The organism is Haloarcula sp. CGMCC 1.2071, assembly GCF_037078445.1.
Classification (GTDB): Archaea; Halobacteriota; Halobacteria; order Halobacteriales; family Haloarculaceae; genus Haloarcula; species Haloarcula amylolytica.
Map to the genome: position 1 here is coordinate 1 of NZ_JAYMGY010000014.1, position 56495 is coordinate 56495.

A 56495-nucleotide genomic window follows, 5' to 3' on the forward strand; every position below is an offset into this window, starting at 1 on the left:
CTTCGAGACTGTTGACGACAAAATTAAGCAGGTGCTCTTCCTCTATCTCGCTGTCTGCTTGGGTTGACTGCACATCCTCTCCAAGCAGACGCTTACTCTAACCCGATGTGATCGACTGACATTCGGTTGCGAGAGCAAAGCAAAATCCCACATCCGAAGCGAGGGCTTCCAAGGCCCGCCGGTGCCGGTCGCCGGCCATCCAGAAGCATTGCGCTGGGAAACCGAGACGATGACCGACTTCGGGGGGAATGTGGAATTCATTCCAGATGTAACGAACACCGCCGCCAAAGTTGTCGACGGGGCTGACTACCTGATCGCGACAGCCCGGACGACACTGACGCCACCAGCGGACCATGAGTTCGATAGCTGGGAGCCACTGCAATCCGGCCGCCTGTCGAATCATCGCGGCGACCCACTGTTCTCGGCGCGGATCTTGTCGAAGGCCATCGCGACGCTTTCACCCGGTCATCAGTACGTTCCAGACCGCTACACTATCTACTTTCGTGGACACACAGCACTGTACTTGGAGGGGCCGAGGGGCGGCGTCATCATCGCTGAGCGACTCCCCGGCCTCGACTGAGACAGCAGTTTTCTGTTCCTCCGGCGGGTGAGAGGATGACAGAACCAACCTCCGACGTCCGTGATGGATCAGCCACGAACAGCAACGAATCGACCGTCGACGAGCAACCGATTCCAGTCGTCAAGCCACCATCGGCGTTTGTCTGGCAAGATGAAGTGGTCCCCGCGCTCGATGGAGCTATCACCGTTCGCCCGGAATCTGCCCGGTATCCGATAGCCGCACAGGTTGTCGACGGCGCTGAGTATCTTGTCGCAACAGCCCGAGAAACGTTCACTCCACCAGCTGACTACCAGTTCCAGTCGTGGGACGTACTCCAGTCTGGTCGTCTTGCCCTCCGGTCAGGCGACCCGCAGTTCCCGCCAGCTGATGTGAGCCGTGCAATCGCAACGCTTGCGAAGCATCCTGCGTATCAGCCTGAGCGGTTCACGATCTTCTACCGAGGGTGCGAACCAGTGTATATCGAAGGTCCAGACGCCGGCATTGTGATCACCCCGTGGTAGCTCGATAGCAGTTTTGTGGTCCTCTGGCGGGTGAGAGGATGTCCACACACTCAGCGTCGAAGTCGTTCCAGCATCGCCCGCCAGCAGACACGGGGGAGTGTTCCTGTCCGATCCACGCCAACGGTGACCCGTTCACCGCACCCCTCGGGATTCGATTTGCCGATCACGTCACCGTCGAGCCAATCGACAGAGAGACCGCAGCCGCCGTCTACGAGGCGCATCACTCTTATATGGGGTCGCTGCCGTCGGTCAACCTCACCCACCACGGGCTGTACTTTCAGGACACGTTGGTCGGGGCCATCACCTACCGCTACCCGCTCATCTCGAAGAAGCGAATCCGGTACGGCGTCGACGGCCAGCTCTGTCCTGAACCAGTCGAGATCGACAGTCTTCCAGCGGAGATTCGAGCGACTGCCCGGCGGGTGCTTCCGTCGACGGACACACCAGTCGTTGATAGCGAAGTGGTATCCGGCGACTCGCTCGTCGAGGCCGCGCGGATTTGTCTGGGCGTTCGGATGCCGAACCTCGCGTCGGCAGCGCTGGCCCGCTCACAGGAGCGATTCTTAGCGAACGACGACCGTAACACTCGCTTCTTGTTGACGTGGGTTCGCTCAGACTACGATGGGGCGATGGTTCGAGCGCTGCAAGATAAGGGCTGGACCTGTACGGGCTATCGTGAACCAGGGCAAGCAAGCAACCGTGAGGACAAGCCGATTCGTGAGCGGTATAAATGGCGGTTTCTCTGTCCCATCGAAACTGCTCGGGAGCAGTCAACACTTGCACGGTGGTCTCAGTGACCGACGTCCAGCCCGAGGCAGTGGCTAAGTGCTGTCGGTTCTGTGGAGTGAGGGCCGATATCTCCGGCGAGGCGTACACCTACGTCCGGTGGCCCGACGAAGTGGGGCGAGAAGACGGCGTGTTCCGATTCACGATTTGCCGGGAGTGTGCGCTTCAGGACCGCGACAACGTCGAGCAGGCCGCTTCGCTCTTCCACGAGGCAGATCGGGACTATCTCGTCACCTGCGATGTCTGTGGAGCTGTAGGGTGCCGGTCTGACAGTACTCGTCGGCCAGCAGCGGAGACGTATCGGCTCGCAAGCGTTATCTCCTGGTCGGTGAGTATCAACGGCTTCGACGGGGCAACGCACTCTTGTAGTGAATGTAGTCCGATCCTGCCGGTCGACTGTGTGAAACGCCCTGACCGGACATACGATGATGAACTGCCGCGTCTCGTTGAACCCCCGTTTGACTCACCCCCGAAGACAGCAGACGATGCTCCGGCAGACAGTACACAGGTCGAGATCGACGGGTGGACTGGGTAGCCGCCGGTAGTTCCACGAAACCGGTGGGTCTGGTTCGCTAATGAACAGTACAGAGCGTTTCCTTTTCAGACAAAGGGGGAGTTTGTCTGTGGACTGCGTCCGGTAATGAACGGTGTCAAGAAGAACAGAACACCACCAACTGCGGCGACGGTGATGCCAAGACCGAATGGAAGTATCGTCAGTGTAGCGGGGTCATACGTCATCTCGAACGAATAGACTGAACCTTGGTACTGGACGGCGTTATTAGCGAACGTACTCAAGGTGGCATCTTCAACTGGGGCTGCTCCGCCATCATTTACTCGATCAAATACTTCTTTCTCCGCCGAAGTAAGATCCGAATACGGCACCGTTGGTTCATTTGTATCAGGGACGGACTGGTCAATCTGAACCATGTAGGGTGTAGATTGTATCTCACTGTATGCAGCAAATCCCGTTGTTGCAATCCCGATGATGAACAACCCGATACCAGCGGCTTGGAGGGTGGGGTGAAGTCGCGGAGAGGGACTCATTAAAACATTATTCAATTTACCAATTATATCAAACTTTTCACCGAGTGCTGGTCGGGAATCGACAGGTTCGCAGGCTTGTTAAGCAGGTATTTCAGCCAACGGAGTAAGTAAAAAATCCTATCCACAGCGGCAACGAGTCCTAATTTTGTGTTCCTCTGGCGGGTGAGAGGATGTCTCGAAATATGTCCTGCCGTCGTTCGGAAGACCTGTCGCAGCGAACCACCTCACAGTTCGTCGAGTCCATCACGGCGACTGTTCGAAGACAGCCCGACAGCGCCGATGTTGAAGCGGTTGTCCTCCGTGCGGTGGCCCGGCGCTCAGACAGTATCGACCTCCCGGACGTACTCGAACTTCGCTCGCTCCTGGATGTCGACGGCGAGCAGGTAGACACGCTAGAGGAACAGGTCACGAGTATCATCAGCGCCATCGAAGCCGAACTCGCTGGTTGGGACCGCCGGGAGGTCGCTGCATGAACGCAGCAGGAACGGCCACGTTGGGTGATTTCGGCGCTGGTGGCCCACGCTCGGATGCGCTGATTGACACGCAGAGCGCGGCACAGGAGGCCGCTGTGGGCGAATGGGAATTTCTCGCCGCTGGCAACGACACGATCGGGTGGCACATTCCCGACACCGGAGCGACAGTCCTGCTCAAACGAAGCGATGCTGGCTGGACGCTCGAACGGGCGACCAAACTGGTCGGGACGCGACGCACACTCGATGCTGGGCTGGAGCTTGCCAGCTCATACATGGCAGATAGACCGGAGGGAGCGTCGGCATGGCGATGATCGAGCGCGAGCAGTGGCGTCGCGAGGAACGCCAGCGAGTTGGGGCCGCGCTGGCACGAGCCCGGTTCTGGCAGTCGGTTGCGCCGCATAAGATCGGCTTCTGGGAGGCCGTCGACGAGACGCTTCTGGCTCACTACCCGGGCTGTCGGTACAAACGCAGGACGACACTCGATGATTTCCGGGAGGAAGATGCATGAGCGACACTTCTGACCCAATTCTCGATGAACTCCCTCCAGAGCGGTTGCTGGACGCCGACCATCTCCAGCCAATCGTCGCCGGCATCAACTGTATGCACTCAATGGAGACGGTCAAGCGGTATCTCGCATACGAAAACCAGCACCAGAACCGGACGCCAGTCCAGTCTCGCCTTCGAGAGCGGGCACGCGAGATCCGTCGCGATGACTCGGATTCCGAGAAGCAAGCCATCGCATAATTTCTGTGCCCCAGCGGGGTGAGGGGCGTCCCACAGGGGGCGCTCTGCCTACCGACTATGTGTGAAAACAAGACAGACGAGACGGCTGTACAGCAGTGCGACGACCTCGATATCGACCCTGATGCCGTGGATATCGGTGGTGGACTGAAAACGACCGAGGGCACGTCTGCACTCGCCGTCGTCGGTGTTGACGCTCAAAAGGAGCGGGTGAAGGTGTACTCCCCGTCCGGCGAGCTGACGGTCGATCGCTGGGTGAGCATGGACCTGTTCAGCGTCCACTCCCCGAACGAGGACATCCAAACCGACGCCGACCGCGAAGCGTGGCTGAACGAGACGCTGCCGAAGAAGGCTACGCATATCGACGGCAACGTGTACCCACTCAGGTATGCCATCGACGAGAACGGGAACGTAATCGCGGAATAATCGAGGAGCCGTACCAGCCACTCTTTCACTCACTCTCATGCTCACGGTTCCCGAGCGCAAGTGCTCGGGGGACACGCTCCACCTTGGACCGGCAGGCCGGTCCGGCGGTCCCGCTTCTGGAGGCAGGTAAGGCTCATCGCGATGAATCGGATGGCCGGGAACGAGCCGCCGTGTATTTTTTGCGCCCCAACGGGCTGAGGGGCGTCCCACTGAGGGCGTGCCGCCGACCGATTATGAGTGTAAACAAGACAGACAAGACGGCTGCACAGCAGTACGACAACTACCCTGATCCCGGCGCCATCGTTCACTTTGGCGATGTCTCGGAGGAACTGGTCGAGTTGGTTGAGGAAACGCTGGAAACCTCCGAGTTCCTTTCGACCTCTCGCGACGACCTGCCCGAAACGACGCTGCTCGTAGAGGCGGTCGAAAATGAGTGACGACCAGCTGTTCATTGTCGTTGAGGGTGTCGGGCCAGCAGATTTTCCTGAGAACGAGGCGAGTTCCAACAAGCAAGACGAGGCCGTTGCTCTTGCGAACGACATACACGACCTAATTCGTGAGGAGTACGGCAAGGAGGAGGTCGAGGGCGTCATCCCGGTGGTCAATCCCGACGCACACGAGCAGATGCAGGCAACGGAACTCTAACCGAGCGGCGAGAAGGCAGTTTCTTTAGCCATGGTGCTGGCTGCAACGCCTGCTCAGTACGCGTGCGAATTGAATGACCATGCCACCGACATCTATATCAGTATGAAAAAAGTATGAATAGGTATGCATGAACACAAACGGAAAGTCGGAGATCGGGGGCAGGTGACGATTCCGAAGGAACTGCGAGACCGTCGTGGCATTGAAGGCGGTGACGAAGTTGAATTCGTCGAAGTGAATGACGAGATCATAATCAAACCGCCGACAGATGAGGAACGGCTTGCTGAAGGATACCGAAAGAGAGCCGAGCGGTCTCGTGAGTTGGCTGAAGAAATGGAAGAAGCATCCTCAGAAGCAACCGGGCATCTCGGTGACGCTCCCGGTTGGAGCGAGTGAATTCTGGAGTCAATTGTGCAGGTACGCCGCGGCGACATTGTCATTGTTGAACTGAATCCCACGAAAGGGAGTGAGCAGCAAGGGAAGAGCAGACCCTGTGTTGTCATCCAGAACGATGTTGGGAATCAGTACTCGCCGACAACCATCATCGCTCCATTCACAAAGCAGTACACGTCTGGAGACACGTACCCGTTCGAGGTAGAAGTACTGGCTTCGGATACTGTCCTTGGTCACGATTCAGTGGCAGATCTAAGTCAAATCCGGGTTGTCGACATCGACGAACGTGTAAAAAAGAACATTGGGTCTGTCCCGTCATCAGACATGGTGAAAATCGACTCGGCAATCAAAGATAGCCTCGGCATTTGAGCGAAAAGTTCCGTCAGTGTATAGTCTGCACTGACCACTTCTGTCTGAAATAGAGTTGCGCCTTCACGAACTCTAGTCGCCGAATTTTCTGTGCCCCAGCGTGGTGAGGGGCGTCCCAGAGAGGGCGTGCCGCCTATTATCCATGGCTACCACAGAATCCCGTAGCGACGCCGGCAGCATCGACGAGAATGAAATGGAGGAGGCTGGCCCGAACAGCCGTACCCTTCGGGCGCTGACCGAAGTCATGACCGTGTTGGACTCGATTGGTCGGGCGCGAAACGCCGACAACCTCTTCCTAGTCAACTCCGGGTCTGGCTCAGAGTATCTTGTCGACACTCGAACAGGGAGTTGTGAGTGTAAGTGGAAGCAGTTCAACCCCGGCGAGGAGTGCAAACACCAGAAGCGAGTCGCCTTCGCCACCGGCGAGCGGCCCATCCCGCAGTGGGTTGACGACGGCGCTCTGGACGACCAGTTTGGGCTGCACGTCGACGGCGACCCTCGGAAAGCAGTCGCTGATGGCGGAGTCATGCAGGTTCGGTTCGACGACAGCGGCGTCACGGACCCAACTGAGGACCCCTTAGCCGTCACCTCCGAAGACGAACCGCGTACGAAACGAGCGAAGCAGGAAGACATCGACGTTTCCTTCCTCGCAAAGCCCGGTCGCTACGAGGTTCATTCGGCGTCGGATAGCCGGTACGAGGTGGATGTGCTTGAGGAGACGTGCAGTTGTCCCGATGAGGCCGAGCGATGCAAACACCGTCGCCGGGTCGAGATCGAGATCGAAGCCAAGCGAGTCCCCCGCCCGGATGGAAAACTGCCAGACGCCTAACCGGGGGCCGCAGTGTGTTTTCTGCCCCTCCGGTCAGGTGAGAGGATGTCTCGAAATATGTCTTCACAAACCGTCCAGACAGCGTTGTCTGCAGCTACGCCGGGCTGTCCCGAGTGTGGCGGCGAACTCGACAGCACCGGGCGAGAAACGAACTGCGAGGACTGTGGCCTGGTGACCGATCAAGACCAGATCGACCGCAGGCCAGAGTGGCGGACGTACGACAAGGAGGAACAGAAGCGGACGGGCGCACCCCGAACAGCCACTCGGCATGACCAAGGCCTGTCGACGAACATCGGCTCGGTTGAGAGTGCAGACATCTCTCCGAGACGGCGTCGACGGCTTGCTCGCCAGCGACGACTCCACGGCCGGTCGAAGTTCACCAGCAAGCGCGACCGGAATCTTGCTCACGGGCTTGGCGAAATCCGACGCATCGCGAGTGCGCTGTCTGAGAGCAACGCGGTGAAAGAGCAGGCATCAACGCTCTTCAAGGAAGCCCAGGACAAGGACCTCCTGATCGGACGGTCGATTGAGGGCGGTGCAGCGGCCGCTGTATACGCTGCCTGCCGATGCACCGGCCTCGTGACGATGGAGACGGTAGCCGATGTTGCCCGGTATTCTGCATCGCACGTCTGGAACTGCTACCGGACGTTCTTGGTGGAACTTGATCTCCCAATCCCAGTGTCGCTCCCGGTGGACTGGGTGGCACGGATTTGTTCAGACCTTCCATTCAACGTTGCGCCGGACATTCGCCAGCGAGCGCTCGAACTGGCAGAGCAGGCGACCGAGTCCACAGAGGTCAACGGGCGACCAGACGGTATCGCAGCTGGCGCTCTGTACCTCGCCGGGAAAGAGTCAGACATCCGGCTCACGCAGGCGACGATCTGCGAGCCGCTGGATGTGCATATTACGACGGCCCGTCAGTGGTTCCAAGAGATCGAGGAGCATATCGTTGAATGAATTCTCGCGACCGTTGTTTTGCGTGCCCCGGCGAGGGTGCAGGGCGAGCCAGCAAGCACGTCCTGAGAGATACGTATGTCAGTTACTGATACTCCCGAATCAGCGACACAGCACGACTCTGAGGCTGTTTTCGCGTCGGCCCCAGCACTACGGTCGCCAACGAAGGTCGCATCGTTTGTCGAACGAGTTCTCGTCGAACTTCGCCACGAAGCCGTGGCTGCTCGGTACGTGACTGATCTAGACCGGGCTGGAGCGACGACAATCTGGTGCCGGGTCGAGCACACGCCGTTGGACGTCGGCGCAGAGTACGTCCAGATTCGAGACGACCCCCGGCTAGGGGTTGGCGTTGAGCCGTGTTCGCAGGCGACGGTTCGAGAACGACTGTGCCAGTGTCTTGACCACGATCGGACTGGGCACGTCGACGTTCGGCCGTTGGCCGGCGTCTCGATGAGTGGCGACTGATGAGACGATACCACTACTCGACAGAGCAGCCGTACGTCTCAGAATAGGTGAAGAATTATACTACACGAACGTATAGCATTTGTATATGTCTGATGCAGACAGCGATACTGGAAACGGTGGTCCAGAGATGGTACAAATAAACCTCCGACTGAGCAAATCGTTTCTTGAAGACATCGATGCAACGTGGCAGGAGGAGGGATTCAATTCACGGAGTGAGTTCCTTCGCCACGTCGCTCGGGATGCAGTGAAGCACTCTGCATTTAGTCGGAGTGGGTGGAAACAGATTGCCGCGAGCGAGCACGATCTTCGGTCGGGTAATGCTGAACTGGTTTCGCGTGAGGAAGTCCGTGCAATGATGGATCAAGACGGTAATGACGAGTGACGCTGAGTGGACGTGGAAGTTCACTGAGCGTGCGACTGAGCAGTTTGGTGATCTCGATACGCACGTTCAGGATCGAATCGTTTCGAAACTAGACGAGGTTGTCGACTCAACATGGCGCGAGCCCAAGGACTTCCTAGAACCACTGACTGGCGGGCCGTTCTGGAAACTCCGAGTTGGAACGTACCGCCTTGCATGTGTGCTTGCACATGATGACTCAGTGCTTGAAATCCACAGAATCGAACACCGGAGCGGTGCTTACACGGCTGACGACGACTGACCGTCGCTTGTTCGCTTTGGAAGGTCGAGATCGCCGAGGGCAGCGTGCTGGCGGAGAACACAGAGATGCGGGCAGACGGTCGTCGCCTGGAAGACTTCGCAGCTGCACCAGCCGGCGTGGGTCCCGTTGGGATGCTCGGCGAGCGAGCAATTAACCGGACAGTCGTCGTCGACGGAGACAAGAAACAGGTCCGGGCGGCCGCCCTTCGTTACGTCGACACTGGCATCGAGGGCGGCGTTCCACGTTGCTGACCGGTCGTCACGAATCCGCTGGAAGTCAAGATCACGGGTCCCGCTGGGCTGGCGGGATATCCACTGATCTGGGGCCGAATACTCGCTGGTCGTGGTGGGGGACTCGGCTGTTTTCATGATGAGTCCTCGTACTAACACATATACCCTCAAACAGCAAAAAGTTGCTATAGAGGCGACACAGAGCGGATTTTGTGTTTCTCTAGTGGCTGAGAGAATCCAACAATGAGTAGTGGATACCGACGAGGGACTACCGGGCCGAAAAAGCTGAAGTGGCGCTGGAAAGATGAGACTGACAATCGGTCGCTGCCCCAATCGTGGGCCGACAACGGTCGCACAGAATCTCCCGAGGAGAACGAAGTGCAGTTGTACGCAATCCAGTGTCGGGCTGGGATCTTGCTGGAGTGGCTGGTCAATACACGAACAGGAAAGCTACTCAGAGGTCCACTGAGTGAGAAACCGGGGATTCGCGTTCTGTACGTCACCGCTGGTGGTGAGTATGCGGTCATGAAAGAGTTGGAGGCCCGCGGAATTGACGACAGTTGGAAGCCGCCCAAGCAGTTCGCCAGCATCATCGCGAAGCACCCAGAGGAGGCTGATCCCGTTCCAGACTCCAGCCAGGACTACTACCGACGCTTGGTCGAAGACCTATACGACCCGTCGTAGCTGTTGTGAATACGGGATCTTCATCCGTGAAAGCAATTGAAACGACCGCTCAGTATGCGTGTAGACGTATCGATGTGTTCAGTATGAACCCGGCAAAATGATTAATAGTACTACTAACGTATTACGGACGTATGTCTGAAGCAACCACAGGAGGAGACGAGGAGGATAAAATCGTCACAGTGAATTTCAAAGCCACAGAGTCATTCCTCGACGAAATCGACAAGACGTGGCAAGGACGCGGTTTCAACAGCCGGAGCGAGTTTATTCGTTACACACTCCGAGATGCTGTCGAGTTCCCGACGTTCGACCGCGACGAACTTATCGCACTCCTCGCTGCTGAGGAAGAAAGTCGTGAAGGAAAAACGATGGACGCCGAAGAAGCGCGTGAGAGGTTTGGAACAAGCGATGAGTGATGACGAGTGGACGTGGGAACTCTCTTCCACGGCACAGGATGATCTTAACTCACTCTCACCAGAGGTACAGGACCGAATCCTCGATAAACTCACTGAGATCGTCACCTCGCCGTGGCGCGACCCGCCAGAGTACGGCGAACCACTTCAGAACAGCCCACACAAGAAAATTCGAATCGGACAGTTCCGTCTCTCCGTGACGTTTCGGCAAGAAGAACAGTTGCTTGTTGTCGCCAGGATCAAACGCCGTGGTGGCGCATATACGGCTGACGACGACTGAACAGGCTCTATATTCACTCGGTCCCTATCTTGACCCGATCACTTGGCAAGTAGAACTCTCAGAGTGACGCTCTCCAGCAGGCCAGATTTTGTGACTCTCTGGTGGCCGAGAGAGCATGGCTTCGCCACAGATCGACGTCGACGAGATTGTTGCAACGCTTGAGGACATTCGCCAGCGCGGGCACAGCGCGCACACGGTCTTCCGAGACTGGGTCAACCTCATGCTGTTCGCACTGCAGGACCGAGACGACCCGTATCTAGAGATCGTCGACGACTATCGCGAGCGTGGCGATATGGCCCATCCAGACGGACAGCGGTCGGTCGACCTCTTCGCCAAGGCGTTCGGCCAGCTGCAAGAACGGATGGCGGCTACCGATGCTGACGTTCTGGGTGCTGTCTACGAGGAGTACGGAATGTCCAGCGATGCGTTCGGCCAGCACTTCACACCACACACCGTCTGCGAGACGATGGCCGAGATCGCCGGCGTCGGAGACGAGAGTGATACCGATGATAGACAGACGGTCCTTGACCCGGCCTGTGGGAGCGGTCGAACACTGCTGGTCGCCGGTCGAAAGCAGCCAGACGCGCTGTTTGTCGGGCAAGATAAGGACCCACTGTGTGCCCGAATGACGGCACTGAACTGCTGTTTCCTGAATCTGGATGCCTACGTTATCCAAGGCGACTCGCTGACTGTCGAGTTCCAGCGAGCGTGGCAGACCTCGTACTCTTCGCTGGGTGGGAGTGTTCGCGAGCTAGACGACGAGGAGGTCGAAGAGCTACACGAGTGGGTGACCGACGCCTTCGAGAATACGGTCGAGGCGGAGAACGAGTCCAGCCCAACTCAGGGGACAGACACGGGCTCTGAAGAGCGAACACCACCGGCTACGGTGTCTGTTCCAAGTGAGCAGGCCAGTCTGGGTGCGTTCGAGGGCAGCGATTGACAGCTGTTTTGTGAGCCCCAGTCGGGTGCGGGGCGTTCCAGTGAGAGCGTCCCGAGGAAAACCATGTCAGAAGAATCAGACACAGAGCCAGACACGGCTCCAGACTCGGTTGAAAAGGTCGAACGAACGGACTTTGGGTGCAGTATGGAAGCACGGTTGGATCGAGGCACTGACACCCGCGATCAAGACAGAGTGACGATCAAATCGAAGGGTGAGACTGCCGAGGAGACGATTGTGGAGTTCTACAAGCTCTTGGAAGAGTACGACCAGGAGATCAGTGGTCGGCTTCGGGATGTTCAGCCCGAGGCAGACGAGGCAGGCGAGGAAGACGGCGAGTAGGACTCTCCATTATACTGCCCAGCGGTTGGGTGGGTGTGACCGTGACGGCGGAACACACGGTTCTGTTAATTAGCGCGAAGCAGTGGCTAAACGCTTATATCCGAGGATAGGCAATTTTTGCGTGGAAGGAACACTGTCACACGCTCCTTCCATCCCCTTTCCATGCCTGATGACACGCAGAGTCTCGGTCGCTGTCCAAGCTGCGACGAGCGTATCACAACTCCGTGGCTGCTGGTTGAATACGAGAAAGATGATGGCACAGAGGGCATCTGGGCGGAGTGTCCGACGTGTGAAGACGTCGTTGCGCCGGAGTAATCTCTTTTTGACTACCTCTGCTGTGAGTTGTTCTGTAGTTCGTCGAGTAACATAGTTAGCCACCTTACCCTATCGTTTTTGCCGGTCGCTACAGACTCTTGAACATGACTTTCGGACCAACGTGGAACAATCTCCGTGACAATGTTGAAGCCCTCAAATCTGATGCGACCCTTGTTACCCCGCTGTCACGCAAAGCCTTCGCCATTGAGGATGTGCAGGAACACCGAGTGCTGATTCAGTACCGAGACGGCGACGAGACGATTCCCCTCCAGAAAGACCAATTTGAGACGCTATACGAGCGCGTGAGCGAATCCCAGGGAAAATTCGATGTTGACCGCCTGCCGCCGGACGCGGAACCGTACGCAACTGTGTTATCTCTGCATCCACGCTTCGAGGTGGACGACCGGGCCGGGACACTGACCGAAAGCGAACAGTCCACGGGGTCGCCGCTAGTAGAAGCACAAAGTGGGAGTGAGGAACCTGATGAAACCGAGCGTGAGGAACCAGATTTAGACGTATATGCAGACGCATTACTGCTGATTGACGCGCTTGAGCGCCATGATGTCGGTTCGCTGGAAGCTGTCGACACGCCCGCGCTGGTAAATATCTACACCCTGCTCTCGGACGTCCAGCGTAATGCAAATGACCTCAGGAAAGACGTTCGCAGTGTCTTGCTTGACCGCCTGCATCACGACCAGCCAGTCTCTGGCCAGTTTGGGTCCATTCAGCGGACCACACGTCGGAACCGGTCGCTCAAAGATGCCGAACTGGTGTTGAACGCCTTCGAGTCCGCCGGCATCGAACGCGAACGATTGACGACGGTTGATTCCAGCAAGGTTGATGAAGCACTTGAGGTGACAGAACTGTCCGAGTCCGACGTGTACGACATTGAACCGAGCGAATACGTTCGCAAGGCCGACGTGGACGAACAAGAGAAAGAGACGCGGCTGCAAGGGCTGAAAGATCAATTGGAAGCGACTGAGGGTGACGAGGCCGATGAACTTCGCGAGGAAATCGAAGAGCTCGAAGACCGGATTGCTGAATTGACCGAGTTCCGGTCAGGCCGGTCATTTCATGAGTCTTCGGCCGGCGGATAGCGTAACCACCGCGTACAACGGGTGTCTTAATCGTCTCTTTGGTGGGTATTCAGCAACCCATATACCACTTCTATAGCGTCTTCACTCTCTTCTCAGTAGTTCGGTGGGCAACGGTATTGTGACTGGTCCTTGTGTTGACGGAACCCGGTTCTGACTGTGTAGCACTGGTGTTATTCAAGATACTCATCAGGCGGCCGAATGATTAGATGGTCACGCAGTGATTCAATCAGTTCTGCTGGAAGTCGCACATAGCCGTCGCCGTCTTGCTGTTTTCCGAATAGTTCTTCTGCGTCTGTTTCGATGACAAGCTGGTTAAGATTACCACCGGCTGTGTGGAACGTGACATTATGAAGGGTTCCAAGTTCTTGTCCGTCGGTACTCATCACTCGCGTGCTGGAGAGCGTGCTTGCGAGGACCGTCTGCATACATACTGATTTGTTGTATTCAATGCACAAATATGTTGCATTTAGACTACGATGGCGTCGCCGGCTTCTTTCTACAACTCGTGCACAAGATCGATTAGCTCACCCATCTGAGATGATATCGTTCGCTTCATCACGTGTACGCTTCGCGGCTTCCTGAGCATACCCTTCGTGGGTCGTCTCGATAGACTTGTGCCGGAGTACGTCTTGTGCCAGCTGTGGGTTCTCGCGATAGATCTCCCGCCCGAGGCCACGGCGGGCACCGTGTGGCTTCAGTGGCTCCTCGAACTCGTAGTCGGACCACTCGCAGAGTTTGGCGAGGATATCCCGAGCCGACTGCGTTGTGATCGACGGCGTCGGGTCCAGTGCCTTCGCCGCGTTGTCGAGTCTTGGGAAGACGGCCTCATTCTCGTCGGGCTCTCGAAGTTGCTTCCAGCGCCGAAGCGGGCGAAGTGCATCGTCGAGGATCGGCGCAGACTCGCGGGAACGGTTCTTGCCGAATACTTGCATTGTGCCGGCTTCGAGGTCGACGTGCCGCCACCGCAGGCCGTTCCGTTCTTCATCATCAGAAACAGCGACCAGTTCTGCACTACGCGCACCGGAGTAGGCGAGTAGGAAGACGAGTGCCTGGTCGCGGTAGGCCGCCGTGCGGTCGACGTCGTCGCTTTCGCCGGCGTCGTCGACGCGGGCGGTCGCAGTGGCACAGATGGCGTCACGGTCGCGTGGCGTCCAGTACTGTTGGTCTGTTTCAGTTTCGTCGGTGGGAAGTGGTCCTTCGGCGTGGTTGGTCTTGGCTGGGTTCGTCGGGATCAGGCCCTCGTAGACGGCCCATGTGAGAAACGAGCGGACGTAGGCGAAGTAGCGACGGGCAGTCTCTGGTGAGATATTGTCTCTGTCGTCGGCCCGGGCAAGGTCACGAGCGTACTGCCGACAAAGGTCGTCGTCGATATCCTCGGGACCGGAGATACCGTGCTGGTCCCGGGACCAAGCTGCAAACTTCCGCAGCACGCTCGCGACGTTCGTTCGGTAGCGCCCGGAGTCGATATCGACTAGTCGTTTCTCGATGGCTACTTCGAGGGCATCACCCCCGGGAGTAGCGTCGTATGCAGGCGGAAGCAGATCCATGCTTCCCGTACAGCGGCGGTCCGGGTAAAACTGGTGGTGCTTATTATTCTAATACAAACCTACTCCCAAAACCAGAATTTCGGTGTTTCAGTACCCTCTATAGTGCAATTATTGGCTCTGTCGGTTTTGATAAAGGATATATTGCTATACGGAATTCTGAAACTGAAGTTGAGACTACACCGAGTTTAGCGGGGCTATAATGCATGGTTTCGGGAGATTCGTCGAAAGACAATGCGGCGAATCGCCAGACTGCCAGTTGCTCGATAACGAAGTCACATATGTACTCAGAACCCACCTCGCGCTCTGAACCGATTCGATAACTGTACGAAGATTCGAGGGTTGGACGCGAACGACTTACTAAGGCTGTCTCAACCCTCTATTTGCAATGGCAAAACGCAACGACCGACACGTCAAAGCTAGCGGTTCTAAACCGAGGGACAGCTAACCATGCGCGTTCCCGTCCCGAAAAACAAACTCGTCGCCTTCACGCTCGTAGGTGCGCTCCTTACGGCTGGTGTCGCCGGGGCCCTTACTCTGCCCGGTGGCGGCCTCGCGCAGGCTGGCGACCAAACTGACTCACCCGGTTCGACGGCGTCGGACGCATCACAACAGGTCGCTTCGGATGCGCCGACGCCGAATCAGGACTTCACGCCAGCAGTCCAGACCCAGTCCGGCTACGAGGACGAGGAACACGAGGAGTACGAAGAAAACGACGACCACGAAGAGGAGGAGGAATACGAAGAGGAACACGACGAACACGAAGAGGCCGAGTGACCGAGATGACGGGATCGCTCGCATCAGTGTGCGAACGGTTTGGGGACACCCACCGCGCGTTCGAGTGTTGTGACACGACGTTTCGGATTCAGGTGACAGGCATTCGGGCCGAGACTGCGGCAACCGCAGCCCAAGAAACGGCTGAATCACTCGAAACACAGCTGAACGCCTTCGATGAGGAGAGTGCCGTCAGCCAACTCAACCGTGAAGGGGAAATCGCGAACGAACACATCGCGCGTATCGTCCGGCGTGGGCTCCAATACAACGACCGGACCAACGGGGTGTTCGATATTTATCAAGGCCGCCTCGAACACGAACTCAAAACATTCCTGCGTGGAGACAACGAAACACCACCAGACGGATTCGATACCGGAACTGTCCGGACCAGCGGGTCCCACGTCACTACCGACATCAAACTCGATCTCAATGGCCTCGCCAAAGGGTACATCGTTGACCGGGCAAGCGAGGCACTCGGCGGTGTTGGTCGACGTGGGTTCGTTAGTGGTGGCGGGGATATGTCTCCACCGACAGGCCCGGTTGCCATCGAGAGTCCGTACGGCGACGACACACCGCTGAAGATCCTAGACACGGACTGGTACGTCGCAACGTCCGGCGGCTACCGACGATCGCGAAACGGGACGGACCACGTCTACGATCCGACCACCGAATCGCTCGGCTCTCGCCATGAATCGGTCACCGTCGTGGCGCACCGAGACTGTATGGAAGCCGACGCCCTGGCGACAACCATCGCAGTACTCCCACTTGCCAAGGCACGCGAATTAGCATCAGAATGGGAGGGTCTAGAGGCGCTCATCATCCACGATGGCGTCTTTCATCCAACAGAAGGGTTTGAGACACATGTCCTGGACACATAAGCAACGAATCACCATCGTAGCAATCGTCGTCTTAGTGGTGGCTGTCCCTGCTCTTTGGCAGATTGGAGACGTGCGTGCCGCCCAAGCGACCGAACAAAAACAAAGCGACCTCGTCAACCAGACCGTTTCGACACGACAGGCCCCTGCCGATTACGATGGTGATGGTATCAACGACTCCGCCGACAAGTGTCCGACACGACCGGAAACGAAAAACGGGTTCCAGGACACGGACGGCTGTCCCGACGTCGTCGAAACGACGGGGGCATCGTGATGTCACAGCTCGTCTGGCTCCTTGACCGCGGTGCCGCGCTCGTCACGTATCCGGCGTTGTATCTGGCAGTTCTCACGGGAATCTTCTACAACACCGAGTCGTTTGGAATGCTCCACGAGGCCGCTCAACGAATCCATATCGAACTCTCTGTGTTCGCGATGCTCGTCACGCTACTGCACGCGGGACTCGGTGTGCTTGATGCGTGGTTCGTCGTTACCGGACAGGTTCCAGCGCCGACATACTCGATGCCGTACTTCCTCGGCGGCGTCACTGTCGGTGGGGGTGCACTACTGATGCTCGTCGTCGCAGTACTGGGTTTCACCGACGCGAAACGCTTCCAGCGACCGTGGGGCCCACGTGTCGTCCACTCATTCGCATATGCCGGGTTCACATTCGGGACAATTCACGCAGCCGCAATCGGGACTGATTTAACGGGACTCGTCCGCCCTCTGCTGGGGCCCTCGGTTGCGTTTCTCGTGTACGTGCTCCTGTTGCGTCTGTTGGTGCTTCGAGGGATTCCATCGAACGCGATCCCGGATTAGTAGCTGTCCCAGAGGCCGAGGATACGGTCGACGACTTTGTCCGTGAACGAGCGCCGGTGAACCGTGTAGAGGTACTTGACGCGATCGGGGTCGCTGACCTCGTAGACCACACTTCGGCCGTCGCGTTCTTTCGTGACGAGGTCGGCCTCGGCGAGCTTTGATAGATGCCACGAGACCGTCGATTGCGCCTTGTCGAGGCGTTCGCTCAGTTCAGTCGTCGAAAGCGGGCTGTCAGTGAGAAGATGTGCGAGGATGCGGCGACTGTATTCCCGGCGCAACGCGTTCATCACTGTCCGATCGGCTTCGTCGAACTCGGTGGCTGGATAGTACCGCGTGTACTTGCCGTCGTCCGAGACGTCGATCAGGTCCTCGTCGGCGAGCCACCTGAGCTGGTACTGGAGCGTCCCCTGCGCGTACTCAAGATTGTCGAGGAGTGCGCGAAAGTGAACACCTGGTGTGTCGGCTATCCGCTGGTAGATTTCCCGCCGAGAGGCCAATTCGAGATCCGGGTCCGACATTGCTCAGTCCCGGGTCAAGGCGACAAAAAACGCCAAGAGGCCACCGAGGATCAGGATGGCACTCCCATGTTCGAGTAATTCCAGCGTCGCGTACGGGAAGTACGGGAGCAGCGGGTACTCGAGAAACACGATGAGTCCGTAGACGGCAAACATCCCGTACCCGAGCGTAACGATCCACATACGACGATCACGTTCCCGCCGCCATGCGAGGAAGCTGAGTACACTCAGGCCTGCCGCGAGGACGAAGATACCCAGACTAACGTACTGTTCGAGGAGTTGAGCGAGGGGCATACGTTGTATCTGTATACACAGCCGGAGCGACGTGCTCGGCAATCGATACAATTCAATCGAAGGGTAGCGGGGAAAACGATTGGCGTCCAACCGTCGAATCCAGTCTTATGCATTGAGACGACCAGTCTCAACTACTGCGCTCAAATTCTGACCTTTGATAAACAACACTATTGTTGTCCGCATAGGTTCATGATTCCCTTTATGTATTCTGTAGCTTCGGCCACTCCTGTACTGCAGACGGCAGACGAATCATCGCAGGGTCACGCATGAGATACCACCGGCGCTCTTCATGACACGGATACGATTGAACTCGTGCATTGAGAGCGGCGGCCTCAACTTCTGTGGGGATGCCGAAGACCGAATTGGGTCGCAGTTTGTCGAGCAGGCACTCTAATCGGGGCAAGCGAAGGAAGGTAGTTCCATATGCATTGAGAACGCCGGTCTCAACTTCTGGTCGTGTACCCTTTCGGATAGAAATCGACATCAAAAGGGCCAGACAATCAAAATCCGGTGTCTAGAAATTCAGTCAGTCCCGAGATGTGATCTTACTCAAGTTCGGAATATATTCGCCGCTGTCAGTCGGCGATGTCACCCGTTCTAGTCCTCGTCACCCTACTACTCGTTGATTTGTCCCAGCAGCGTGTTCGAGACATGGCGGTTGGTCTCTTTCAGGTCGGTTATTTTTACGAATTAGGCTTCAGGACTTCCGACCGTCTATCACGAGTTCTGCAAGCCGGTCTGGGTTTTCCATCGCCAACTTGAGCAGTGCCTCGTGGTACTCCCGTTTCGGGATATCCCGCAAGCCAGCATCGCGGAGTTCACGTTTCACTTCGAAGTCGAGTATGTCCTCGAACTCGTCCCATGTGTCGGACCTCGGGTAGATAGCCTCCTGTGAGGCGTCGTCGTACGGGAACGCCGGTCGACGCTTCCAGTCGTTGCCGTCGTTTTCTGTAGACGGTTCCGACTGTTGGCGGTCGGTCTGATTTGTATCTGGCATAGGTTTTGATTTCGTCTCGCCCGCGTCGTCAGCGTCGTCGGCATCTTGCTGGGCCGCTGCGTCTTCAAGATCATCGAAACCCATTAGCGACGCACCTCCCCAGTCTCGACGATTTTTGCGAGTTCGTCGTAACACTGGAGTTGATCGCACCCAGGGTCGTAGTCGCGCAACGGTACGCCCTCGTCGTTCGCATTGTCGATAGCCGCTCGGTGTCGAATACCAGGAAGGTCATGGTCATACGCTCCGTTATCCACGTTCTCCCAGTCCTCGGGTGAGAGATACGCGTAGTTCGGGACGTGTTTTGCGACGGCCTCGCGGGTGGTCATTTCCCGGAGTAGCCGGCGGTCGCGCGTGTCTTGGTCAATACGGTCGCTGAGGTCTGTCGGCGTCACGGCGAGAATATCGAGATCGAAGTACTCCCGGGCTTCCATGACCAAGCGTTGGACTGTATTCGTCAACCCGGTCTCATAGCCGTTCTCTGGCCGGAGTGGGATGATAATGTTCCCGGTCGCATACATCGCATTGTCGTTAAGCTTCCCGCGATTGGCCGGACAGTCAATGACGATATAGTCGTATGTTTCGCCGAGCAGTTCGCCGACTAGTTCCTCTTTGAGGCGTGTCGTCCCCATCGTAGCCTCCTTAAGTCCCGACTGGACGTCTTCTAGGTCAACGTGAGCTGGGAAAAGGTCGAGCCCATCACTAACGTTTGTGATGTAATCGTGCGGGTCCGCGCCGTCAAGCAAGACATCGGCGGCGTGGTTCGTGTTCCAGCGCTCACCCCGGTACGCGTCGTCATGACCTAGAATAAGCGTCATGTGGCCGTTGTCGTCAAGATCGATCAGTAACGCGCGTTCGTTTCGGTGGGCAAGCTCGCGCCCAAGGTTGATCGCTGTCGTTGTCTTTCCGAAGCCGCCTTTCAAGACGCCCACACTGACTGCGCGTGGCGTTGGTGCTTCATCACTCATAGCAGGCTTATCTACCTTAGATGACTTAGCTGTTCTGCCTTAGGTAACTTAGGTAGTGTGTCTTAGACACCTAAGGTAGCTTATTTAGATGAGGTAGATTACGTAGGTGGAATAGCTGATGTATTTGAGAGCACCAAGTTATGATTCCGTTATCAAAGATCCACATACCAAGTTGGCAGGATCGTCACGCCTAATGGTATCGTGAAAATGACTAGCATCGCGACTAAACGTAGGTTATTACCCCAGCTCCCTGCAAATGTTTTATTTCCCTCGATATATTCCCCAGACACCCGTTGAAACGCGTCTTGATACCGTTTTACGGTTCCCGTATCATCTTCCAGATACGCTTCGATCGTCCTGATGTTTGGCTTCAATTCAGACACTGCGTTTGGTGATCGGCATTAATTGATCGATACCCCGGTATCTGCTGGTCCTTCTCTACGATGACCGTGTAGTCAGTCATAGAATCGGACGTCTGATCGTAGCTAATGACGAGAGTTTCGCTGGGAGCGGAATTTTCTCTTCTGAATACACAGGCACCTGAGCCAAACTCGACGACGACAGAAGAGATTGAGTCGAATTCAGCAGTTGATTCTCAAGTCGGCTGAATCACATACTGCTGACTCGGATACCGGCAACACAATAGACGATGTGCCGGCAGAGGACGGCTCGATGCTCGATAATATCATTTCCGATTTCGACGATATTTGCTTCCAGACAAGAGCAGCCTAGCCACAGATCCACATGTAGGAAAGCAGTAGATGCCCTCCAAGCGGAATCCTACGGAGTCGAAGGGGATTACATCTCCTCGATTGTCGAGAGAACCATCTCCTCGCCGATAGAACCTGAATCAGTTTGCACAGCCTCGTCCAATACACGACTACAAATGCTGAGCACCTGCCGGATGTTTCCCTGGGACCGTTGCAGCACAATCTGCAAACTTTCTTCAGTAAATGGCTCAATCCCAGTCAAATTGCCGTTCCTCCCAATGTCGAGATAGTCCTCGACCAGTTGATAGACCTTCTCCTCAGTCAATGGCCGCAATGCGACCTCCTGGCCAATACGCTCGGAGAAGGCGTGATATTCGCTCATGACGTCCTGCCACACCTCCGGTGCACACCCAAACAGAATACAGAGCCCGTTGCTGTTTTGATCCATCAAATGGCGGATACTGTTGAGCGTTGCTTGCTCGTCTTTCGGGGTCAGTTGTGCGATCCGCTCGAACTCATCGACAAACATGAAGATACCCGTATATCCTAACTCACGCAGCATATTCTTCAGCGCAGTGAACGCCCGAACAGCACTTGTGTCGTCATCGACGGCACTGTGTATCTCCATTTCTTTCCTCTGTTCGTACCGGAGGCCTTCGGCTGTAAGCCACTGCCAAGCATACAAATTCGTATCCTCGTAAATGAGATGGACCATCGCCCGCGCAAAGTCAGCAAACTTCGTCACATCACTCAGTTGCTGGACTGCAGTCGGAACCAAGTCCGAGAGTAAGACTTCCCCGTCATCAATGAGTCTCTCCATCGCATTCCCACTGGTCGGGTTCCGGTCGGTCTCGCTTCGTGCGACATGAGCTAAGAACTCATAGCTGAGATCCTGTAGTTGGTCGAAACCGATATCATAGACGAATTCATGGTATACATCAAGAAACCCATCACCGGGTTGGGCGACGTATCCCACCAGCACATCGTCACGATCCCGGACCAATGACCGAGTATATTTGAGCGTGTGGGATTTCCCGTTCCCATACTTGCCCGTAACAACCAGATGTTTCGACTTGCCAGTACTAAGGACAGACGAGACGGTTTCACTGATCCGGTCAGTTACCTGCTGTTGGCCACAGTAGACAATTGGGTCATCATCGGGGACTGGACTGTATGGGAAGGGATTTTCTGAGAGTCCAAAAGCTGAGTAATCGCGCTGTTCATCCGTGATAGTGAAACTGTCGCTCATTGTGTCGTGTACGTAAGCTCTCGGTCGTGGACCGTGAGGTAGTAGTATTGTTTGCCGTACTGTTCGATGCCTTGCATCACTTTCTCAGTAGATTGTGACGTTGAGACGAGCATATCGTCACCAGCTAAGGCCATTTCTTTAATTCCGTACCTCGCCTCTTTCGCGCCCGTATCCATAGGCGCGCCTGAGAGTTCGAGTTTGCCAACGTTCTCTTTCGCCAGCGCAGCGAGAGCCTCATCAAACGCTTGACGCGTGAGTTGAAGATTCGCACAGAGTCGTTCACGAACTTCTGGAATTGAGAGATAGCGTTGCCGTAGCCCTACTCCCGCTGTTTCTTCGAGTTCATCATACACACCAAGGAGTGTATAATGGAAGTTCGGCGGTGGATCGTCATTCTTGGGCCGGTAATACTCTCCTGTGAATGCATTCCGTTGGACTGTCCCAAGCCGTTTTCCCCAGTCACCAACTACTTCCACACTCGTTTGATTGTAGGAATACGGTGTGAACTCTGCTTGCTCCTCTAATCCTTCAAGAACCGTCTCTAATTGAACTGGTCCACTCTCTTCGACGACCTCCAAGAAATTACCATAGTGGGGACTATGTGTTTCCAGAATCGAGCTCACCTCTATCCAGTTTTCGTCCCTGATGGCGCCAACAAACGCTTCGCCGACAGTAGTCGCCACGAAGGTATCGTCATCTGTCTCGGTAATGAGATCGATCCGAACCGTCTCAAGTAACGTCTCACGAGCACGGCGGTGACTCATATCGAGGCGTTCCTCAATATCATCGGTCGTCTGCGCCGAAGTGCGACAGAGATGGGTTGCTTCAACAAGACGAGCAAGCGTAACTGGTCGAACCGTTGGCCGTTCGTCACTCATGTGAGCCTCCGGACCTGTTGCTTTGCCATTTGGTAGGCTCGTTGCGTTACCTCATTCCCTTGAAATCGCAGGTCAAGATACGTTTCTAGTTCCTCACCAATTGAATACATATATCGGAACCGCCGCAGTTCGAGTGCCAGCGCCCAGAGGTTATGCTGTACAAGAAGATCTCTATCTTCTCGTATCGTTTCGAAGGTCCGCGTGCTACACACCGGACACGCACATGGGAGATGTGATAAATCTTCTATATTTTTTAGTGGTTCACCACCAAATCCAGGCATGAGATAGTTTCTATTCCCCGCACTTCGAATGAATGCTGACGAGTCAAAACTATCAACACCCATATATAAAAGTAAGGGCTGGTAAGTTAATCCCCCTAACCCATAGACGTGAAGGTGTTTGTCAGTTGCTCGTCGTGCCGCTAAGATTATTTTTGTTACTTTCTCGTAGTCCGTCCGAATCGGAACAAGACTGCCAATTGCGTAACCATCGAATGTCCCTTCTTCCTCAAGATGTCGAATCGTATTTCGGACCGTTTCGGGATCATAACCGTGGACACTAGCAAAGAGTGGTTCCTCTCCACTGTGTTTTTCACTCGCTTCCAGTGCGAGATCGATACTCCGACTAATTCGCCGTTGGTTTTTCGCCTGCCGATTGTCTCTTGATAGCGGAGCGTCAACAGTTCCGAAAATATCTGCCCCAATTTTCCGTTGGGTGGCAAGTGTTTTAGCCGGGGTAGTGTCGATTTTGCGATTCTGAAAGTCGAATCCACCGCTATCAGCGAAGACAATCGTATCGTCAGTAACTCCCATTTCGTCACGCAGTGTTTCTCCGCCTTGTAACCGATCCCACTGCGCTTTGCGATTCCGTATCGCTCTTGTATTGACCATCGCGGTCGACAAATCTGGGATGCTGTCCGTATATTCTGGTGTGTTATCGCTCGATCGTTTCCCGATGTTACTCACGGGAAAGAGAACAGGGGTCTGTAACTCACCATGTGGTGTGTCGAGTTTCCGTTGTCTGTACAACATATCCAACGCGCTGTGATAAGCTGGGCTATGATATAAAGCTTTGCTCAGGCAAAGTAATCTGCAACAAATCAAAGTGGTTTTGCCGACTGTTCTGAAAGTGTGAATAGATGGTTTCAGAGGATGTGCGCAAACTCGTTGGACGAAAGCGCACACTGGAGATATTAGAACTCCTGTCTGAGCAGGGAACATTGAATTATTCTGAAATTGAGGATACAATCAACTCCTCAAGTGAGACCATCTCAACAGCGCTTAAGTTGCTTGTTAGCCATGGATTGGTCCAACGGATCGAACAGTCTTCGCGTAATGTTCAGTACGAATCCACCGAATCTGGGAAGAGGTTCTTGGATACTCTCGAAGAGATTGAGCGGATTCTGTCAGACTGACATTTAATGTAGGGACAGTTAGAGGGCAAGTAAACAATAGCCAGAGAAGCAATCCTCGCATTGGGTTTCGGATATTTCTACACTCACCAGCAGGTTCAGAATGATCTAGCCCCGGAGATTAATAACAAGTTAGCTACAGTATCTATCATGGCAGCAGACCTATTTCGAGTCACGGTTGATGAACCCAATTATGCCCGTGTCTTAGAAACGCCAGTTGACGAAGAGCGTCTTAAGCGTGCTGAATTACTGCACTTAACTGGAGATAGGCTATGGGCACAACGAAATTCAGACAATGGTCAGCAGGTATACGAGGCAATGTCACCTGGTGATGGACTCCTATTCTACAAGGTTCAGCGGGGGCATACCAATGACGAAGGTAAATATGTCGCAACAGGACGAATTAAAGAGAAACAACGACTCAAAGAGGAAGCCTCACGCGCCTTATTTGAAACTCCGGTAGCGACACTCGGATATACCGTCACTGATTTCAACCCTATTTTAAAGTCAATAGCCGATATCGAAGACATACTCGGCTACAGTTCGTATCCACAAAGCAGTCATCGAGTTACCGATGACCGGTACAAAACTGTAGAACATACTCTTGAATCCTTGTCAGAGTAAGTCCCAATAGCGAGTCGTTGAATCACATTTTGGTCTACAATCTCAAGCAATTAGTAGTATGCTCAAGACGGTAGAGTTTGGAAAGCCTGATGTAGGCAGTTGCGACGCTGGGCTGCTGTTAATTGCAGAAAGTTAGAATTTCTCGATAGCTGCTTGCTTCGAATCCTCCTCAAGATATCGACACAGGAGGCTAATTACATCCGGGTCAAGTTCCGTAGTTTCACGAAGGTTTTGAGCGAAATTCTCGAGATACAACCCTTTTAATCCGATAACGATCGTCTCATGTCGCTTCGCATCTTTAGTACGAGCAGAGACAGACACTATATTGTCGTATTGCTCTCCGATGAGATCTTGGTTGAATACTACACCAATCCGGTCAGGCTGAATACGCTGAACAGCAGAGTCGATATCAATGCTGTTGTAGTAATCGTCCCCAAGAGTGAAAAATACGACATCATAATCCGTTTGATCTAAGACGCGATTGAGGTCAGTTTTTATATCAAGTTTCTCGGAGCGGTTCCGAATTTCACCGACACTCATGCCACTAAATGTCACTTCATACGGTGGCAACCGTTCTTCTTCTTCAACTAGCCCGAAGCCCGCACTAACGAAATACCGCTTAACAGCATGTCCATCAGCTCGTAGTTGCCGGACAGCATTCGAGATGGATTCCTGTTGCCGGCCGGTATACAACTCATTGGCCTGAACTCCAATTACGTTCTCTCGGTTGAGAAGGTCTGCCCTCGAAGTCTGATCAATTTCATCTGCTTCAAAAACACGTTCTCCATCTGGGACATACTTTGATCCAGAACACTGGTCAATCACCAGTATATCCAGTTCTTGATCCGCATCGAACACTGGTTTATGAGGAGCAAAGTCTGATCCAACACTGTAGTTAGTCCCCAGATTGGAAAGGACGGTTTCTCGAAGTGTTATCGGATCCTCGAATGTGTGAATATTACATTCAACATCATCACTCAAAGTATCAAGAGTCTCTGAAAGGTGCTTGCCTGGCTTGTACAAATACAGATCATCATATCGACCTAAGCGTTCATTGAGGTGTGCTGCTATCCTGTCCGGTGCGAAAGAAACGGTACTCGGAGGGGTTGCCCACCATTCATGAAGCCCATTTGCATCGAACGCACCGATTTCGGCTACAGGGAGATCATGCACCTGTTTCCAAAATTCCGTCTGTTCAGAAGCGAGATACTCTTCAACGGTCTCATGGTTACTGAAAGTCGCTGAGCCTTTCGTAAGCACGAGTGTCTTCGGGAGTGCGTCTGAGAACTCGTCATAGAATTTAGCGGTATTATGGAAGCCACGTCGCCGGTTTCGATCATTCCCACGGAAGATACCAACTTCAATACCATGTTCAGTGCAGATCGGACAATCACACTCATCCCACGGTTTCTTCGAGAGGGTCTCTTGATACGCTTCCAACAGATCATCGTTTCCGATCCAGATAGCATAATCTTGAATCACAAACCAGAGTCGTTCGAACGCATCCATACCATCTGGCTTTGCCTCTTCACGTTCGAGGATCTCGACCATCCGGGGAAATCGCTTGAGTTCCTCTCGCGCAGTTCCAAGCAGGTCGATATACGTTTCGAACGGCAGTGAATCGTCCTTATTATCCGATCGGAGATGTTTGATGAGTTGCCCACGCAGATCGTCGCCAAAATACGCCTTCAACTGGCGAGCGAATTCGAAATCGCTTCGGAATGCAGACTCGATATCACGTAGACGGGTAGAGTTGAATTTCTCTTCGTGCCGATGGTTCCGAATATACGTAATCGTCTCAGTGAGTGTTTTGGTGGCCTCTGTTTCCCACTCCCGCAACGAATCCGCGATCGATTCCCCATTTGCGTATGCACGCAGGGCCACAAGCGTTTCACGACCCCGTAACGCGGTCTCAACAGCATCCGTTACTTTGGCCCCATGTTTTGGGTACTGAACTCGGATGGCATCGTATCGCTCATCTCCGTCAACCCGATAATTTCGCCCTCCAGTCCAAGCTGATCTGAGCATACTTGCACTGTCGAAACTGGCCATTCCAGATCGACCGATTGAATCGAAAGCATCCGACTTCGCGAAACCGAAGACGTGTGAGTCGATTCGTGTTTGATGAGTCCGTTCATAATCTTTGACGGTCTTACCGACTTCCTTGACGATTTTTCGGACCTCATGTACGGGGCTTCCGGCAACACCACCAATACCAAGATAGCTGTATCCGATATCTAGGACCTCTTCAGTAGCAGCGACATACGAGTCGAGATCCCACCCCTGAATGGCCACCATGAGACGGAATGGGTACTCGCCTGTTTCGTATAACTCTCGCATCTCCGCCGCGTTTTCCAACGTTAGGTTGTAACGGAACTGTTTATCATCCGTCCGATAAACGGCTCTATGATCATCAGCCAACCGACTCAGAACTGATTCGATATCACCTTCGAAGTCTTTGGCAGCGAACTGATCGACGTCCTCTTGTGAACAAATAGATGACTCGTATTCTTCCACATAATCCGGCCATTCATCGGGCCAGTCATCGATCATCAGATCGACCGACTCCGACAATTCTGAAGGAATCTCCGATTTACTAAATTCCGACCCAAAGGCGCGCTCGTCCAGATAGAGACGTCCTTTCTCTTTGCCTGAGCCTAATACAAGATGATCAATTGTCACGCCAACTGAGACATCAAGCGTCTCGTAGAAATCCAGCATATCTTCATTTCCGTAGGGTGGGAATGGCAATGATTTGTACCCCCAAGCACCACAGTCGCTGATTGTTGGGAGCCACTCGGGGACCGAAAGAACCGGGTCATCATAAACACCGTATTGTGTGATTCGTTCCTCCTTACTTTTGGTCGATTCAACCTGCTCTCGGGAGATCAGCACTCCATCAATCGGAGTCGACTCTTTATCGAAGATATCCCAAATATAATTCAGTTCCCGCTCTTGCCGGTTAAGATCAGAGAGTTCGTCGTGCTCAAAATCATAACCTGCATCCACAGCATCGTCCCACTCTGGTACGTAGAACCGCACGATTAGATAGTCACCTGTACCTGTGTATCACAGTCCGGCATATAGATGTGACTCAATAGCTTCGCCGCAAGTGAGTCCTTCCCTTTCAGAGAAGCCTCTTTCGAGGGGAGTATCTATAAGTGCTACTGTGGTCTTCTCTGAATATGGCTCGGAGAATATTAGACAGGGTAGATGACGGATCTATTCTTGCTGAAGCAGGTGAACGAACACTATGTATAGGGGATGACCGGCCTATACGGATCAGTTCTGGGCACAGGATTCTCCATCACGACGGTAAGTGCAGCAGGCCTCATGGACATAACTACGAGGTTAGTGTAAGTGTAACTGGGGAATTGACCGATGAAGGGTGGGTCGTCGATAAAGATGATATTACTTCAGTAATATCTGAATGGGATCATCAGTTTCTCGTTGAAAAAGGCGATCCACTTATTGACGCATTTGAACAGAGTGGTGATGCGGATGCTCTCGTTATCTTGGAGCATCCACCAACGGCCGAAATAATGGCGGTTCTGCTCGAAGAAAAACTGGCGGACACACTGCCAGAAACCGTCTCAGAGGTCTCTGTTACGGTGAAAGAAACTGGCGAGCTCTGTGTGGCCCCGTAGAACATGCCTGTCAACACAGAGGTCCAAGAAGACACACCGACTGATGATGGCGACCTCCCAATCAACGAACTGTTCTACTCGCTTCAAGGGGAGGGCGAACTGGCCGGTGTTCCGTCTACCTTCGTTCGCACGAGTGGGTGTAATCTACGCTGCTGGTTCTGTGATTCGTATCATACGTCTTGGGAACCGACGTATGCTTGGATGGATGTTGACGAGATCCTCTCAGAAATTGCAACGCACGGCCAGTGTGAGCATGTTGTCGTGACCGGTGGTGAACCGATGATGCACGACGCAGTCCCCAAGTTGCTTGATAAACTGTCGGCCGCTGGCTACCATACGACAGTCGAAACGAATGGGACAATATATCACGACGCGGCGATCGACTTAGCCAGCATTAGTCCGAAACTCGCGAGCAGCACGCCAACACCAGCAAAGGATCCTAAAGGGGACGGTGAGTGGGAAGAGCGACATGAGAAACGGCGGTTGGATTTCGAGACACTTGCTATACTCATCGAGACGTATCCGTTTCAACTGAAATTTGTCGTGACCGGGGAGAATGATATGGTCGAAATCGAATCCGTCCTTGAGCGACTACGGGATACCTCAACAGCACATATTCGGGACTCTGACGTACTGTTGATGCCAGAGGGGACCACCAGAGAACGATTAGAAGAGACTCGCGAAACAACGGCGACGCTGGCAATGGAGAACGGGTATCGATACACACCTCGACTCCATGTTGATCTGTGGAACGATGCCCCAGGAACCTAACGATGGCTGATACTGTTCAAGTTGACTCTGCAGAAGCCACTGATGACTCTATTCTCACGTTCTGATGGGAGATTATGACATTCACCACGGACCCAATCCATAACCGATAGACTCAATCAAACACACATAGCAAGAATAGCGAAAGGGGAGGCGCCACACATCCCACCCCGGTTAGCACCCCACTGTAGGCATTCCAAGTTCTGCAATCTACAGACCCTGTCGGGCACGACCATCGATAATGCTCTATGTCAGAGGCAACCCGATGAGTCGTCTGGCAGTTCAGCTTTGCCAACGTAACGCCCATAGTTTCGGTATGTCTGTTTCTGCAGGGACGGCACTTGGAGGTAATACCAAGCCGACCGTCCATTATTGGGGAATGCAGCGGCACATATAAACAAGAAAGCGGCAGTCACAGACGGTCGGTCAATACGGAATCTTAGCCACGGTACGATTCAGCTTCGCTAATCAGTTGTTCGAACACATCCCGGGAACTCAGTGTTGCCTCATTACCGACGATCGTGAGATCCCGAGCACTCGCAAGCAATGAGTACAGGACTGATGGGTCATCAAGTGGTGGCCGAACAATGTTATCGCTATTTGAGGTAGCAAAGCTCACAATAGCGTGCTCAGCGACGGTCCCATCAAGATCTTCAGGTCGATACACGGGAACTTCGCTATCGGCCTCAGCGAGTCGGCGTCTGATTTCAGTGCCATGCCGTTCGAATGGTGTTACGATCAGATCTGGATCTTCTGTCGCAGCTATCTCGGCGACAATTTGAGCGGCGATATCATTTGAGAGGAGTGCACGACTGAACTGTGGCAGTTCAGCTGCCGTTGCTCTGATTGTAACCGTGTGTTCTGTTGGATTGACTCCTTCAAGTCGCTCTTTCGATTCCAAAAAGAGACTCTCGTTATCAATGACAACAACCGCTTGCTCGCGAAGTGCAGTCGCATCAAGTTCTGTACGGTTCTCGAACAGTTGCTGGGCCTTCATCGGCGAGAGTGGTGTGTCAGTCACGTCGAACACGAGCCGTCGGCCCGGCCCAGTTGCCGTAGGAACAGACACATCCAGTGTGATTTCATCTACCGCAGTCGCCTCGTCACCTTCGATGGAAAGGAATGTGAGATCGCCATCAAGTGCCTCCCATGGGCCGTCTGGGTAAAATTGGCGCAAGCCAATCGGAGCCTCCCCTTCCAGTTGGAGACTCACAGCATCGTCGGTAGGGAACGATCGGTATCGCTCAAATTCTTGCTCAAAGAATACGCCAAGGCTGGCGTCCGTTGCCGCCGTGCTAAGCAGTTGTGGTCCCGGACGCCGAGTATCACCAATCGTTACGACCCGATCAGCTAAATCAGCTAGGAACTGGTACTCGGGTTCGGTGATGTCTTCCCCACCAAGCAAAACCAGTATATCGAAGAAATTCTCCGAGTGGTTTCGATCACCAAAGGCGCCTTCCTCCAACCGGTGGAAAAACTCTCGGACCCCGCCAGGGCCATTTGTGCTTGTCGCGAGTTGGACGGATGAGACGATCGATCGCGATTCCATGAGGTGTGACTGGATCGTATGGTATCCATCGTCGTTTTGGATCGCCGCGGGGCCACCAGTCCCATCAAGTCTGAAGTGATTAGTATCCGGTTGTGCCGCTGCCGCACATTCGACCAACCCAGGTCGCGTTCCCAAGACAAGTGCTCGCCGTCCGTCTTCGGGGACTGTTCCATCGGCATCGAGTCGAGGATACGTTGCGGTAACTAGTTCCCGAACGAGATCACCAATCTGTTCGTTGCGTGTCCTACTGATCGGGAGATCGACAAAGACACGTTCTCTGTCCAGATATGAGGTAACAGAGTCTATTGTGATACTATCCGGAACAGTTGAGTCGGTGGTAGCAAGCCCAGTCGTGTCAATTTTTTCGCCCTCGTTACGGCGCTGTGCGAAATCAAGATAGGGCAAGTAGCGGTCCTCAACCGTGTCGATGCTGAATGTGTACAGTGCTTTGTACGTCGTATCTGAGGACAGGTAATCAGTAACAGTGAGGCTGTCATCAACCGGTGTGAACAGATACTCACCGTCAATTTCCCCATAATAAACCACCTGGTCACTACTGCTATCATCTGTTTGCCGAAGTTCGACCACTTCCCCTGGATTGAAAGCTGGCACAACGTGTGTTGAAGACGTGAATCGAATCACAGTCCCAGCGGCCTGTGCGCCGGTACACGATAATTCGGGGAGCAGATATCCGGCTTTGATAAGGAGGTCCTCGTCGAACCGATCGACAATGCGTTTGGCTGCGGTTCGTGCACGCCGCTCCTCGCGGAATGCTACCCGGGTACTCTCATAATGATCGATAACGGTTGGGTCTCTGTACTTCGTTCGCTGGTCACAGTCATCGAACAGTGAACACTGCGTCGTCAACTCCCCACCATCGGTTTCATAGCATGGCCACCGACGTTCGTTCTGACAGTGGTATGTACAGGCGGGTGGAAGTACGTCATCAGCGCCGCTGACCCACTCCTCAACGCCGAATGCACAGCCCTCGCAATTCCGATTGTACGTCGACGGGGGCGCGAACGCACCCCCTGTGTCAACGATATCATTGCGTGCACTGAGGAATTCGCGAACATCGCACATTTCGAGGATCACCTGTTCAAACTGAACCGCCTCGGCTGAGACATTGGGATAGATGAGATACCCAGTGGGCACTTCTTCGATGGCCGAGCGGAACGATGTACCGGGTTCGAGCCGTTCTAAGAGCAGAGCAAAGAGATAGAGTTTGATCTGGTGTCTGTGGTTGTCGATGGTACGATCATCCGGGTTCCGCGTGGTCTTGATATCGTACGGCGTCCCGTCAAGGAGGATGTCAACTCGACCGGCGTAGCCATACTCGTTTGCGAGAAACTGTTCAACTTCGATATCATCGGCCGCCTGTACTCTGGTCAGGAATGTCTCATCAGTAAATAACTGCGTAACAGTGTCGATGATATGCTCTCTAGCACTCAATCCAGTCCCAGAGAGCACCAGTAATGCCTGTCTGAAGCCGAACTCAGCGTCGAGTTTCTCTTCACAATACGTTTCAATCTCCTCTGTCTCCCATGAATCGTCTTGGAATCTGTCATGATGCTCTTTGAGAGCGTGTTCAGCTATTTTGTGGATAGCATCACCGCGGAATCGGCCGGCCTGTTGTCCTGGAGATGTATCGAATTTATCGCCCGGATACACGCGCTTGATATACCTGAGATAGTACTCTCGAGGACACCGATCACCGGTGCGAAGTTTTGCCTTGCTAATCAACCGATCCGGTGTACGAATAACAAATGAGGTCACATTGAGGTAGAGTGAACCACCATCGCGCCGATTCGGAATTGCTCGTACGAGTAGCTCTTCTCCTCGTTGAAGAACAGCCGAATCTGGATCGTAGTCGCCTCGCTCTAATTCATCAGGAGTCGGAATTTCCAACTCTGACAAGACATAGTCTGCTGTTCGTTCAACGCCATCGAGATGCGTGGGTTCATCCATCCAAAACGACAGCGGGACGTCTTCTGAAATGTCATCATTGGGGTCCTCGACGAGATAGACTGTTTTATTACCCTGCGTTTCACCTGGCATCGGGTTTGTCTGTACCCGACATCGCACTGTGACTTCGGGACCGACACCAGATTGGTGCTCGGTCACGAGTGTCGAAAGATTCTGTATCATTGGTTGAACACCGCTGTCAGAAGGCGTCGGTTAAGTCTTGCACTCTGCTGCCCAGCACCGTGGAGGCACAAGCCGGCGTCGGTTTCGAGACAATCAGGGCAAGCCGACACACATTGTATGGTTAGCTCTTCGAGTCGTTCACCGAGTTCGGCTATGTCTCGGCGTCCGGAATCGTCAGCGAACCGGTCGTATGTCGCCTTGATTTTCGGGTCAGTGAATATGTGTCGGTTCAGATGGAGAGCTAGGTCGACTACACGAGGGATCCGCCCCACATCTGCCTCGACGGTTGTGTACTCGTTAGCAACGTAGGAGTAGAAGGCCGCCAGCTCGCGTGTCTCAAAGAGTGTCTGCACACGGCTGGTGACACGAGATTTTAAATCATCCATCGAGTAGGCATCACTGTCCTCAACCACATTGTCAATAGTCGAATCTACCAGTGAATTGAATTCGGTGCGGTTACTCTGGTAGATGTTATATAGTGAACCATCGGGATACGACGCAAGGAGTTGAATCGTCACACGGTCTGCCGTCGCGGTGTGGCATCTTCCCTGAACTGCTATTCCAGAATCTGGTGGCGTTTCAGTCCCTTCGCGAAGGCGTTCATGGACTTCTTTGGCAATCCCTGCGCCACCCTGAATCGGGTCATACACAGCGATCCGTGCATTCTCCTGGTCTTGTGCCTGGAAATTAACGTCATACCACAGTTCAAACGAGGTTCCTGACCCCGTCAGGTCATTCGACCATGTAGAGAGTGCATGTTCAGCCGAATGAACGAGGACCCGTTCGGCGAACGCCTGGACCAACTTTTCATTCCGACAGCGTGCTAGCAGTTCTGCTAACACTCCGGGATTGTCCTCAATGGTCGCAAACACACCTGAGACGTCCCGTTCGTCATGACCGAGCAATCGGAGCTGGCGACTGGAATCACCCGGAAGGAGACGGGCAGTTTCGTTCACAACACTGGGCCCTGAAAGAGCAAAAACACCCATCTCATCGTCCTCACCAACACGTTGCCAGTAGTCGATCCCGATCAGATGTTCCATGAGTGGTTGTACAGCGAACTCATGTTGGAGAGCACGCTCGTCGAAGAACAATCGGTCCCAGACGTTGGCTCGCAGCAATGCGAACCTGAGGTCACGTTTAAGTTGTGGGTCGGCACTAAGGGCTGTCTCAATCCGAGATTGCAGTTCATCTCGGGATAGTCCGAGCGTTAACAGTTGGCTTCGCTCTTTGCTCGCGACGAAGGCTGTGCTGTCATCGGTTTCTGAGCGATACCGTATAATCTCGGAGCGAACATCTTGTGACTCCCGCGGGTAGAGTGTCAACAGTGATGCGTAGTAACAGCGTACAAACTCACGCTCTTCTTCGAACGCGAACCCATTGATCAGGTTGCTTTCTGGTAATGGTGTTGGGTCCGTCTCGAACGTCCCGCGGATATGTTTGAACCACAGATAATTCGTTGTTGGATCAGAGGAGAGCGACTCAACCTGCATTGGTGGATCGCCGGTCCAGACAATCCCTTTGTTGGGGATCCAGACGTACTGCGGATTGTTTTTGTCTTCTTTTGTGACGCGGACAGAAAGTGGGACATACACTTGCACGTTGTCCGGATCGAACGAAATCTCAGTGTAATCAATCTCCGAGACATCTCCGAGCAATTCAGTCAGTGGAAACGATTCTCGCCACTCAAACATTGGACCGATATCCGCGTGTCCAGGGGCACTATCGTGGTCCCATGCCCCTCGCCAGAGATCGAAATTCCCCCAGCGCTGTTTGTATCCACCTGGGAGAAAGTTGTTTAACATCTGGTTGAGATTCTCCTGAGCTAAGGTTGAGCCTGATTCATCGTCCGCATCTACGACGGTAACAGTCCCTCCAATCTCTTCGGGGATGAACGTTCCCTGCACGACATATGGACTTTCAGCCTTGGGGTCCGAGTTGTAGATACCCGTCAGGTCAAGATATGGGTAGGATTGATCCTCGAGATAATTTCGTATCCCTTGGAGTCTGGCAATCTGTTCCGCAGTGGTCAGTTCGTCAGTAGAGTCGTCTGTCATCGCTCATCCTCCAAGTTCTCGATTAAATCATCGATATACTCGAATGCCCCTTCATCACGATCACGGACCATCTGCGAAAAGAACTGCCAATACTCCGAATCGTCATGCCCGGGTGCGACACCTTTCTCAAGGCCCTCAAGATAAGTCTCCAGTTTTTCGATAGGGCGGGTCGCTTCTGACTCATCGACAGAGAAGGTATTACTCAGCCAATCCACAATATCGATTCGATGGTCGCTGAGCGACCGTTGGAGATAATCTACATCGGGTCCCGGTTGCCCTCGTCCTCGGAAGAGTCGCTCAGCATCTATCCCATCAGAAACGTTAAAATAGTCGATTATCGCGGCAGTCATATGCTCTCGTCTGATGAACCGATTGTCTTCGTCAAGGGGTATCTCCAGGTGTTTGTCACTTGGATCGCTAAGATAGTCGGAGTGGTGGAAATAGTAGGAGTCTGTTGGCGTTGACCCAAGGACCACGACTGTGATCGGTTCGTCTTCCGCGTCACGGCCACCGCGCCCTTTCCGCTGGATGAATCCCGGGACGTTTCTCGGCGCCCGGTACTGGAATGTGCCGATGATACTGGCATGGTCAAATCCGACCTCGAGCGCACTGGTGGTGATGAGTTGGTCCCAGTCGTCCCCTACCGGTTGATCTGATCCGGCGAGTTGGGTGTTCCCGCTCCGATGGATCGCGACCGTCATATCCTCCAAGTCGAGTTCCCTATCTCGCATTGTCCACCAACACTCACCGTCTTGATAGACTGAACAGCGGTTGAGATTCGGGTTTGGAACCTGTGACTCACAGACGGCTTCCTCATCGTACTCATCGTCAGTAGCCCCTCGGAACAGGTCACGAGGGCAATCTGGATTGTTGTCGCGCTCACCGAGGATTGCATCTGGGAACCGATATTTGAACAGTCCGTTCTCTTCGGCCTCCTGAACATAGCCACCGAGTCGGCTCACGGAGTCAATTGAATCAACAAAACCAAGCACTCGATCCTTATTGGTGTCCAACCCGGGACGGTCTCCGGCCCGTTCCTTCCGCATGGTATGGAAGAAGCCAAACGCCACCTGGATCATACACGAGAGGTTCGTGGCGGTCGTCGGGCTGACATCGTCCCATTCCTCCCGCGGCTTGTAGACTGAATCGCCGATAGGAACCTCAATATTTCGCGGATCGGTCGCCTTCACGAACACGAAATGCTCCCGTCCCAAGGTGTCCTTTTCCTCGGCTGTCGGGGTGAATAGGGTCGCCGATTCAGTGTCGAAAATCCTGCTTGTGAACTCTGTTGCGTTATTTATCGTTGCGCTTGAAGCCACCAGCGACGGTGTTTGCTGATGGGCTTGTTGTCGCATGGCCTGTTTGAAGCGACGGACAACATTCGCGACGTTCATTCCCGCTTGATCAGTATAAATGTGGACCTCGTCGAGGACGAGGAACTTGGCCGGGTAGGAATTCTCCCAAAAGGCGTCACGGCCATACTTGTCCATCAAACGCCGATGGAGAGAATTCTGGGTTGTGATGACAATATCTGCTGATTCGCTCCGGTCGACTGTTGCATACTCGATCCTGTGACTCTCATCGACGATACACTCAAAATAGGGATCCGAGTAGTCGTCGACAACCTCAAGTTTTCCATTGCAATGCGGACAGGGAAGCGTCACATCCTCTCGCCCACCGTGTTGAATACTGATCGTAAGTGGCGCCTCGTCGACAGACATATCCAATTGCCCTTCGATGCGATTGAGTTCAGTGACGTAACTGAACACGCGCTCAAACTGATTGTCGCAGAGATCACGGCGTGGATACGTCAGAACAGCTTTATTACCACTGATGCCGGCTTTCGTTGCGGTCAGACAGTATGCCAGGGTCGGGAACAGAAACGCCTCAGTTTTGCCCCCGCCAGTGCTGGCGGTGACAACATTAGCTTTCGTCTCGGCCTCAGACTGGTCAGTCACAGCGTCAAGATACAGGTCTCTGAACGCTCGGGCTTGGTATGCAGCGAGTGAATCAAATTCAGATGGAAGGTCCTCATCAAAGAACCGACTCATTGTATTCATTGTCTCATTGACGAGGTCTCGCCATGCTGTGCCAACCGTATCTTTCAATTCCCAAGCCGGTTCAACGTCATTGTCTCCAATTGTATCATTGATTTTGCGAATCGGTTCTCGAAAACTCCGTGCTTGTTCCCGATCACGGCCCATTATCGGCTGTTCACGGTTTGAGGACGCCATCTTGACCATTTTGACGAGGTTGGGCGTGAACCGGTAATCGGTCTCGTCAGTCAGACGCTGGCGCATCAGCGCGAAGTACCGGGTCATCTCAGCCACATGACTACGGACCTGTTGCCGATTGTAGACGTATAGCAGGTGCCCGTCTTCCACGAGGTGCTCAATCAGTTGTTGGAAAATGGCTTTAGCGATTGTCTCCTCGCCGAGTTCCAGAGTGTCAACTATCAGATCATCTGACTCAAGCACCTCAGTGGTGAAGGCGCTCTGGTCGGTAAGATGGGTCTCACGAAATGTCTCGAAGACACGAGAGAGAGGGGCTGCAGCGTCGTAATTTCCGGCGTTAATTTGTTCTCGGCAGGCGTCGGTTACGGCGTCGATGACATCTTCCTGTACTTCATTGAGTACTGCTTCCTTCTCACAAAACGTGTTCCAAGCCCGTTCGATTGTGTCAAGGTCAACGGCTGAAGCGTCGACACTCATTGATCGAATGTCACCTCCAGATCGGCAATCTGTCCATCATTGTACAGTTGCTCCAAATGGTCGAGAATCGTCGCCACATCGAAATCGGTCGCCTGTGCAGTCCGGAGGACGCTCCCATCATGTTCATTGAGCAGTTGTCGCAGTCGTTCGCTCGTGGAAAGTTCGACCTCGGTATCCACTGCGTCAGTAATCGCCCCAATAAGTGTCTCTGCATCACCGTCGGCGACACACTGATCCACGTTACAGTCGACGCTAAGTTCAGAATTAGTGACTGTGTCAGCTAGGGCGACGGCAACACGCTGATTAGCCAGTGTGCGAGCAACAGCATAGTGCAGCATCAACGCCCCCTCAAGAGCGGTATGAACTGTCTGAGCGGTACCTGCATCATCAGTATCGTCGGTCGATTCTAGCAGACTCTTAACAGACCCCAGGTCCGAGCTAAATGCGGTTCGCTCTGGGTTTTCTTCATCGAGAGATCCAAGCATCTCGTGGATCTTGTCCAGCAATGCTTCAGTAATCGATTCATAAGTTTCTGCTCGGTGTCGGTCAGAGACTTGGGTTGTGAGTTCAGCATTGACTCGTCGAATAGCAGCATCTACCTCCCCTGGCGTCACTCTATCATTTGTCAGAACTTTCTCGTGACGACCTTTGTCAACTAATGCAGCCAACATTGAGTTTTGCCGTTCAAGAGCCTCGAGATCTTGGGGAATATGACTGGCGACATCGTGATCCCGTGCCAACGTCACAATTCCAGAGACATGATGCTCTATACGCAATATATCGGCTTCAACGATGGTCCGTTGCCGCTCACGGAGTGCACCGAAGACATCGGTTAAGACACCAACACGCTGGACTGTCTCTCGAGCAAGTTTGAGATCCTCATCCCCAACATTGAGTGTCTGATCTAATTCTTCGAGTTCCCGTTCAAGATCGCTTATCGCCTCAACGAGGGCAGAGGGGACCTCTTCTGTCTGTTCCAATGCGTCATATTCCGAACGTGCGGCCGAAAGTTCACTACGCCCACTATCAAGAACCTCTTCGAAAGTATCGGTAGGCGATATATGGTCACTCATCCGCGATATAGCATGCCTTACTGAGTAAGGTATTAAAGATGCGGGACGGCAGCGGGTTCACATTTTGAGTTGACCCATCTGAAGAATCTACCAGTACTGATATGCACTCGGGAGTAACCTACTCCGAAGTTTAATACGCGAGTGTAAGGTACTATCAGATGGCGCGCAAGCGCCTACGGTGATAACCGAAACAAATCCACGCCGATCGGGCTATTCGTGGCCGGTCAAAGCCGCGAACAAGTGGTCGGCGATCGCTCCGGCGTAACCACCCGGGGCACGCCGGTCCTTCCGGACTGGCATTCTGCGTACATAGAAGCAAGAGTTAGCCGGTAGGTTTCTCGTTTATATACGATGGTGTACACCGTCGCTACAGACAACGCACTTGCAGAGAGGATTTCGTGAACTGACCCCCACAGGCTTATATGACCCGTGGCGAAATGTAAATCAAGGCTTTCGCGGACCAAAATCCGCGTCCGTCGAGTTCCGGACAATTCCGGGCACCGTGGCGGTACCACGGTTATCACCGTACAAACATGTGTCCGCCATCCACCCATACGACCGACGTAGCGTCAGTTGGACAAACAAACGGGAACTCATTTCAGTCGGAAGCACCGCCGTCTCCAACAGTTACTGATGGGCGAACCTGTCCAAACTGTGAATCCGTAGTCAAAACTATCGACACCTCTGAAGGTGTCTGTCGGGATTGTCAGACTGTAATTACAGCACAACCCCTCTCTACTGCACCAAAACCCACATATGGAGATACCCATTCAGAGTCTGCACACTCCGGGAGTCGGGTGACACTGTTGTATGCCGATCAGGGACTCGGAGCAGGGGTTGATACCAGTGTGACGACAGATACTAACGGAACACCACTCTCACCCTCGCAGCAGAGAGTGTGCAATGACACAGGGTGGACCAAACAACTTCGCCCTCGTGAATACCGACTCGATAGTGCTCTCAGTGAACTCCGACGACTTGGTGCAGCGCTCAATGTCCCGACAGCAGAATTGGAGTCGGCGGCCCGCCTCTACCGCATAGCACACAAAAAAGGGCATGTCCAAGGGCGATCAGTCGATGGATTCATCGCGGCCTGTCTCCTCGTTGCGGTCCGTCAGAGTTCACTGTCGTTACCTGTCTCGGTTCGAGAAATCGAGTCGGCGTCACCGGCGACTCGCGATCAGGTGCGTACCGCACGCGGTGTTCTGACACTTCACCTCGATGTAGAGATTCCCCCGATTGACCCACAGGCGTTTGTCCCACAAGCAGTTTCGAAACTATCTGAAAGCCATCGCGTCGAACGCTGTGCGATGCGATTGCTCACTGCTCGGCGATCCGATGTGGATGCAACAGAGAGCATTTCACCACGAACGCTTGCGGCGGCCGCCCTCCACGCCGCCTTCTCGTTGGTGACTCCCCAAGCGAGGCCAACACTCGACGAGATTGAGGCCGTAATCGACGTTTCAGCGAGCACTATCAGTGAGCGAAAAAGTGAGTTGCTGCAGTATCGGGAAGTCTGGGAGGCCAGTACAGAACGATGATAGACTATTCCTCTAATTATTACATTAGAGAATGGCAGGAAAGCTTAATGAGGCTTTACAGAATTGACACAGATGTGTCTGCTAAACCGGTGAGTTACTCCACGGGGTGGAATCAAACGTGACAGTGCAGGCTCATTGGTACGAATCGATCGCAAGTCGAGACGAGGTGGAGTTGAAACTTGAATAATGAATTCCCAACCAAGCGATGATATGGAGGTTGACGATCACACTATCCAACGGATCAAAGAACGGGTTCTCGATGCTGAAAGAGAGCAACGCCATCTTGAAAAACCACATAAAATCCTACCTCAGATCCGGGATATTGTTCGGGAAGAAGTAGAGCAATGAAATTAGAGACACTCGAACTTACTAACTTCCGGCAGTTCAAAGAAGGAAGAATCAACTTTTCGACGGACGAGGACCAGAACGTTACCGTCATCCACGGCCAGAACGGCGCGGGGAAGACGACATTACTGAACGCGTTCACATGGGTTCTCTACGAAGCGGTCGACTTCGATACACGCGAAGATCGACTCGTGAACGAAGGCCAAATCACGAAAGCAGCCCCCGGAAACACGGTCACAGTCGAGGTTCAGTTGACCTTCTTCCACGAAAACGACCGCTTTCGAGCGGCTCGCACCGTTGGATATACAAAGCGGAATGCAAACGACCTTGATGGTGAGATGGGCAATCCCTCGTTCTCGCTCGAACGCCAATCCACGACTGGGGACTGGACACGACTGAGCGACGGACAAACGCGCGTGAAACAAATTCTTCCCGATCGCCTCCGAAATTTGTTTTTTTTCGACGGAGAGGATATCGAGGAATTAGCTGGTGTAAACAATCAAGAGCAAATCCAGAAAGCGATCCAGAATGTCATGGGTCTGACGATCCTCGAACGGTCCATGTCTCATCTCAAAAACGTTGCGTCCGAGTTCGAATCAGAGTACCGCGAATATGCAGACGACGACGTTGAGGAACTGTTCAAGAAGCGTGACAAGCTAGAAAAACAAATCGAAAAGAAGGATTCCCAAATCCAATCTCGCAAAGAAAAGCGGGCCGAACTGAGTGATCGAATTACCGAGATCACCGCCCAACTCGAAAGTATCGACGAGAGCCGTGAACTGGAACAGGCACTGCAGGCAGCGAAAGAGCAGCGAGAGACGACCGAAGCAGGGCTCAAAGATATCGACTCAAAACTGAGTAGCGAACTGACCAAAGGTGGCACACTCACGCTTGCTCTACCCGTGGTTACGGAAACAGCCGCCGATCTTGAGCAACTGCAGGAAAACGATCTGCTCGGCAGTGAGGTATCCGCAGACTTCCTCGATACTTTGCTTGAACGAGGCAGATGTGTCTGTGGGCGGCCCTTAGAAGAGCACTCAATGTACTACGAGCGGGTCGCGGATCTCAAATCTGAAGTTGGTGTATCCGATATCGGAGAGAGCGCTGTCCGACTGATTGCTGCGGCAGAACACGCAGATGAGGACTATCGTGACTTCCAAGAGACGCTAACCGACGGGTTAGAACATCGGCGCAACCTCAAAGAGGAACTGGCGGCGACGGAGCAGGAGATCGAAAATTTGGAGCGAGAACTCGACGAACTCACACTCCCAACAGACAGCGGATCGAAATCACCTGCAGAACTCAAAAAGGAACGAGAGGAGGCAGAGTCACAGCGTGAATCGCTAAGTCAGAACATCGGGATGCTGACTGAACAGCGCAGTGGGCTTGAACAGAATCTCTCTGAAGTAACAGGTGAACTTGAGGACGCCAGAGAAGAGCAGGAACAGGCGGCAATCGCTAAGAAGCGGTGGCGGGCGACGCTCCAGACACGGGCCGAAATCGAGTCTTCATTCAACAAACTCCAGAACGCCGTTCGGAAACTGGCAGACCAGCGAGTGAGCTCTATGTTCGAATCCATTGCCCACAAAGATCTCGATGCAGAGATCACTGATGAGTTCGAACTCAGGATCCGACAACGTGTTGGGAATCAGTGGACCGAGCTCAGTAAAGGGACAGGGGAAACCCAAATTGCCAGTCTTGCCTTCATCGGAAGTTTGGTCGCAATCGCACGGGAGCGCTACGAGAAAGATACTGAGTCAAGTTATTTCACGGGCGGAATCTACCCAATCGTAATGGACTCCCCATTCGGTGCGCTGGACGACGACCATCGCCGTCAGGTTGCTCATCTCATACCCGACCTCGGGAACCAAGTCATCGTCTTGGTCACTGACTCCCAGTGGGGCGGTCCGGTCGAATCTGAAATGGGGGGGATTGCAGGTGCCATGTACACGCTCAACTTCGATGACGGGACTGGCGATGGGAATTATCCGGAGACGCGGATCCAAACGGACACAGCGACGAGGGTGAACTAACAATGGCTCGGGACCGCATCCGATACGATCGCAACGTTGCATATCAGCGACTGGTTGACGAAGAGAGCGTGTTCAACACCTACGTCGATTTCTTCATGTTTTGTGCTGTGTTGGGCTACACACGTAACGAGAAAGTGCCGAAAGCGTACAAAGGTGCAGATCATGAACTTCTCTGGTCACATGTCAAAGGGACTGAGCTCTTCGAAACGGTGAGTAAATCTATCGCATATCAAGAAACCGGGGATCCAGATATTTTGGATGATCAGGAGCGACAATTGGAGTTCCTCGCAGAGTACGCCGCCGCCGGAGCTAAGATCGCTGCCGAAGAGTTCGAAACCGTCAGCCACGATCTTGTAGATCTCGTTGCTCGCTTCGTCCTCGAGGAAGGGTCCAGTACCGGGGCAGGGAAATCTGAGTCGGAGTTCGCCGATACGCTGTAGTCCTATTGCGGGCGATACACCGACGGGAAGAACGTATACTCCGTTTCTCCGGTGTAGGCCTCCTCTGGAATCCGGTCAGGTGCTGCTAGTTCCCAGACCAAGTCGAAGTAGTCGACAGCTGTCTCGATTACATTCGGATTTCGCGTCTGTAGTCCAGCCTCTGGATTGTAGTAGAGACTGTTTTCCATCAGGTTTGCACTTCCAGCAAGCAAGTTCCCGTTCCGGGAGGAGCCGGCGACGAACAGTTTGGCATGCACCCCAGTCTCGTGCAGATACGTCCCGTCGTCTGCGCGCATCTCGCGCAACTCCGTGTGATCGTGATACTCCTTATACCGGGTGTAACTGCGAAGTTCGAGATGGCCGCGAGTGTCACCGAGGCGTGAAAGGAGGTTTCGTTTGAGTTTCCCCCAGTCGTCGCGTTGCGGTAATCTGAATAATAATCTGACATCAATCCCGTTGTCGAACAGCCGCGACAATTGGGAAACGTAGTCCTGAATCGCGAAGTTCGTCCACGGGCACATAATCCGTACCACGGAATCGACATTATCGACTTCCAGCGGATGATTGATCACCTCTCGAATCATTTTGGCGAACGATTCCGCATCGCCTGGGCGCTCCTTCCGCCAGCGCCGGATCATCTTTACCTCCCGCTCGAGCTCTCTGCTATCCCCGACATAATTATCAATACTGTAGGCATCTGCGTGGAATTCCGGATCGAATATCGTATAAATGAATCGTGTCGGACTGATCGTGAACGACTCCATGAACGACAGCGCGGTCGTCAGGATACGACGCTCCTGACGCTCGCTCCCCCCCGAAACACTCGATTGTAGAATCCGGAGTGCCGTCAGGCGGTCCTGTAGCACTGCCAGTTCGTTTTGAACCCAGCAGTTGTACTCGTTGACGCTAGGGCATGTATCCTCCGGCACCGGATACGCCTTCTCGAATCGGATGAGGCCATCTTCGTACGTTGTCTCAATGCCTGCCTGCTTGAGATCGTTATACACGCCCAGTTCGGATTGTTCGGCCTGCTCTGCCAGCCAACCCGCTGCAAGTGGTATACGCCGCTGGCTAGCCAGTGCACACACTCCATTGGTGGCTGGTTCAAATGGCCATTTGATAGAATCAGCCGTTTCGTCTAAAGCCGTTCCCAGCGCCAACGTCTCTTGCAGTTGTGTTCGCTCCCTTTCAGTCTGTGACGCCAAATCACTCACGACCGCCTCCAGTTCGGCCCCGAAGAGTGCCTCGACTACGTCTTGGATTACCTTGTTCCGAACGTAAACCGATAGTGCGCCGTTCGTCTCGGTCGGTGGCGACGGTGGGGGCTCAATATCGAAAGTTTCCAGCAGCGGAGCCACGATCGCTTCAGGCCGATCTACACCAAGATGCGACAGTACCTGATGGACTGTCTCATATGCCGCCTCCGACCGGGGTTTTGCGACACCCTCCACGAGCGGTTCGAACACTGCCCGGTTCAATTTGTAGCCGTCTGGGACTGGCGTGATGATTCGCAGTGACTGCGCGAGTTCTCGTTCCGTTGTTGTGTCGACGTACCCGTAGACGTCCCGTTGGGACATCGTGACAGCTTCCCCTTTCTCTGCTGTTTTGATTACCTCCTGGCCGTGCACGAGGAGGTTAGCGATGCCACTCGGTGTATCATAGTATGCTGCGCCGGCGACAAAGGCAGAGACTGACTCCTGGGGAACAGTGCGCGCTGCATATGCCACTTCTGGTGGGAACCACGCAGCACACAACTGGTCGATACCCTCCTGAAACGACTCCCACCCTGGGTCGTAGTTCGTCCGCAGGATCTCGATGTCGTAGTAACGCCGGAGTGCTTGACTGTCCGCAGTGCCGCTACGTTGGCGAGCAAGCACGCCAAGTAGGAGCGATTCCGGGGAGACACCCCAGACTCTTGTTTCGGTGGCTTCGGTCAACGGTTCCGGGAGCGTATAGCTCATAGCACACTATATGGCTATTCGGTAATGATCTCACCGGGCTCTCCATCCAGCACGTCGGTGAGGAGGTCCCGGAAACCTTCTTTCGAGAACGTCCGGTCTTTGTTGTTCTCACTGCAGCCATACTGGTAGAGACACTCAGGACACCCACTGCCGCAATCGCACCCGTCGATGTTCGTGTGCATGACCTCTAGTGCCTCGAGGAGTTCCGTATAAATGCCATCGTCGGTCCCGAATAACAAGTCCGTAACCCCGTTTCCACCGACAGTACTCTCGAAGACGAACGCTTCCTCATCGCCCTCGTCGAACGATTCCTGTAGACTTCGAATATCGACGCCCCCCGTTCGCTGGAGTGCGAGTCGTAAGCCGTGCGCAAGTGTATGAACCATCGTGTCGCTGTGCGATGAGCTCTGCAGGCGGATACCCATAGTTTCGAACGTTCTCCCGACCGCGACTTCCCTCTGCCTTGCCGGGTCGTGGTTTGGATTACTGAGACACCGGCGACTGCCGTCCTCTCGTGGGATGACGATAGATCCACAATCCTGGTCCATACACAAGTTTAGACGCGCTGGTGAGGGATCTTGCTCACCACTATCGTAGCTCGCGGTGTAGCTATTGACCGTCTCGATGATGTCAATCTCACCGTACTCGACGCTGAAGAGTGGATTCTCGTCCGGTGACACAATCTGGATCGATCGCTGCGCATCGAAGTTTGAGATCTCTACGGACATCTGGGCGAACGTGCTCCGCGGATTTGTACTGTAATCTGAGAGCGCATACACATCCGTAATATCCATATCGTTCTCCGTCACGCTGTCTTGGGTGATTTCCACCTCGTTCATCGCGATGGGCTCGACTTTCGCGAGTTCGGCCGGGCCTGCCCCACAGTCAGGACAACTCTCCTGACCACTCCACTCCGTCGTGAAGTTACACCGAGCACATCGCACCTGTTCAGTACCGAGTTCCGCTTTGAGATCACGAGTGCCCTCGGTGTCTTTCACAACCCGCGTCACGACGTAGCCCTGCTTGTTGCGGAGGACGTACGCGTAGGGGTGGAGCTCACGCAACGCCATGGCAGAGTCACGATTCCAAGCATCCTTCGAGGTAGCAGTCAACTGGCCATGCTCGTTCATGGACCGGCGTTTGACGTTCACACTCTGACTGAACGAGCGGATGTTCGGGACGTACGCGGCGACATTCGAGCGCTGATGGATGTCAGCAAACGACGACCCCTCGTACTCGTCGATCAGCTCCCGGACGATATCGCGTTGTACTTTGAGACGTTCGATCTCAGCGTCCAGTTCCTCATCCGACTCGTCGGGATCGTCATCATCATCGAATCCACTCGTGAACTCACCAATTCCACCCTGTGCATCCTCTTTCCGTCGGATTTTTTCTTTGAGTTCGTTGCGTTCTGACTCAAGACGTTGGCGGTAGCTGAACGCAGCCAGGACCAACCGTTCACCGAATTTCTCAAGCGTCTCGTCGATAATCTCCTCGTACTCTGTGGCAGCGTGTGTGACGTCCACCTCGCCACATTCAGGGCAGGTCCCCGTCACACCTGTCGAGAAGATGTGGTTGCAGTTCCGACAATACCCGTAATCTAGCAAGGAGGTAAGCCACGGCCGAACAGCCTCATCGGCCTCGACGATGCGTTTCAGCACCCCAAATATCCGGCCGTGGTCTATCTGATCGATCGGCCGGTTGTACAGACTAGTGAACGTTTCATAATCGGCTGGCGGCGCTGTACATGATTCCGCTTTCCGGTAGCGATCCCACTCATCAGGATCCGGCTTTGTGAACTCCTTGCCCTCTACCTTATCGACTTGCTGCCACGGAACATGGTACCGGGCAGCGATGTAGTCCATAAGTGCCCAGGTGAGCGAGACACTCAGGACGTGTTCGTTGTGCTGATCGAGTGGAATTGGCTTCTCGCCAGAACTGATGAGTTGGCTTGGCTTCTTGTGGTAGTAGAAATCGATCGGGTTTCGCTTGCTGATCGTCGTGACGAGAGACTTGCCAGCGTCACGCCCTGCCCGCCCGATTCGCTGGAGATATGCGTTCGTATTTGGTGGTGTCCCCACCAGCAACAGCGTATTGAGATCACCGATGTCGATCCCAATCTCCATCGCCGGGCCTGTCGACAGGAAGTTCGGGACTGGATCGTGTTTGAATTCGTGTTCGATCCGTCGTCGTTCGTCCGCGGGAACGTCACCTTTGTACACCTGACTCGTGAGCAGCCGCGGATTCGTTGACGAGGCACGGTACGCCGTCCGTGTGAAGAACGGTGACTCCATGCTTGCCCGGTCATGATAGGTGACGTTGTAGTCGACTAGCCCGTGTTCCGACCGGTCTGTGACCTGCAACTGTGCAGTACTTACGAACGAGTCACTCCGATAATCGTAACGGATGCTATGGTCCGGTCCAACGAAGTGGACATCGATCGCATCAAGTGATAGCTCAACTCGGTCGAAATCATTGTCTTCGGAGACAACATCGCGTTCTTTCAGTCGGTTCAACACTCCAACTGGGTTTTCAATCGCCTCGTCTTCCCGGAGAGCTTGCAGCAGGCTCTGTCGTTGTTGCCGATTGTCTTCCAGCAAGTGTCGACAGAGGGCCCTCTGTTCAGGTGTCTCTGGTGGGGTGTTAAACGAAATATCGATCATCCCTTCGGTGACCAACCGACCGTACGTCCGCCCGATGCTCCCATTCGCAAGGATGTAGGTCCCGGCAATGAGTTCACCCTGTAACGAGCCACGCCAGCAACCGTAGCCGAAGACATCATTGATGATGTCGTCACTGGCATCCATCTCATTCCAGTATTTTTTCGCTTCTCCGATCGTCCCATCCAGGAGGGCAGCCAATGTTACTGATCCGTGGTCTTCAACGTAGCTCAGGATGCGCTGCTGAATGAAGAGTTCTCGCTCCGGTTCCTCGAAGTCGTTTGCCATCCGCTCCATATCACGATAGGAATCCGCGAACGACATCATCTTGGACTGATACTGTGAGCCGTTCATATCACCCAACTCCCGGAGCATAAACTGACTCATTGTCACCCCTGCGTTGTTCGGAGACCGCATAAGCGAGTCGTAGTTACGACTCCGACCGTGGTAGCATGGCAGTGCATGACTAGCTTTACCCGTCGAATCGAGGCGGATATTACCATCTGAATCCCGGTAGGCAGATTTGAGCCCGAAGGATTTGTTCACCCGAACAACATCGTCATCGGAGTGTCCCTCGACACTGCACCCGGTGCCTGCGAGATAATAGAGGTCGGTCGTACGGTCCTCGTTACACGCTTCACAGAAGTCCGCTTCTTGTGTGTCGATGTACGCCGGGAGAACGAACGTGTTGCGGCCGCAGTCACAGCCATCGTGCAGGTCACGGGGGTTGTGCCCCTTTGCATGCTCTTCGTTTGTGCAGACCCAAGACAGAGAATATTTGGGAATCAGAGGGGACTCACAACTCCCACAGTTGAGTCCATCCTGATCGTCATCGTGGTGCTCACACTCCGGATCACTACACTCTCGCGTGAGGCCGGCATCGAGTCGGAGTGAGCCACCACAGTGTGAACACCCACCCTCGGAGCGGGGTCGTTCGATATCACAGGTTGGATTCTTGCAGGTGGTTCCATCCGTGGTCCGGGTCAGCGCCCCGCCACACTCACAGTCGGTCAGCCCCTCCGTCGGGTGTTCCGTTTGCCCACAGTCTTCACATGTGTACTCCGGGGTCCAGTAGATTCGAGTGAGGTCCCCGTGGTCCGGGTGATTACACTCCGGTTCCGTTGCATAGAGGTACTCGCCTTCCGTCTCCTGGGTGACTGGTCGGACTGTCCCACAGTCTGGACAGTACCACGCCTCATACACTTGCTCACCACAGTTCTGACAGAGTCGAATTTTCGTCACGAAGGCAGTCCGTTGCTCGTGTTGCTGACAATCACAGGCCTGTGGCTTCGAGTAAATCCGGTGGCAGTGGACGCACTTGTAGTACCCATCTACCGGCCAATTGAACATATGGATCCTGACTTCGTAGCCTGCCAGTTCGAACAGCGTCAGGACGTTACTCGCGACAACTTCAGCCGCCTCGGATGAGAGATCGTACGTTTTCGTGATGTACTCGACGAAATCCTTGGGAGTCGGCGCGGCAGGAATGTCGTACGTTTCGTTGTCTGGGTCCTGCAGGACACGGTGCAGGTGCTCCAAACAGTAGAGCGATCCGTCCGCGATCTTTGCCTCCAATGCAGTCCCGATGTCGGCATCAGGGTTGAGTCCGAGACGGTCTCGGATCTGGTTCGTCTCCGAACTTCGGTCGTGTGTGGCAGTTCCAGCAAACTCTGCAGCGGTATAAGGCTGTGTAGTCAATGCCTCCGGTAGGTGCCCAGGATCCGGGAGAACTTCATCCGGGGTGACCTCTTCGATGAGAGTGTAGGTCTTGTCGTGCTCGTTAGTCGGGATCGAAAATAGTCGTTGGAAAAGTTCTTCGCGCTCGTCGATCGTTGCACTGGACGCGATCATCCGCAGCGGGTCCTCGATACCGCGTTCCTCCCTGAGGCGCCGTAGTCGCTTGACGAGCATCGACACGTGTGCCCCGAACAACCCTTCGTAGGTGTGGACCTCGTCAAAGACCAGGAACTTCGGTTGGTCCACGAACATTCGGTGGGCCTGCTCGTCGTTCACGTTGAAGAGTCGATAGTTGATGGTATCCGGGTTCGTCAATATGATGTCCGGGGGCGACTTGTGCATCGTGTCCCTGGTCAGGTGGACGAAATCCAAGGTGTGCCCGCCGTACTCTTCGATAAGTTTGAGTCGGTATTCGTTGTTGTTACTCTCGACATAGACGTTTGGTGGCACTTCCTCGAGTGCCTGTTCGCTGACGGCCGTCTTTTCCGCTATTGTGCGTGGGAGTTCGAAATGTCGAAAAGCGTCGATAAGGTACGTAAACGGGTCCTTGCTACTCCCGGGCACGTAGTTGCTGTATGGCGTATCACCGTCGTAGACGCCAATCGTGATCTCCTGATCCGCTGGCAGGCCGGCTTTCTCGTTGACTAGCCAGAGATATTCAATAAAGCGCTTGAGTTGGTCCTGTGCGAGCGCCTTCGTGGGGTAGGTCAATACAGCCTTGATCCCGTTGACCGGGACTCCGTCTAGTTTGTTTCGTTTGGCACGGAGTGCGTACTGTAAAATCGGAATGAACCAGGCTTCTGTCTTCCCCCGACCAGTCCCGGCCGCAATAAGGGCGTGCTTATCGTTGGCAAGCCATTCGATCGCTTCCTCCTGGTGGCGCTGAAGATATTCGAAGTTCTCCTCGGTAAACGCGTCGATGATTGGTTGTTCGAGTCCGTTTGGTGCGAATGAGCCGCTGACGTTATGTGCAAACTCCGTCCATGGAGTATCACTCCACGCTGCAGCAGGAACTCCCTCCAGATACGGCCCCTTGGACCGGATGAGTTGTTGCTCTTTCGACCGATCTTCGTCTGTGACGAACTGATCGAGGAGTCCCTGGTAACCACGTTGGTTCCCCCCGACCAAGTATTTCGCATAGCTATCCTGAGCATGCTCTCCGAGTTTGATTGGGTCGAATGTGTTCATGGGTTCGTTGTGAACTGAATCGAGAGTCGCTTGCTGAACTCTTCGAACGTATTGAGGTCGTCCAGCACGGCCTCGTCGATCTCTGCGAGGGTGACCGTCTCATCCTCCAGTAGTGCCCAGATGACATCTTTGGCGTCGTCGCTTAGTCCCCCACCGAGATCGATATCCAACTCGTGAAACTCGTCGTGGTACGATTCCCACTTGTCGGGTGTGACATCGTCGCTTGGTTTGCCATCGGCCAACTTATTCAGGAAGTATTGGTAGTAGTCACAGGTCTGTTCGGCTGCCTCGTTACCGATGTCCGGAATCTGTAGGAGGGTCAGGGTACGGTCGGCCGAGTCCAACTCATCGTCAACATACTTCTGGACAGCCTCGCTGACCGTGTTCGTGAACTCAAGGAAGGCTTTCCGATGGCCTTCAAACTCCCTAATGACCTCCCGTATCGCAGTCGCGTTTTCGAAATTATCCCACGTGTTGCTGGTTAGTTCCTGCAATTTGCGCTCAACGTCCGATTGTCGGGCCTGAATATCGTCGTCCGGGATACCGATGCCCATCCTGTTCGCATACTCCGACCAGAGTTCGAGCCGCTCGTACTGTTCACGGGTCTCCGACACCTTTCGTTCCAAGTCGCGAAACGCGTCGTTCTTGTTCGCTGCCCGTTCACGTTTCTGCTGGATTCCCTGCAGTTCGTCGGTTAACTCCTGCACTCGCTCACTTTTGTTTGTCAGGGCCTCGATCCGCGCTTGTACTGACTCTGGTTCCTCAGTTTCGTGTTGTTGGGTCATCAGAGACCTCCCCCAAATTTACTAATAAGCTCTTGGCTTTCGGTCTGGACTTCCTCGTATGGTGTCTTGTCTGGTTCGAATGTTTCTTTTTCCAGTTCGTGAATGCGAGAGTCGAGATCTTGTTCGAGGGTCTCCAACTCATCCACGAAATTACTCAATGTTGTGTAGGGTTCTGTCCATTGTCCATACTTTATTTCTCCAGCGAACCGCTGAACGGCGAGAAAGTCCCAGACATCATCACAGGCTGTCACTCGGTCAACAACTAATCCGAGGTCCTCAAGAAACGCGTCCAACTTCTCCTCATCCAGTCTGGTAATGTCATCAAGGATACTCGGATCCGGCCGTCCCAGTGGATCGTACGCATCCTTGAGTCTGGAGACATCGAGCGGGATATCGATCCCCTCAACAGCGGTAGCCAATTCTGTAAACTGGGTCCTCGTCATCGACAGATCGTCCGTGAAGATCGCATCGTACTCGTCGATATCACGTGCAAGGCCGCGAATGTTGTACGATTTCGATTTCAGGAAGGCGTCTAGTTCGATGCTCTCTCGACTGGTTTCCCCAATCTTGAAGCTAGAGATCTCTCCCTCGATGCTGCTGATTTTGAGCATCAGATCTTCCGGCGTGAGCGACGTCATCGCTTTCTCTAGACGGTCGTAATCGACGACGTTGCGCCGGAGGTGGAACCGAGCGTGGAAGAGTCCCTTGTAGACACCGACGTTGTTCTTGAGGGCATTAATATTCCCGTCGAAGGCAGTCCGAGAATAGACTTGCGAGATATCCTGCTCGGAGACTGGCTCTGTGAGGGCCTCCGGGGTAAATTCCGTTCCGTTCCCCCCGAAGACATTTAATACGTATTTTCCAAAGAGAGCAACCTCGTCCAATGTCACCCCATACGTCTCTGAGATATCCGTCTCAAGATCCTCTCGAAGATCCCTAACAGTCTCGGTCGCCCATCGCCGAAGTCGGTCTAGATTAATATTCCCTCGCCGTTCAAGACGTTCGAGGTCGGCATCTTCCCAAACCCCAATCCGAAGGAGGGCCAGCAACACCGACTGATCCGTGTCTCTCGTAAGTTCGACCTGCGTATAACTGGGTCGATCCGCATTGCGAACGTGGACCGGAACGCGACTCGAGCCTTTTTCCCACCGGAGATACGCAGCGTCACTCGACCGGCAGGCAGGGATACGGAGACTGTTTGGCTTATCGAAGAAGTAGGTGATAACCCGTTTGGCACCGTCTTCAATGTTCGACGTCTGATCGAAGTCGGACTCTCCCCTGACCCATGCCAACAGTTCGTTGCGCTGCTCAGTGAAGATCTCACTCCGGGGCGGCCCATCCTTGGTTTCATCGTATTCGTGCCCGCATTCCGGACATGTCCATTTTCTTCCACTGACATTAACCCCGGCGTTACACTCCGGACAGATCTCTTCGAACCCGCCAATAGTGGGCGCCCGTCCGTCACTCTCGATATCGAACATCTGGGGGACATCCTCATCTACCGTATACTGTTCTCCTTCATCAGTCCCGTACCATTTCAGGACCTGCTCATCGGATCCGTTGTACTCCGGATCAATCCGATTCTCGATGTTGCCGAGGCGCTGTTTGAGTTTCTCGGCATGTTCGAAAGGCGGATTTTGATTGTCGAGTAACTCACTGATAACGAAATTGAGGTAGATCCGTGGCGTCTGCTTGGTGACGTTTTCCTCCTGTAGGTTGTGATAGATTCGGTCGAGAAACCCCCGATTGAACGGGTAGAGCCAGTCACCGAATGCGGCATCGATATCATCGGAAGCAAGTCCATCGGGCAGGGACGGATCATACACTCGATCTGAATCCTTCTTGATCGCTTTGAGGTAATTCCGTACGAGATCGATATGGATATCTTCCTGTTTTAAAAAGAGCGTCTCCGAACCCGAGCCGTCCTCGGCTGCTTCGGTTAGTTTCAGTCGGGCCTGTATGCGGTCGTCGATCGTATCCTGTGAAGACATGTCGGCTCGCCGCTGGTCGATCAGGCTCTGGTGAACGCCTGTCGTCACCCCGATCACGACATCGAAGTGGGCCGTTCCCAGATCGGAAAAAAACGAGAGTACCTGATGATCGTACACGGTAAACCCGGTGAGATCCTCGATAATTAGCACCGGGCGCCGGTTTCGTGACCGATACGCTTTATCGATATCGCGAAGGATTTGTTGAATATCGCCCGCAGAAAGCATGTCCGAGACGGCCTCAGTTGCTCCGGTCTTGATTTCTCGGTAGAGGTACTCCGCCGGATCGACCTCGTGGTGTTCATGTTCTCTAGCCACCCCTGGGAACTTTTCAAGGAGAGTGGCGAGTTCGTCCTGCTCGATTGGTTCGAAACTTATACTCGCATCTGGATCGTCAAAGGCATCGACATATGCCTCCAGATTCGACCGAACCTTCGACTCAAATGCATCGTCCTTCAGGAAGTCGACGGTCGACTGCTGCGACCCCTTGAACCGGTTGAGGATCTTCCCAGTAACCTCCCGATAGATTCCCTCCATCGGGAGATTGCGCAGGTACTTCGCGTCTTCGAAGTCCCACCCGTCGAGGTTCTCGGTAAGCAACTCAACGACCTCCCGGGGTTCACGGACGTGCCGGGGAATGAGGATGGGTTCGTGTGCGAATTCTCCCTCATCGGCCCTGTCAGATTCATCCTGAATCTGATAATCCAGCCACTGGCAGAGTTCGGATTTTCCGCTTCCGCTTTCTCCGACGACAAAAAACAACCGGTTCGTATCGTCTTTTATCGATCTGGAGACGGTCTCTAGGACGATATCCTCCGACACGAGGCTCTCGTCTTCGTCGGTCCAAGTGTCGAATACCTTGTTTTCCTCAACACGGATGCGATTGATCGGAACGTGTGTCTTTTCGAATTCTTCCCGACTCTTTTGTTGTGACTCCTGAGTGATATACTTGTTAACAATCTCTGGATCCCAGTTTTTCCGATAGGTCGTTGGCATCAGTATCCACCTACCCGGAGAGTGAGTGAGTTGTACCCACTACCCCTGATATCGACTGCCCCGCCAAAATCACTCGCCTGGCGAAGTTCGATCGAGTCGTTCGATTCTGCTTGACTGAGTGCAGTCTCAAAGTATGATGCCACCATATCTCTGTTCGTCGTCGCGTAGACCGGAAGGTAGGTCTCATCGAGTTCGTTCATCACGGACTGTAGTTTGACCGGGTCGTTTGGCGAGAAGCTGTCCCGAAGAAGATCTAGCAGGAGGTCCTGTGAAAGCGACAGCAAATGAGTGTAGTTCTCATCTGCGTCACTATTGATCGGCGCGATCACCCCCAGCATCGACATCGTCCGTGTCCAGTAACTGATCTTGTTCTCAGTCCAGTTAACCGACCCCAGTTCCTTGCTTAGCAGATCGTCCAGTTCGTTTTTAATATCAAAGTACCGCTTGTCTTCTTCGGTTAGGACATCAAGAACACCGATGTACGCCTCGTCCTCGTCAGTCTGCGCTCGTAATCCCTTCAAGATCGCAACTCGCGAGGAGGTAGCGTCTATGCACTCCGCTTTTAGTGTGTAGCCATCTTGCTTCTGGACGACCTGGTCAGCTTCTTCGAGGAAGTTGATGGCGTCCTCAAGTGTTTTCCGAAAGTCACTCTGGTCGGGGTCTTCGGCATCGCCTGGGTAATATCGTTTGAGGAGCGTCTCCCGTTCGACCGGTCCGTTTCGGGCGATGTGATTCCATAGCGCCAAGATATCGTCGCCAGTTACGTTTCGTCCTAATAATGACATTTATGAAGTCCTCACGTTATTGTCGAGTCGCTAGTTCCTGTCATAGGAGTCGTTGCGTGTTTAATAAAAGTACTGACCGAATGTACCGCTCTCCTGTATGTGCAATCTACAGGTAACCAAAGGGCGTTTTTCAAGGGTTTCCATCGGGGGTAGTCACTCACCGTTCGCTCGTCGGTAGTCTCGAACCTGCTGGGCTTCGAAATCGAATTTTTGGAGTTCATTCAGGATGTGTTCGCGGATCACGGTAATGTCCGCTTCGACCCAAGGTCGGATCGTCGCCTGAATATGATCTGTTTCATCCTGTGTGAGGTTCGACGCGAGGAATTCGAAGAAGTCCCAGGTACGAACATCTGGATGGACTTCGGAAAACTCAAATAGGTCCGCGGTACGCGTTGGTTCCCGTTCCATCTTGGTAGCATATTCGATCGCTGCTTCGTGCAACCAGATGTTTAGGGTCTCGTCGAGTGAGAGATAGTGCGTCGGCAATGCGTGTCGTATGTAGTACGTCGCCGCGCCTTCATACCCGAACTCCGCGACATCTTCGATAGTCTCTGTTAGTGGTTTTTGTTGATCGGCGTCATCAAGTTGGAAGTTGCCCGTATCGACAACGAGGAACAGTTCGTCGAGTTGACCCTCGTTGTAGGCCCGAATGAGTTTCTGGGTTGTGCTCGACTTCCCCTTGTGTTCAACTTCTTGATTCGTGTACTGGCAGAGGTGCGGGGAAGCAATATCTGACCAAGTGCTGTCTGTACCGTAGAGGTGATAGCCAAAGTCGATATCGGGAATTGCAGTATACTCGAACGGATTATCCTCTCCTGTTAATACTTCATCAAACGTGACTGAGGACCCGTAGCCAAGCCAGTTGTTTGGAAAGGTGTAGTCGGTAATACCTTGGCGGGTCAAGAACGGCAGACTCCGGAGCCACCCCATATTTCCTCGATCACTCCCCGCAGTCGCGGGGTCAGTCATAACGATGATCGAATCAGTACTGATCCCTTCGAGCACATCTACGCCCATTATGCGTCTCATTTCACCGTTCGGGTTTACACGTTTCCCTACCCAAACCGATTCGGCACATAGTCAACACCAGAGTGTCGGCGGACTGGCTTTGCCGCAGCGCTAACATCAACTGTCCGTTCCTTCCCACGGTACCGTATCCTGGATATTAATAGAGAGTGTACGCTTGACTATCATATGAATTCTCTGTGGGAGTTCGATTCGGACGAGGTGAAACTCGTCATTTCAGACATCGAACTGATGTGGAACGTGGTTGAT

59 protein-coding genes and 1 pseudogene (1 of these 60 running past the window's edge) are annotated in these 56495 nt (G+C 53.9%); 38 read left to right on the forward strand and 22 right to left on the reverse strand.

The window, feature by feature from the left end:
* Positions 1-118: 118 nt before the first annotated feature.
* The 4 genes and pseudogenes from VI234_RS17860 to VI234_RS17875 all read left to right on the forward strand — a co-directional run.
* Positions 119-580: pseudogene (locus VI234_RS17860) on the forward strand (hypothetical protein); the annotation flags it as partial.
* A 35-nt stretch (positions 581-615) separates the two neighbouring features.
* A complete protein-coding gene (locus VI234_RS17865; RefSeq protein ID WP_336330783.1) occupies positions 616-1080 on the forward strand; it encodes a hypothetical protein in 465 nt (154 codons plus the stop codon).
* Positions 1081-1118: 38 nt separating this feature from the next.
* Entirely contained in the window at positions 1119-1877 is a 759-nt protein-coding gene (locus tag VI234_RS17870) for a hypothetical protein (protein ID WP_336330784.1), read from the forward strand.
* On the forward strand, positions 1874-2401 hold the full coding sequence (locus tag VI234_RS17875) for a hypothetical protein (RefSeq protein WP_336330785.1): 528 nt from the start codon (positions 1874-1876) through the stop codon (positions 2399-2401). Before VI234_RS17870 ends, VI234_RS17875 begins: the two co-directional genes overlap by 4 nt.
* A gap of 65 nt (positions 2402-2466) precedes the next feature.
* Here the strand turns inward: VI234_RS17875 and VI234_RS17880 are convergent, their stop codons facing one another.
* A complete protein-coding gene (locus VI234_RS17880; RefSeq protein ID WP_336330786.1) occupies positions 2467-2910 on the reverse strand; it encodes a hypothetical protein in 444 nt (147 codons plus the stop codon).
* A gap of 182 nt (positions 2911-3092) precedes the next feature.
* On the opposite strand from VI234_RS17880, the gene VI234_RS17885 reads away from it, so the two are divergent.
* From VI234_RS17885 to VI234_RS17950, 14 genes are all read left to right on the forward strand, one after another.
* Positions 3093-3383 carry a hypothetical protein gene (locus VI234_RS17885; RefSeq protein WP_336330787.1) on the forward strand — a complete coding sequence of 97 codons (291 nt, stop codon included), beginning with the start codon at positions 3093-3095 and terminating at the stop codon, positions 3381-3383.
* The gene (locus VI234_RS17890) at positions 3380-3694 is read left to right on the forward strand and encodes a hypothetical protein (protein WP_336330788.1); all 315 of its coding nucleotides are present in this window, start codon (positions 3380-3382) and stop codon (positions 3692-3694) included. The genes VI234_RS17885 and VI234_RS17890 overlap by 4 nt, the downstream gene beginning before the upstream one ends.
* Positions 3685-3891: a hypothetical protein gene (locus VI234_RS17895; protein ID WP_336330789.1), complete on the forward strand. Its 207-nt coding sequence runs from the start codon at positions 3685-3687 to the stop codon at positions 3889-3891. The genes VI234_RS17890 and VI234_RS17895 overlap by 10 nt, the downstream gene beginning before the upstream one ends.
* Positions 3888-4127: a hypothetical protein gene (locus VI234_RS17900; RefSeq protein WP_336330790.1), complete on the forward strand. Its 240-nt coding sequence runs from the start codon at positions 3888-3890 to the stop codon at positions 4125-4127. Before VI234_RS17895 ends, VI234_RS17900 begins: the two co-directional genes overlap by 4 nt.
* 57 nt (positions 4128-4184) lie before the next feature.
* On the forward strand, positions 4185-4550 hold the full coding sequence (locus tag VI234_RS17905) for a hypothetical protein (protein ID WP_336330791.1): 366 nt from the start codon (positions 4185-4187) through the stop codon (positions 4548-4550).
* Between the two features lie 233 nt (positions 4551-4783).
* Positions 4784-4987 (forward strand): hypothetical protein, encoded by a 204-nt coding sequence (locus VI234_RS17910; protein WP_336330792.1) that lies wholly within the window; start codon positions 4784-4786, stop codon positions 4985-4987.
* Positions 4980-5195 carry a hypothetical protein gene (locus VI234_RS17915; protein WP_064287787.1) on the forward strand — a complete coding sequence of 72 codons (216 nt, stop codon included), beginning with the start codon at positions 4980-4982 and terminating at the stop codon, positions 5193-5195. Before VI234_RS17910 ends, VI234_RS17915 begins: the two co-directional genes overlap by 8 nt.
* A gap of 123 nt (positions 5196-5318) precedes the next feature.
* Positions 5319-5588 (forward strand): AbrB/MazE/SpoVT family DNA-binding domain-containing protein, encoded by a 270-nt coding sequence (locus VI234_RS17920; RefSeq protein ID WP_336330793.1) that lies wholly within the window; start codon positions 5319-5321, stop codon positions 5586-5588.
* Positions 5589-5603: 15 nt separating this feature from the next.
* On the forward strand, positions 5604-5954 hold the full coding sequence (locus VI234_RS17925; RefSeq protein WP_336330794.1) for a type II toxin-antitoxin system PemK/MazF family toxin: 351 nt from the start codon (positions 5604-5606) through the stop codon (positions 5952-5954).
* A 142-nt stretch (positions 5955-6096) separates the two neighbouring features.
* A complete protein-coding gene (locus VI234_RS17930) occupies positions 6097-6783 on the forward strand; it encodes a hypothetical protein (protein WP_336330795.1) in 687 nt (228 codons plus the stop codon).
* Positions 6784-6840: 57 nt separating this feature from the next.
* Positions 6841-7740 carry a transcription initiation factor IIB gene (locus VI234_RS17935; RefSeq protein ID WP_336330796.1) on the forward strand — a complete coding sequence of 300 codons (900 nt, stop codon included), beginning with the start codon at positions 6841-6843 and terminating at the stop codon, positions 7738-7740.
* A 75-nt stretch (positions 7741-7815) separates the two neighbouring features.
* A complete protein-coding gene (locus tag VI234_RS17940; protein WP_336330797.1) occupies positions 7816-8202 on the forward strand; it encodes a hypothetical protein in 387 nt (128 codons plus the stop codon).
* An 85-nt stretch (positions 8203-8287) separates the two neighbouring features.
* Positions 8288-8584, forward strand: a complete 297-nt coding sequence (locus VI234_RS17945) for a ribbon-helix-helix domain-containing protein (protein ID WP_336330798.1) — start codon at positions 8288-8290, stop codon at positions 8582-8584.
* Positions 8574-8861 (forward strand): type II toxin-antitoxin system RelE family toxin, encoded by a 288-nt coding sequence (locus tag VI234_RS17950; RefSeq protein ID WP_336330799.1) that lies wholly within the window; start codon positions 8574-8576, stop codon positions 8859-8861. Before VI234_RS17945 ends, VI234_RS17950 begins: the two co-directional genes overlap by 11 nt.
* Here the strand turns inward: VI234_RS17950 and VI234_RS17955 are convergent.
* Positions 8840-9229: a hypothetical protein gene (locus VI234_RS17955; RefSeq protein WP_336330800.1), complete on the reverse strand. Its 390-nt coding sequence runs from the start codon at positions 9227-9229 to the stop codon at positions 8840-8842. The genes VI234_RS17950 and VI234_RS17955 overlap by 22 nt on opposite strands.
* Before the next feature lie 105 nt (positions 9230-9334).
* Here VI234_RS17955 and VI234_RS21360 point away from each other — a divergent pair, with 105 nt between their 5' ends.
* The 7 genes from VI234_RS21360 (at position 9335) to VI234_RS17990 (ending at position 13156) form a co-directional block, all read left to right on the forward strand.
* Positions 9335-9775 (forward strand): hypothetical protein, encoded by a 441-nt coding sequence (locus VI234_RS21360; RefSeq protein ID WP_442905034.1) that lies wholly within the window; start codon positions 9335-9337, stop codon positions 9773-9775.
* A 131-nt stretch (positions 9776-9906) separates the two neighbouring features.
* A complete protein-coding gene (locus tag VI234_RS17965) occupies positions 9907-10188 on the forward strand; it encodes a ribbon-helix-helix domain-containing protein (RefSeq protein ID WP_050007921.1) in 282 nt (93 codons plus the stop codon).
* Positions 10181-10465, forward strand: coding sequence for a type II toxin-antitoxin system RelE family toxin (locus VI234_RS17970; protein ID WP_050007922.1), 285 nt, complete (start codon positions 10181-10183; stop codon positions 10463-10465). The genes VI234_RS17965 and VI234_RS17970 overlap by 8 nt, the downstream gene beginning before the upstream one ends.
* 115 nt (positions 10466-10580) lie before the next feature.
* On the forward strand, positions 10581-11405 hold the full coding sequence (locus tag VI234_RS17975; protein ID WP_336330802.1) for an N-6 DNA methylase: 825 nt from the start codon (positions 10581-10583) through the stop codon (positions 11403-11405).
* A gap of 63 nt (positions 11406-11468) precedes the next feature.
* Positions 11469-11744 (forward strand): DUF7389 domain-containing protein, encoded by a 276-nt coding sequence (locus VI234_RS17980; protein ID WP_336330803.1) that lies wholly within the window; start codon positions 11469-11471, stop codon positions 11742-11744.
* 162 nt (positions 11745-11906) lie between these two features.
* On the forward strand, positions 11907-12059 hold the full coding sequence (locus VI234_RS17985) for a DUF7837 family putative zinc-binding protein (protein ID WP_336330804.1): 153 nt from the start codon (positions 11907-11909) through the stop codon (positions 12057-12059).
* A 104-nt stretch (positions 12060-12163) separates the two neighbouring features.
* Complete coding sequence (locus VI234_RS17990) at positions 12164-13156, forward strand: hypothetical protein (RefSeq protein ID WP_336330805.1); 993 nt, start codon at positions 12164-12166, stop codon at positions 13154-13156.
* Between the two features lie 170 nt (positions 13157-13326).
* Here VI234_RS17990 and VI234_RS17995 read toward each other — a convergent pair whose 3' ends face one another.
* Together VI234_RS17995 and VI234_RS18000 are read right to left on the reverse strand one after the other, a co-directional pair.
* Complete coding sequence (locus VI234_RS17995) at positions 13327-13581, reverse strand: PRC-barrel domain-containing protein (protein WP_336330806.1); 255 nt, start codon at positions 13579-13581, stop codon at positions 13327-13329.
* A 99-nt stretch (positions 13582-13680) separates the two neighbouring features.
* The gene (locus VI234_RS18000) at positions 13681-14703 is read right to left on the reverse strand and encodes a tyrosine-type recombinase/integrase (RefSeq protein ID WP_336330807.1); all 1023 of its coding nucleotides are present in this window, start codon (positions 14701-14703) and stop codon (positions 13681-13683) included.
* Between the two features lie 447 nt (positions 14704-15150).
* Between VI234_RS18000 and VI234_RS18005 the strand changes: the two genes are divergently transcribed.
* The 4 genes from VI234_RS18005 to VI234_RS18020 are packed head-to-tail and all read left to right on the forward strand — an operon-like array spanning position 15151 to position 17165.
* Positions 15151-15477, forward strand: a complete 327-nt coding sequence (locus tag VI234_RS18005; protein ID WP_336330808.1) for a hypothetical protein — start codon at positions 15151-15153, stop codon at positions 15475-15477.
* A 5-nt stretch (positions 15478-15482) separates the two neighbouring features.
* Complete coding sequence (locus VI234_RS18010; RefSeq protein ID WP_336330809.1) at positions 15483-16352, forward strand: FAD:protein FMN transferase; 870 nt, start codon at positions 15483-15485, stop codon at positions 16350-16352.
* Positions 16336-16623, forward strand: coding sequence for a thrombospondin type 3 repeat-containing protein (locus tag VI234_RS18015; RefSeq protein WP_336330810.1), 288 nt, complete (start codon positions 16336-16338; stop codon positions 16621-16623). Before VI234_RS18010 ends, VI234_RS18015 begins: the two co-directional genes overlap by 17 nt.
* On the forward strand, positions 16623-17165 hold the full coding sequence (locus VI234_RS18020) for a hypothetical protein (RefSeq protein ID WP_336330811.1): 543 nt from the start codon (positions 16623-16625) through the stop codon (positions 17163-17165). The genes VI234_RS18015 and VI234_RS18020 overlap by 1 nt, the downstream gene beginning before the upstream one ends.
* On the opposite strand, the gene VI234_RS18025 is transcribed toward VI234_RS18020, so the two are convergent.
* The 7 genes from VI234_RS18025 to VI234_RS18055 all read right to left on the reverse strand — a co-directional run bounded on the left by VI234_RS18025 (position 17162) and on the right by VI234_RS18055 (position 23993).
* On the reverse strand, positions 17162-17683 hold the full coding sequence (locus VI234_RS18025) for a winged helix-turn-helix transcriptional regulator (protein WP_336330812.1): 522 nt from the start codon (positions 17681-17683) through the stop codon (positions 17162-17164). The two genes, VI234_RS18020 and VI234_RS18025, sit on opposite strands and share 4 nt — an antisense overlap.
* A 3-nt stretch (positions 17684-17686) precedes the next feature.
* Positions 17687-17974 (reverse strand): hypothetical protein, encoded by a 288-nt coding sequence (locus VI234_RS18030; protein WP_336330813.1) that lies wholly within the window; start codon positions 17972-17974, stop codon positions 17687-17689.
* Positions 17975-18671: 697 nt separating this feature from the next.
* Complete coding sequence (locus tag VI234_RS18035) at positions 18672-19055, reverse strand: hypothetical protein (protein ID WP_004966141.1); 384 nt, start codon at positions 19053-19055, stop codon at positions 18672-18674.
* Positions 19055-19936 (reverse strand): ParA family protein, encoded by an 882-nt coding sequence (locus VI234_RS18040; RefSeq protein ID WP_121513600.1) that lies wholly within the window; start codon positions 19934-19936, stop codon positions 19055-19057. Before VI234_RS18040 ends, VI234_RS18035 begins: the two co-directional genes overlap by 1 nt.
* A gap of 798 nt (positions 19937-20734) precedes the next feature.
* Positions 20735-21895 (reverse strand): BREX system ATP-binding domain-containing protein, encoded by a 1161-nt coding sequence (locus tag VI234_RS18045; RefSeq protein ID WP_336330814.1) that lies wholly within the window; start codon positions 21893-21895, stop codon positions 20735-20737.
* Positions 21892-22773: a hypothetical protein gene (locus VI234_RS18050; protein WP_336330815.1), complete on the reverse strand. Its 882-nt coding sequence runs from the start codon at positions 22771-22773 to the stop codon at positions 21892-21894. Before VI234_RS18050 ends, VI234_RS18045 begins: the two co-directional genes overlap by 4 nt.
* Positions 22770-23993, reverse strand: coding sequence for a tRNA-guanine transglycosylase (locus tag VI234_RS18055; RefSeq protein WP_336330816.1), 1224 nt, complete (start codon positions 23991-23993; stop codon positions 22770-22772). The genes VI234_RS18050 and VI234_RS18055 overlap by 4 nt, the downstream gene beginning before the upstream one ends.
* Here VI234_RS18055 and VI234_RS18060 point away from each other — a divergent pair.
* Positions 23912-24187: a winged helix-turn-helix transcriptional regulator gene (locus tag VI234_RS18060; RefSeq protein WP_004966133.1), complete on the forward strand. Its 276-nt coding sequence runs from the start codon at positions 23912-23914 to the stop codon at positions 24185-24187. The two genes, VI234_RS18055 and VI234_RS18060, sit on opposite strands and share 82 nt — an antisense overlap.
* A gap of 147 nt (positions 24188-24334) precedes the next feature.
* Positions 24335-24808, forward strand: a complete 474-nt coding sequence (locus VI234_RS18065; RefSeq protein WP_336330817.1) for a hypothetical protein — start codon at positions 24335-24337, stop codon at positions 24806-24808.
* A 132-nt stretch (positions 24809-24940) separates the two neighbouring features.
* Here the strand turns inward: VI234_RS18065 and VI234_RS18070 are convergent, their stop codons facing one another.
* Entirely contained in the window at positions 24941-27850 is a 2910-nt protein-coding gene (locus VI234_RS18070) for a queuine tRNA-ribosyltransferase tRNA-guanine transglycosylase (RefSeq protein ID WP_336330818.1), read from the reverse strand.
* A 143-nt stretch (positions 27851-27993) separates the two neighbouring features.
* Between VI234_RS18070 and VI234_RS18075 the strand changes: the two genes are divergently transcribed.
* Both VI234_RS18075 and VI234_RS18080 read left to right on the forward strand, forming a co-directional pair.
* A complete protein-coding gene (locus VI234_RS18075; RefSeq protein ID WP_049919429.1) occupies positions 27994-28455 on the forward strand; it encodes a 6-pyruvoyl trahydropterin synthase family protein in 462 nt (153 codons plus the stop codon).
* Positions 28456-28458: 3 nt separating this feature from the next.
* Positions 28459-29226, forward strand: a complete 768-nt coding sequence (locus VI234_RS18080) for a 7-carboxy-7-deazaguanine synthase QueE (protein WP_336330819.1) — start codon at positions 28459-28461, stop codon at positions 29224-29226.
* Positions 29227-29662: 436 nt separating this feature from the next.
* Here the strand turns inward: VI234_RS18080 and VI234_RS18085 are convergent, their stop codons facing one another.
* From VI234_RS18085 to VI234_RS18100, 4 genes are read right to left on the reverse strand one after another with little or no spacing between them, the layout of a single operon-like run.
* Positions 29663-32920 (reverse strand): PD-(D/E)XK nuclease family protein, encoded by a 3258-nt coding sequence (locus VI234_RS18085; protein WP_336330820.1) that lies wholly within the window; start codon positions 32918-32920, stop codon positions 29663-29665.
* Complete coding sequence (locus VI234_RS18090) at positions 32917-34977, reverse strand: hypothetical protein (RefSeq protein ID WP_336330821.1); 2061 nt, start codon at positions 34975-34977, stop codon at positions 32917-32919. The genes VI234_RS18085 and VI234_RS18090 overlap by 4 nt, the downstream gene beginning before the upstream one ends.
* Positions 34974-37688, reverse strand: a complete 2715-nt coding sequence (locus VI234_RS18095; RefSeq protein WP_336330822.1) for a DEAD/DEAH box helicase — start codon at positions 37686-37688, stop codon at positions 34974-34976. The genes VI234_RS18090 and VI234_RS18095 overlap by 4 nt, the downstream gene beginning before the upstream one ends.
* Entirely contained in the window at positions 37685-38761 is a 1077-nt protein-coding gene (locus VI234_RS18100) for a hypothetical protein (protein ID WP_336330823.1), read from the reverse strand. Before VI234_RS18100 ends, VI234_RS18095 begins: the two co-directional genes overlap by 4 nt.
* Before the next feature lie 533 nt (positions 38762-39294).
* On the opposite strand from VI234_RS18100, the gene VI234_RS21365 reads away from it, so the two are divergent.
* The 4 genes from VI234_RS21365 (at position 39295) to VI234_RS18115 (ending at position 43120) form a co-directional block, all read left to right on the forward strand.
* Positions 39295-40302: a hypothetical protein gene (locus VI234_RS21365; protein WP_442905035.1), complete on the forward strand. Its 1008-nt coding sequence runs from the start codon at positions 39295-39297 to the stop codon at positions 40300-40302.
* Between the two features lie 210 nt (positions 40303-40512).
* Positions 40513-40650 (forward strand): hypothetical protein, encoded by a 138-nt coding sequence (locus VI234_RS18105; RefSeq protein ID WP_336330824.1) that lies wholly within the window; start codon positions 40513-40515, stop codon positions 40648-40650.
* Positions 40647-42680: an AAA family ATPase gene (locus VI234_RS18110; RefSeq protein WP_336330825.1), complete on the forward strand. Its 2034-nt coding sequence runs from the start codon at positions 40647-40649 to the stop codon at positions 42678-42680. The genes VI234_RS18105 and VI234_RS18110 overlap by 4 nt, the downstream gene beginning before the upstream one ends.
* Before the next feature lie 2 nt (positions 42681-42682).
* Positions 42683-43120: a hypothetical protein gene (locus tag VI234_RS18115; protein WP_336330826.1), complete on the forward strand. Its 438-nt coding sequence runs from the start codon at positions 42683-42685 to the stop codon at positions 43118-43120.
* A gap of 2 nt (positions 43121-43122) precedes the next feature.
* Here the strand turns inward: VI234_RS18115 and VI234_RS18120 are convergent, their stop codons facing one another.
* The 6 genes from VI234_RS18120 to VI234_RS18145 all read right to left on the reverse strand — a co-directional run bounded on the left by VI234_RS18120 (position 43123) and on the right by VI234_RS18145 (position 56237).
* Entirely contained in the window at positions 43123-45057 is a 1935-nt protein-coding gene (locus VI234_RS18120; protein ID WP_336330827.1) for a phospholipase D-like domain-containing protein, read from the reverse strand.
* 38 nt (positions 45058-45095) lie between these two features.
* Positions 45096-50666: a DEAD/DEAH box helicase gene (locus tag VI234_RS18125; protein WP_336330828.1), complete on the reverse strand. Its 5571-nt coding sequence runs from the start codon at positions 50664-50666 to the stop codon at positions 45096-45098.
* Positions 50663-51451: a hypothetical protein gene (locus tag VI234_RS18130; protein ID WP_336330829.1), complete on the reverse strand. Its 789-nt coding sequence runs from the start codon at positions 51449-51451 to the stop codon at positions 50663-50665. The genes VI234_RS18125 and VI234_RS18130 overlap by 4 nt, the downstream gene beginning before the upstream one ends.
* Complete coding sequence (locus VI234_RS18135; protein ID WP_336330830.1) at positions 51451-54435, reverse strand: hypothetical protein; 2985 nt, start codon at positions 54433-54435, stop codon at positions 51451-51453. Before VI234_RS18135 ends, VI234_RS18130 begins: the two co-directional genes overlap by 1 nt.
* Positions 54435-55220: a hypothetical protein gene (locus tag VI234_RS18140; RefSeq protein ID WP_336330831.1), complete on the reverse strand. Its 786-nt coding sequence runs from the start codon at positions 55218-55220 to the stop codon at positions 54435-54437. The genes VI234_RS18135 and VI234_RS18140 overlap by 1 nt, the downstream gene beginning before the upstream one ends.
* A 153-nt stretch (positions 55221-55373) precedes the next feature.
* The gene (locus VI234_RS18145; protein WP_336330832.1) at positions 55374-56237 is read right to left on the reverse strand and encodes a hypothetical protein; all 864 of its coding nucleotides are present in this window, start codon (positions 56235-56237) and stop codon (positions 55374-55376) included.
* Between the two features lie 177 nt (positions 56238-56414).
* Here VI234_RS18145 and VI234_RS18150 point away from each other — a divergent pair, with 177 nt between their 5' ends.
* Positions 56415-56495, forward strand: the 5' end (the start) of a protein-coding gene (locus tag VI234_RS18150; protein ID WP_336330833.1) for a transcriptional regulator TbsP domain-containing protein. The gene runs 825 nt beyond the window's last position; 81 of the gene's 906 nt are visible here — the first part of the coding sequence; its start codon is at positions 56415-56417; its stop codon lies off the right edge, out of view.

Coding starts and splice junctions, on each gene's coding strand:
- VI234_RS17865 (WP_336330783.1), top strand. CDS start 616: ATGACAGAACCAACCTCCGACGTCCGTGATGGATCAGCCACGAACAGC.
- VI234_RS17870 (WP_336330784.1), top strand. CDS start 1,119: ATGTCCACACACTCAGCGTCGAAGTCGTTCCAGCATCGCCCGCCAGCA.
- VI234_RS17880 (WP_336330786.1), bottom strand. CDS start 2,910: ATGAGTCCCTCTCCGCGACTTCACCCCACCCTCCAAGCCGCTGGTATC.
- VI234_RS17885 (WP_336330787.1), top strand. CDS start 3,093: ATGTCCTGCCGTCGTTCGGAAGACCTGTCGCAGCGAACCACCTCACAG.
- VI234_RS17890 (WP_336330788.1), top strand. CDS start 3,380: ATGAACGCAGCAGGAACGGCCACGTTGGGTGATTTCGGCGCTGGTGGC.
- VI234_RS17895 (WP_336330789.1), top strand. CDS start 3,685: ATGGCGATGATCGAGCGCGAGCAGTGGCGTCGCGAGGAACGCCAGCGA.
- VI234_RS17900 (WP_336330790.1), top strand. CDS start 3,888: ATGAGCGACACTTCTGACCCAATTCTCGATGAACTCCCTCCAGAGCGG.
- VI234_RS17905 (WP_336330791.1), top strand. CDS start 4,185: ATGTGTGAAAACAAGACAGACGAGACGGCTGTACAGCAGTGCGACGAC.
- VI234_RS17910 (WP_336330792.1), top strand. CDS start 4,784: ATGAGTGTAAACAAGACAGACAAGACGGCTGCACAGCAGTACGACAAC.
- VI234_RS17915 (WP_064287787.1), top strand. CDS start 4,980: ATGAGTGACGACCAGCTGTTCATTGTCGTTGAGGGTGTCGGGCCAGCA.
- VI234_RS17920 (WP_336330793.1), top strand. CDS start 5,319: ATGCATGAACACAAACGGAAAGTCGGAGATCGGGGGCAGGTGACGATT.
- VI234_RS17930 (WP_336330795.1), top strand. CDS start 6,097: ATGGCTACCACAGAATCCCGTAGCGACGCCGGCAGCATCGACGAGAAT.
- VI234_RS17935 (WP_336330796.1), top strand. CDS start 6,841: ATGTCTTCACAAACCGTCCAGACAGCGTTGTCTGCAGCTACGCCGGGC.
- VI234_RS17940 (WP_336330797.1), top strand. CDS start 7,816: ATGTCAGTTACTGATACTCCCGAATCAGCGACACAGCACGACTCTGAG.
- VI234_RS17945 (WP_336330798.1), top strand. CDS start 8,288: ATGTCTGATGCAGACAGCGATACTGGAAACGGTGGTCCAGAGATGGTA.
- VI234_RS17950 (WP_336330799.1), top strand. CDS start 8,574: ATGACGAGTGACGCTGAGTGGACGTGGAAGTTCACTGAGCGTGCGACT.
- VI234_RS17955 (WP_336330800.1), bottom strand. CDS start 9,229: ATGAAAACAGCCGAGTCCCCCACCACGACCAGCGAGTATTCGGCCCCA.
- VI234_RS21360 (WP_442905034.1), top strand. CDS start 9,335: ATGAGTAGTGGATACCGACGAGGGACTACCGGGCCGAAAAAGCTGAAG.
- VI234_RS17965 (WP_050007921.1), top strand. CDS start 9,907: ATGTCTGAAGCAACCACAGGAGGAGACGAGGAGGATAAAATCGTCACA.
- VI234_RS17970 (WP_050007922.1), top strand. CDS start 10,181: ATGAGTGATGACGAGTGGACGTGGGAACTCTCTTCCACGGCACAGGAT.
- VI234_RS17975 (WP_336330802.1), top strand. CDS start 10,581: ATGGCTTCGCCACAGATCGACGTCGACGAGATTGTTGCAACGCTTGAG.
- VI234_RS17980 (WP_336330803.1), top strand. CDS start 11,469: ATGTCAGAAGAATCAGACACAGAGCCAGACACGGCTCCAGACTCGGTT.
- VI234_RS17985 (WP_336330804.1), top strand. CDS start 11,907: ATGCCTGATGACACGCAGAGTCTCGGTCGCTGTCCAAGCTGCGACGAG.
- VI234_RS17990 (WP_336330805.1), top strand. CDS start 12,164: ATGACTTTCGGACCAACGTGGAACAATCTCCGTGACAATGTTGAAGCC.
- VI234_RS17995 (WP_336330806.1), bottom strand. CDS start 13,581: ATGCAGACGGTCCTCGCAAGCACGCTCTCCAGCACGCGAGTGATGAGT.
- VI234_RS18000 (WP_336330807.1), bottom strand. CDS start 14,703: ATGGATCTGCTTCCGCCTGCATACGACGCTACTCCCGGGGGTGATGCC.
- VI234_RS18005 (WP_336330808.1), top strand. CDS start 15,151: ATGCGCGTTCCCGTCCCGAAAAACAAACTCGTCGCCTTCACGCTCGTA.
- VI234_RS18010 (WP_336330809.1), top strand. CDS start 15,483: ATGACGGGATCGCTCGCATCAGTGTGCGAACGGTTTGGGGACACCCAC.
- VI234_RS18015 (WP_336330810.1), top strand. CDS start 16,336: ATGTCCTGGACACATAAGCAACGAATCACCATCGTAGCAATCGTCGTC.
- VI234_RS18020 (WP_336330811.1), top strand. CDS start 16,623: ATGTCACAGCTCGTCTGGCTCCTTGACCGCGGTGCCGCGCTCGTCACG.
- VI234_RS18025 (WP_336330812.1), bottom strand. CDS start 17,683: ATGTCGGACCCGGATCTCGAATTGGCCTCTCGGCGGGAAATCTACCAG.
- VI234_RS18030 (WP_336330813.1), bottom strand. CDS start 17,974: ATGCCCCTCGCTCAACTCCTCGAACAGTACGTTAGTCTGGGTATCTTC.
- VI234_RS18035 (WP_004966141.1), bottom strand. CDS start 19,055: ATGGGTTTCGATGATCTTGAAGACGCAGCGGCCCAGCAAGATGCCGAC.
- VI234_RS18040 (WP_121513600.1), bottom strand. CDS start 19,936: ATGAGTGATGAAGCACCAACGCCACGCGCAGTCAGTGTGGGCGTCTTG.
- VI234_RS18045 (WP_336330814.1), bottom strand. CDS start 21,895: ATGAGCGACAGTTTCACTATCACGGATGAACAGCGCGATTACTCAGCT.
- VI234_RS18050 (WP_336330815.1), bottom strand. CDS start 22,773: ATGAGTGACGAACGGCCAACGGTTCGACCAGTTACGCTTGCTCGTCTT.
- VI234_RS18060 (WP_004966133.1), top strand. CDS start 23,912: ATGGTTTCAGAGGATGTGCGCAAACTCGTTGGACGAAAGCGCACACTG.
- VI234_RS18055 (WP_336330816.1), bottom strand. CDS start 23,993: ATGTTCCCTGCTCAGACAGGAGTTCTAATATCTCCAGTGTGCGCTTTC.
- VI234_RS18065 (WP_336330817.1), top strand. CDS start 24,335: ATGGCAGCAGACCTATTTCGAGTCACGGTTGATGAACCCAATTATGCC.
- VI234_RS18075 (WP_049919429.1), top strand. CDS start 27,994: ATGGCTCGGAGAATATTAGACAGGGTAGATGACGGATCTATTCTTGCT.
- VI234_RS18080 (WP_336330819.1), top strand. CDS start 28,459: ATGCCTGTCAACACAGAGGTCCAAGAAGACACACCGACTGATGATGGC.
- VI234_RS18085 (WP_336330820.1), bottom strand. CDS start 32,920: ATGATACAGAATCTTTCGACACTCGTGACCGAGCACCAATCTGGTGTC.
- VI234_RS18090 (WP_336330821.1), bottom strand. CDS start 34,977: ATGACAGACGACTCTACTGACGAACTGACCACTGCGGAACAGATTGCC.
- VI234_RS18095 (WP_336330822.1), bottom strand. CDS start 37,688: ATGAGTGTCGACGCTTCAGCCGTTGACCTTGACACAATCGAACGGGCT.
- VI234_RS18100 (WP_336330823.1), bottom strand. CDS start 38,761: ATGAGTGACCATATATCGCCTACCGATACTTTCGAAGAGGTTCTTGAT.
- VI234_RS21365 (WP_442905035.1), top strand. CDS start 39,295: ATGTGTCCGCCATCCACCCATACGACCGACGTAGCGTCAGTTGGACAA.
- VI234_RS18105 (WP_336330824.1), top strand. CDS start 40,513: ATGGAGGTTGACGATCACACTATCCAACGGATCAAAGAACGGGTTCTC.
- VI234_RS18110 (WP_336330825.1), top strand. CDS start 40,647: ATGAAATTAGAGACACTCGAACTTACTAACTTCCGGCAGTTCAAAGAA.
- VI234_RS18115 (WP_336330826.1), top strand. CDS start 42,683: ATGGCTCGGGACCGCATCCGATACGATCGCAACGTTGCATATCAGCGA.
- VI234_RS18125 (WP_336330828.1), bottom strand. CDS start 50,666: ATGAACACATTCGACCCAATCAAACTCGGAGAGCATGCTCAGGATAGC.
- VI234_RS18130 (WP_336330829.1), bottom strand. CDS start 51,451: ATGACCCAACAACACGAAACTGAGGAACCAGAGTCAGTACAAGCGCGG.
- VI234_RS18135 (WP_336330830.1), bottom strand. CDS start 54,435: ATGCCAACGACCTATCGGAAAAACTGGGATCCAGAGATTGTTAACAAG.
- VI234_RS18140 (WP_336330831.1), bottom strand. CDS start 55,220: ATGTCATTATTAGGACGAAACGTAACTGGCGACGATATCTTGGCGCTA.
- VI234_RS18145 (WP_336330832.1), bottom strand. CDS start 56,237: ATGGGCGTAGATGTGCTCGAAGGGATCAGTACTGATTCGATCATCGTT.